Source organism: Burkholderia sp. BCC0097 (assembly GCF_902832985.1).
GTDB classification, from domain to species: domain Bacteria; phylum Pseudomonadota; class Gammaproteobacteria; order Burkholderiales; family Burkholderiaceae; genus Burkholderia; species Burkholderia orbicola.
This window is the reverse complement of record NZ_CADFDM010000005.1, coordinates 560,899-613,508: the sequence shown is the minus strand read 5'-3', so window position 1 is coordinate 613,508 and position 52,610 is coordinate 560,899. Positions and strand designations below refer to the sequence as shown.

At 66.5% G+C, this 52,610-nt stretch carries 46 protein-coding genes and 1 other RNA gene (1 of these 47 running past the window's edge); 12 read left to right on the top strand and 35 right to left on the bottom strand.

Annotated elements, in window-relative coordinates; all coding sequences use genetic code 11:
* From HWX07_RS20455 to HWX07_RS20440, 4 genes are all read right to left on the bottom strand, one after another.
* The coding region (locus tag HWX07_RS20455; protein WP_279612763.1) for a beta-ketoacyl synthase N-terminal-like domain-containing protein at positions 1–498 on the bottom strand (498 nt) is incomplete at its 3' end.
* 99 nt (positions 499–597) lie between these two features.
* Complete coding sequence (phaC, locus tag HWX07_RS20450; protein WP_175877457.1) at positions 598–2,463, bottom strand: class I poly(R)-hydroxyalkanoic acid synthase; 1,866 nt, start codon at positions 2,461–2,463, stop codon at positions 598–600.
* Positions 2,464–2,818: 355 nt separating this feature from the next.
* Positions 2,819–3,658, bottom strand: coding sequence for a peptidoglycan editing factor PgeF (pgeF, locus tag HWX07_RS20445; RefSeq protein ID WP_175808299.1), 840 nt, complete (start codon positions 3,656–3,658; stop codon positions 2,819–2,821).
* Between the two features lie 6 nt (positions 3,659–3,664).
* Complete coding sequence (locus tag HWX07_RS20440; RefSeq protein WP_175877456.1) at positions 3,665–4,873, bottom strand: RluA family pseudouridine synthase; 1,209 nt, start codon at positions 4,871–4,873, stop codon at positions 3,665–3,667.
* A 41-nt stretch (positions 4,874–4,914) separates the two neighbouring features.
* On the opposite strand from HWX07_RS20440, the gene HWX07_RS20435 reads away from it, so the two are divergent.
* On the top strand, positions 4,915–5,739 hold the full coding sequence (locus tag HWX07_RS20435) for an outer membrane protein assembly factor BamD (RefSeq protein WP_011549700.1): 825 nt from the start codon (positions 4,915–4,917) through the stop codon (positions 5,737–5,739).
* 121 nt (positions 5,740–5,860) lie between these two features.
* On the opposite strand, the gene HWX07_RS20430 is transcribed toward HWX07_RS20435, so the two are convergent.
* The 3 genes from HWX07_RS20430 to HWX07_RS20420 all read right to left on the bottom strand — a co-directional run bounded on the left by HWX07_RS20430 (position 5,861) and on the right by HWX07_RS20420 (position 9,210).
* Positions 5,861–8,110, bottom strand: coding sequence for an ATP-dependent DNA helicase (locus HWX07_RS20430; RefSeq protein WP_175877455.1), 2,250 nt, complete (start codon positions 8,108–8,110; stop codon positions 5,861–5,863).
* Between the two features lie 55 nt (positions 8,111–8,165).
* On the bottom strand, positions 8,166–8,381 hold the full coding sequence (locus HWX07_RS20425) for a YdcH family protein (protein WP_006478692.1): 216 nt from the start codon (positions 8,379–8,381) through the stop codon (positions 8,166–8,168).
* 76 nt (positions 8,382–8,457) lie between these two features.
* Complete coding sequence (locus HWX07_RS20420; RefSeq protein WP_175877454.1) at positions 8,458–9,210, bottom strand: hypothetical protein; 753 nt, start codon at positions 9,208–9,210, stop codon at positions 8,458–8,460.
* 164 nt (positions 9,211–9,374) lie between these two features.
* Here HWX07_RS20420 and HWX07_RS20415 point away from each other — a divergent pair, with 164 nt between their 5' ends.
* Positions 9,375–11,699 (top strand): Tex family protein, encoded by a 2,325-nt coding sequence (locus HWX07_RS20415; protein WP_041491989.1) that lies wholly within the window; start codon positions 9,375–9,377, stop codon positions 11,697–11,699.
* An 88-nt stretch (positions 11,700–11,787) separates the two neighbouring features.
* Here the strand turns inward: HWX07_RS20415 and HWX07_RS20410 are convergent, their stop codons facing one another.
* From HWX07_RS20410 to ndk, 17 genes are all read right to left on the bottom strand, one after another.
* Entirely contained in the window at positions 11,788–13,704 is a 1,917-nt protein-coding gene (locus tag HWX07_RS20410) for a potassium transporter Kup (RefSeq protein WP_006478689.1), read from the bottom strand.
* Between the two features lie 274 nt (positions 13,705–13,978).
* Positions 13,979–14,575, bottom strand: a complete 597-nt coding sequence (locus HWX07_RS20405; RefSeq protein ID WP_006478688.1) for a phosphoribosyltransferase — start codon at positions 14,573–14,575, stop codon at positions 13,979–13,981.
* A 7-nt stretch (positions 14,576–14,582) separates the two neighbouring features.
* Positions 14,583–15,929: an adenylosuccinate synthase gene (locus HWX07_RS20400; RefSeq protein ID WP_006478687.1), complete on the bottom strand. Its 1,347-nt coding sequence runs from the start codon at positions 15,927–15,929 to the stop codon at positions 14,583–14,585.
* 113 nt (positions 15,930–16,042) lie between these two features.
* Entirely contained in the window at positions 16,043–17,191 is a 1,149-nt protein-coding gene (locus HWX07_RS20395; RefSeq protein ID WP_175877453.1) for an ATP phosphoribosyltransferase regulatory subunit, read from the bottom strand.
* Positions 17,192–17,302: 111 nt separating this feature from the next.
* On the bottom strand, positions 17,303–17,494 hold the full coding sequence (locus HWX07_RS20390) for a DUF2065 domain-containing protein (protein ID WP_175877452.1): 192 nt from the start codon (positions 17,492–17,494) through the stop codon (positions 17,303–17,305).
* A gap of 36 nt (positions 17,495–17,530) precedes the next feature.
* The gene (gene hflC / locus HWX07_RS20385) at positions 17,531–18,433 is read right to left on the bottom strand and encodes a protease modulator HflC (RefSeq protein ID WP_012328624.1); all 903 of its coding nucleotides are present in this window, start codon (positions 18,431–18,433) and stop codon (positions 17,531–17,533) included.
* A gap of 15 nt (positions 18,434–18,448) precedes the next feature.
* Positions 18,449–19,795, bottom strand: coding sequence for an FtsH protease activity modulator HflK (gene hflK / locus HWX07_RS20380; RefSeq protein WP_175877451.1), 1,347 nt, complete (start codon positions 19,793–19,795; stop codon positions 18,449–18,451).
* A 47-nt stretch (positions 19,796–19,842) separates the two neighbouring features.
* The gene (hflX, locus tag HWX07_RS20375; protein WP_006483315.1) at positions 19,843–21,015 is read right to left on the bottom strand and encodes a GTPase HflX; all 1,173 of its coding nucleotides are present in this window, start codon (positions 21,013–21,015) and stop codon (positions 19,843–19,845) included.
* A gap of 72 nt (positions 21,016–21,087) precedes the next feature.
* The gene (hfq, locus tag HWX07_RS20370; RefSeq protein WP_006399927.1) at positions 21,088–21,327 is read right to left on the bottom strand and encodes an RNA chaperone Hfq; all 240 of its coding nucleotides are present in this window, start codon (positions 21,325–21,327) and stop codon (positions 21,088–21,090) included.
* Between the two features lie 141 nt (positions 21,328–21,468).
* On the bottom strand, positions 21,469–22,806 hold the full coding sequence (der, locus tag HWX07_RS20365; protein WP_011549692.1) for a ribosome biogenesis GTPase Der: 1,338 nt from the start codon (positions 22,804–22,806) through the stop codon (positions 21,469–21,471).
* A gap of 247 nt (positions 22,807–23,053) precedes the next feature.
* Positions 23,054–24,199, bottom strand: coding sequence for an outer membrane protein assembly factor BamB (gene bamB / locus HWX07_RS20360; RefSeq protein ID WP_006478679.1), 1,146 nt, complete (start codon positions 24,197–24,199; stop codon positions 23,054–23,056).
* Between the two features lie 41 nt (positions 24,200–24,240).
* Positions 24,241–24,870 (bottom strand): tetratricopeptide repeat protein, encoded by a 630-nt coding sequence (locus tag HWX07_RS20355; protein WP_175877450.1) that lies wholly within the window; start codon positions 24,868–24,870, stop codon positions 24,241–24,243.
* A gap of 58 nt (positions 24,871–24,928) precedes the next feature.
* Positions 24,929–26,269: a histidine--tRNA ligase gene (gene hisS / locus HWX07_RS20350; RefSeq protein WP_006483311.1), complete on the bottom strand. Its 1,341-nt coding sequence runs from the start codon at positions 26,267–26,269 to the stop codon at positions 24,929–24,931.
* A 20-nt stretch (positions 26,270–26,289) separates the two neighbouring features.
* Positions 26,290–27,594 carry a flavodoxin-dependent (E)-4-hydroxy-3-methylbut-2-enyl-diphosphate synthase gene (gene ispG, locus HWX07_RS20345; RefSeq protein ID WP_006483314.1) on the bottom strand — a complete coding sequence of 435 codons (1,305 nt, stop codon included), beginning with the start codon at positions 27,592–27,594 and terminating at the stop codon, positions 26,290–26,292.
* A gap of 112 nt (positions 27,595–27,706) precedes the next feature.
* Entirely contained in the window at positions 27,707–28,711 is a 1,005-nt protein-coding gene (locus tag HWX07_RS20340; protein ID WP_012328627.1) for a helix-turn-helix domain-containing protein, read from the bottom strand.
* A gap of 163 nt (positions 28,712–28,874) precedes the next feature.
* Positions 28,875–30,014, bottom strand: a complete 1,140-nt coding sequence (rlmN, locus tag HWX07_RS20335) for a 23S rRNA (adenine(2503)-C(2))-methyltransferase RlmN (protein ID WP_011549686.1) — start codon at positions 30,012–30,014, stop codon at positions 28,875–28,877.
* 55 nt (positions 30,015–30,069) lie between these two features.
* The gene (ndk, locus tag HWX07_RS20330; protein ID WP_006478674.1) at positions 30,070–30,495 is read right to left on the bottom strand and encodes a nucleoside-diphosphate kinase; all 426 of its coding nucleotides are present in this window, start codon (positions 30,493–30,495) and stop codon (positions 30,070–30,072) included.
* Positions 30,496–30,744: 249 nt separating this feature from the next.
* Between ndk and HWX07_RS20325 the strand changes: the two genes are divergently transcribed.
* A complete protein-coding gene (locus HWX07_RS20325; protein ID WP_006484459.1) occupies positions 30,745–31,443 on the top strand; it encodes a Bax inhibitor-1/YccA family protein in 699 nt (232 codons plus the stop codon).
* Between the two features lie 62 nt (positions 31,444–31,505).
* Here the strand turns inward: HWX07_RS20325 and rlmD are convergent, their stop codons facing one another.
* Positions 31,506–32,906, bottom strand: a complete 1,401-nt coding sequence (rlmD, locus tag HWX07_RS20320) for a 23S rRNA (uracil(1939)-C(5))-methyltransferase RlmD (protein ID WP_282959851.1) — start codon at positions 32,904–32,906, stop codon at positions 31,506–31,508.
* Between the two features lie 223 nt (positions 32,907–33,129).
* Here rlmD and HWX07_RS20315 point away from each other — a divergent pair, with 223 nt between their 5' ends.
* A complete protein-coding gene (locus HWX07_RS20315) occupies positions 33,130–33,984 on the top strand; it encodes an endonuclease/exonuclease/phosphatase family protein (protein ID WP_175877448.1) in 855 nt (284 codons plus the stop codon).
* A gap of 30 nt (positions 33,985–34,014) precedes the next feature.
* On the opposite strand, the gene HWX07_RS20310 is transcribed toward HWX07_RS20315, so the two are convergent.
* From HWX07_RS20310 to ffs, 10 genes are all read right to left on the bottom strand, one after another.
* Positions 34,015–34,791, bottom strand: a complete 777-nt coding sequence (locus HWX07_RS20310) for a 3'-5' exonuclease (RefSeq protein WP_012328630.1) — start codon at positions 34,789–34,791, stop codon at positions 34,015–34,017.
* Between the two features lie 3 nt (positions 34,792–34,794).
* Positions 34,795–35,883, bottom strand: a complete 1,089-nt coding sequence (rpoS, locus tag HWX07_RS20305) for an RNA polymerase sigma factor RpoS (protein WP_011694300.1) — start codon at positions 35,881–35,883, stop codon at positions 34,795–34,797.
* Between the two features lie 11 nt (positions 35,884–35,894).
* Positions 35,895–36,785: a peptidoglycan DD-metalloendopeptidase family protein gene (locus HWX07_RS20300; protein WP_012328631.1), complete on the bottom strand. Its 891-nt coding sequence runs from the start codon at positions 36,783–36,785 to the stop codon at positions 35,895–35,897.
* Between the two features lie 5 nt (positions 36,786–36,790).
* Positions 36,791–37,723 carry a protein-L-isoaspartate(D-aspartate) O-methyltransferase gene (locus HWX07_RS20295; protein WP_074802819.1) on the bottom strand — a complete coding sequence of 311 codons (933 nt, stop codon included), beginning with the start codon at positions 37,721–37,723 and terminating at the stop codon, positions 36,791–36,793.
* Positions 37,720–38,481, bottom strand: coding sequence for a 5'/3'-nucleotidase SurE (surE, locus tag HWX07_RS20290; protein ID WP_175877447.1), 762 nt, complete (start codon positions 38,479–38,481; stop codon positions 37,720–37,722). Before surE ends, HWX07_RS20295 begins: the two co-directional genes overlap by 4 nt.
* A 218-nt stretch (positions 38,482–38,699) precedes the next feature.
* Entirely contained in the window at positions 38,700–39,905 is a 1,206-nt protein-coding gene (locus HWX07_RS20285; RefSeq protein WP_175877446.1) for a CaiB/BaiF CoA-transferase family protein, read from the bottom strand.
* Between the two features lie 48 nt (positions 39,906–39,953).
* Positions 39,954–40,550, bottom strand: coding sequence for a recombination mediator RecR (recR, locus tag HWX07_RS20280; RefSeq protein WP_006478665.1), 597 nt, complete (start codon positions 40,548–40,550; stop codon positions 39,954–39,956).
* Positions 40,551–40,581: 31 nt separating this feature from the next.
* Positions 40,582–40,908, bottom strand: coding sequence for a YbaB/EbfC family nucleoid-associated protein (locus HWX07_RS20275; protein ID WP_006482124.1), 327 nt, complete (start codon positions 40,906–40,908; stop codon positions 40,582–40,584).
* 100 nt (positions 40,909–41,008) lie between these two features.
* A complete protein-coding gene (locus HWX07_RS20270) occupies positions 41,009–43,402 on the bottom strand; it encodes a DNA polymerase III subunit gamma/tau (RefSeq protein ID WP_175877445.1) in 2,394 nt (797 codons plus the stop codon).
* A 128-nt stretch (positions 43,403–43,530) separates the two neighbouring features.
* Positions 43,531–43,629: signal recognition particle sRNA small type (gene ffs / locus HWX07_RS20265), an RNA gene on the bottom strand.
* A gap of 390 nt (positions 43,630–44,019) precedes the next feature.
* Between ffs and trxA the strand changes: the two genes are divergently transcribed.
* The 8 genes from trxA to HWX07_RS20225 form a co-directional block, all read left to right on the top strand.
* Positions 44,020–44,346 carry a thioredoxin TrxA gene (trxA, locus tag HWX07_RS20260; RefSeq protein WP_006402348.1) on the top strand — a complete coding sequence of 109 codons (327 nt, stop codon included), beginning with the start codon at positions 44,020–44,022 and terminating at the stop codon, positions 44,344–44,346.
* A gap of 194 nt (positions 44,347–44,540) precedes the next feature.
* Positions 44,541–45,803, top strand: coding sequence for a transcription termination factor Rho (gene rho, locus HWX07_RS20255; RefSeq protein WP_006478662.1), 1,263 nt, complete (start codon positions 44,541–44,543; stop codon positions 45,801–45,803).
* A 127-nt stretch (positions 45,804–45,930) separates the two neighbouring features.
* The gene (locus HWX07_RS20250) at positions 45,931–46,431 is read left to right on the top strand and encodes a MerR family transcriptional regulator (RefSeq protein ID WP_175877444.1); all 501 of its coding nucleotides are present in this window, start codon (positions 45,931–45,933) and stop codon (positions 46,429–46,431) included.
* Complete coding sequence (locus HWX07_RS20245; protein ID WP_175877443.1) at positions 46,428–47,984, top strand: MFS transporter; 1,557 nt, start codon at positions 46,428–46,430, stop codon at positions 47,982–47,984. The genes HWX07_RS20250 and HWX07_RS20245 overlap by 4 nt, the downstream gene beginning before the upstream one ends.
* A gap of 38 nt (positions 47,985–48,022) precedes the next feature.
* A complete protein-coding gene (locus HWX07_RS20240) occupies positions 48,023–48,856 on the top strand; it encodes a M90 family metallopeptidase (RefSeq protein WP_175877442.1) in 834 nt (277 codons plus the stop codon).
* A 157-nt stretch (positions 48,857–49,013) separates the two neighbouring features.
* Positions 49,014–49,280, top strand: coding sequence for a type B 50S ribosomal protein L31 (locus HWX07_RS20235; protein ID WP_011549676.1), 267 nt, complete (start codon positions 49,014–49,016; stop codon positions 49,278–49,280).
* 144 nt (positions 49,281–49,424) lie between these two features.
* Positions 49,425–51,257: a UDP phosphate-alpha-4-amino-4-deoxy-L-arabinose arabinosyl transferase gene (locus tag HWX07_RS20230; protein ID WP_041491991.1), complete on the top strand. Its 1,833-nt coding sequence runs from the start codon at positions 49,425–49,427 to the stop codon at positions 51,255–51,257.
* A gap of 2 nt (positions 51,258–51,259) precedes the next feature.
* A protein-coding gene (locus HWX07_RS20225) for an MATE family efflux transporter (RefSeq protein WP_175877441.1) crosses the window boundary here: on the top strand, positions 51,260–52,610 show its 5' portion. It continues 2 nt past the right edge of the window; the window shows 1,351 of its 1,353 coding nt (coding positions 1–1,351); the start codon lies at positions 51,260–51,262; the stop codon is cut by the window's right edge — 1 of its three bases falls inside, at position 52,610.

The window sequence follows — 52,610 nt, the reverse complement described above, 5'->3', positions numbered from 1 at the left end:
CTTCGCGACGTTCTCCGCCGTGATGCCCATGTGGTACTGGTTGTACACGTCCCACAGGCCGTCGACGATCATCGTGTCGACCAGCTTCGCATCGCCCATCCGGAACCCGTCGCGCGAGCCCGGCAGCACGTGCGGCGCGGCGCTCATGTTCTCCTGGCCGCCCGCGACCACGATCTCCGCGTCGCCCGCGATGATCGCGTTCGCCGCCAGCATCACGGCCTTCAGGCCCGAGCCGCACACCTTGTTGATCGTCATGCCCGGCACGGCCGTGGGCAGCCCCGCCTTGATCAGCGACTGCCGCGCCGGGTTCTGCCCGGAGCCGGCCGTCAGCACCTGACCCATGATCACTTCGCTGACCTGATCGGGCTTCACGCCCGCACGCTCCAGCACCGCGCGAATCACCGTCGCGCCCAGTTCGGGCGCCGCAATCTTCGCGAGCGAGCCGCCGAATTTGCCGACCGCGGTCCGCGCGGCCGATACGATCACTACATCCGTCATTTCCCGTTCCTCCAGGCCCGCACGACACGGCGCATCGTTACCGGCCCTGTTAAAAAAACTGCGGTGCACCGGACAGCGTGCGCTGCTGTCCGGTTTTCGTCAATCGCGCTGCAACACGTAACGACCGGGCGCCGGCTCGATCACCGGAAATTGCGCGGACCCCGGCTGGGCCGGCGGCACGACCTTGCGGCCGCCGTACGCGTCGAGCCACTCGACCCACGTCGTCCACCAGCTTCCCGGCTGCTCGGTCGCCCCGGCAAACCAGTCGTCGGCGGATTCGGGCAGGTCGCCCTCGTTGACCCAGTAGCTGCGTTTCTTCTTCGCGGGCGGATTGATCACGCCCGCGATGTGCCCCGACGCGCCGAGCACGAACTTCAGCGGACCCGACAGGATCGACGTCGATGCGTAGGCGGTCTGCCACGGCACGATGTGATCCTCGCGCGAACCGTAGATGAAGGTCGGCACGTCGATCAGCGACAGGTCGACCGATTCGCCACACACGGTCAGCGCACCCGGTTCGCGCAGCTTGTTTTCGAGATAGGTATGGCGCAGGTACCACGCGTACATCGGGCCCGGCAGGCTCGTCGAATCGCTGTTCCAGTACAGCAGGTCGAACGGCGCGGGCGTGCGGCCCTTCAGGTAGTTGTCGACGACGTAGTTCCACACGAGATCGTTCGGACGCAGGAACGAGAACGTGTTCGCGAACTCCATGCCGCGCATCAGCCCGGGTTGCGTACCGTTCTTGCCGCCGATGGTCTGCTCGCGCATCTGCACGTGTGCCTCGTCGACGAACACGTCGAGGATGCCCGTGTCGGTGAAATCGAGCATCGCGGTGAGCAGCGTCATCGACGCGGCCGGATGTTCGCCGCGCGCGGCGAGCACCGCGAGCGCGGTCGCGAGCATCGTGCCACCGACGCAGAAGCCGAGCGTGTTGATCTGCTCACGGCCGCTGATCTGCTGCACCGCGTCGATCGCCGCGAGCAGCCCTTCATTCATGTAGTCGTCCCACGTCTTGTGCGCGACCGACGCATCCGCGTTGCGCCACGACACGAGGAACACCTGATGACCGTTCGACAGCGCGTGCGCGACGAGCGAATTCTCGGGTTGCAGGTCGAGGATGTAGAACTTGTTGATGCACGGCGGCACGATCAGCAGCGGCCGCTCGAACACTTTGTCCGTCTTCGGCGTGTACTGGATCAGCTGGATCAGGTCGTTCTCGTACACGACCGCGCCCGCGGTACACCCGAGGTTCTTGCCGACCACGAACTGCGATTCGTCGGTCTGCGAAATCTTGCCGCGCTGCAGGTCGCCGAGCAGGTTCATCATCCCCTGCCGCAGGCTTTCGCCCTGCGTTTCGAGGATCGATTTCTGTGCGTCGGGATTGAGTGCGAGGAAGTTGCTCGGTGCGGCCGCGGCCGTCCATTGCTGGACCGTGAAGCGGATGCGCTCGCGCGTCTTCGGGTCGGTCTGCAACGCGTCGGCCAGCTCCTGCAGATAACGCGCGTTGAGCAGATACCACGCAGCCGCGAACGCATGCGCGGGCGACGCCTTCCATGCATCGCCGCTGAAGCGGCGGTCTTTCAACTCCGGCGACTCGAGCTTCGCGGCGGCCGCCTGCTGCATCAGTGTCATGCAATCGCGCGCGTAGTCGGCCTGCAATGCCTGGAGCCGTTCGGGCGGAATCGCGGCGACCGGCAGCTTCAGCCCCGCGAACGGCGACGCCATCGCGCCGAGGTCGGGCATCGACGGCAGTTGAAACGGAAACGACGTCGGGAACTGGAATGTCGCGAACGGATTGAAGGTGGCCGAGGCCGTCGCGGCACGCGCCGGGTCGGCAAAACCGCGCCACGCGTTCAACCACGACTCGAACATCTGCTGCATCGGCTGGGCGGCCGGATCGAAACCGGTGCTGCCCGCGGAAGTGCCCGCATGCGCGGACGTCGACGAATTTTTCGATGCTGTCATTACCTGCCTTACCGGTGATTCGTGAGCGTCAATCGTGAAATCCTGCTCGCGCGCGGCGTGCCGGCTGCGAGCCGGGCCGTCATGCTCTGGAGAGGCGTCTCCAGATTCTGCCGCAGTGCGGTATTTTTATCATTATCGTTTTCCCCATGTGAAGCGCCCGATCAAACTACTGAACATTTCACGGAGATAATCCGCGCACGACAGACGGGACAAGGGTTCCGGCGAAACATAAAACATTTTGCTTGACTTGACTCCGGGATTTTTCATTCAGTTGCGCATGCAGTGCCGCATTGCCGCCTCAATATCGAGATAACCCGATTTCGCGACGCAACAAAACCCGCGCATGCGCATGCGATCAATCGGCCAGCCAGATTGCCGCGGCCATGCGGCCCGTCACACGGTCGCGCCGGTACGAATAGAAGCGCGCGGGTTCGGCGACCGTGCAAGCCGTCCCGCCGCTCACGTGCACCACGCCCGCACGCACGAGTCGCAGGCGCGCGAGCGCGTAGAGATCGGCAAGAAACTTGCCGGGCGCGCCGTCGATGGCAACGAACGCATGACGGGTTTCATCATGCTCCGACTGCGCAGCCGTGTCGAGAAACGCATCGCGCACGTCGGCGCCAACCTCGAACGCCCGCGGGCCGATCGCCGGCCCGAGATACGCATGCAGCGCGTCCGTCGTGTCGCCCGCGAGCGTGGCGACGCGTGCCGCCGTCTGCTCGACGATGCCGGCCGCGAGCCCGCGCCAGCCCGCATGCGCGGCGCCGACCGCGCGGCCCTGCGCGTCGCACAGCAGCACGGGCAGGCAATCGGCCACCATCACCACGCAGACGGCGCCCGCCTGGTTCGTGACGCTCGCGTCGGCCTGCACCGGCGCCGTGGCCGCAGGCGCCGCGGCGATCACCTCGTCCGCCTGCACGATCCGCGCACCGTGAACCTGCTCGAGCCATGCGGCGCTCGCCTGCCCGGCGAGCGCGAGCACACGCGCGCGATTGACCGCGACATGGTCGGGATCGTCACCGGTATGCAGGCCGAGATTCATCCCGCCCGGCAGCGCCACACCGTCCTGCCAGCGCCCGTACGGGCCCTCGCTCACCCCACCGTCGCGCGTCGTGATCAGCGCGCGCACGCGCGGCGACACCTGCCAGTCGGGCTGCACGCAGTCCTGCCATGTCAACGGCGCCAGGTTCGTCATCGGCACTCATTCCTCCTCATCGTCCAGGTACGGCTCGTCGTCGTGATACTCGCCGCCGAAGTCCTCATCGTCGTAGACACCGTCGTCGTCGTCGAATTCCTCGTCGCCCTGCCCGAAGCCCAGCGCGGCGACCAGCGTGTTCATGTCGTCCGGCAGCGGGCAGCGCCACTGCATCGCCTTGCCCGTGACCGGATGCACGAGGCCGAGCCGCCACGCATGCAGCGCCTGTCGTGCGAACCCGTCCGGCAGCGGCGTGACCGAGCGCTTGCCGCGCGCCCGCCCGTAGACCGGATCGCCGAGCAGTGGATGCCCGGCGTGCGCGCAGTGCACGCGGATCTGGTGCGTGCGGCCGGTTTCGAGATCGCACTGAATCGCCGAAACCGGCTGACGTTGCCACAGGCATGTGTCAACCGTGCGGAAATGCGTGCGCGCGGGCTTCCCCGACGCACCGGTGACGACAGCCATGCGCGTGCGCTCGCGCGGATCGCGGCCGATCGGCGCGTCGATCGTGCCCTCCTCGGGCATCGTGCCCCACACCAGCGCGAAATAGCGGCGCTTCACCGTGCGGGCCTGCAACTGGCGCACGAGGTCCGTCTGCGCGGCCAGCGTGCGGGCGACCACCATCAGGCCGGAGGTTTCCTTGTCGAGCCGGTGGACGATCCCCGCGCGCGGCAGGCCGGCCGCCGCGTCGCCGTAGCGATGCAGCAGACCGTTGAGGATCGTGCCGCTCCAGTTGCCGGCAGCCGGATGCACGACGAGGCCGGCCGGCTTGTTGATGACGACGAGCGCGTCGTCCTCGTAGATCACGTCGAGCGGTACGGGCTCCGGCGTGAACGCGAGCTGCTCGGGCAGCAGATCGGGCACGAGCGCGATCTTCGCGCCGAGCGGCACCGGCTGGCGGATCTTCGCCGGCGCGCCGTCGACGAGCACGCGCTGCGCCTCGATCCAGCTCTGCAGGCGGCTGCGCGAGAATTCGGGGAACAGTTGGGCAAGCGCCTTGTCGAGGCGTTCACCCGCGAGCGACAGCGGCACTTCGACGACGCGCGGCGCCTCGTCGAGCGCCGCGGACGGCACGACGGGCGGCTGCATCGCGTCGCCGGCCAGATCGTCATCGAGGGAATCCCCCGACGCAGCGTCGGCGGGCCGATCGCTTGGGCTATAATCTTCGCGATTTGGTGTGCCCGGCTGGGCATTCTGCGAACTTGAACGGGTCATTTAGACTGGGTCACCGAGACTTGAAGCTAGGACATGCGAGCATGATGAATTCGACCAAACGCACGGCCAGAACCGTCGCCGCCCGGGCTGCGGCGGTAGCGGCCGCGGCCCTCATCGCCGGCTGCCACGGCTTGCCGCAGAAGCAGGACGAGACGGCTACCTGGTCGAACAACAAATTATACTCAGAGGCCCAGGACGCACTGTCCGGCGGCGACTGGGGCAAGTGCGCGAAATATTTCGAATCGCTGCAAGGCCGCGATCCGTTCGGCCATTTCGCGCAGCAAGCGCAGATCAACGTCGCATACTGCAACTGGAAGGATAACGAAGCAGCAGCGGCCGACCAGGCCGTCGATCGCTTCATCCAGCTCCACCCCGATCACCCGGATATCCCGTACGCGTACTACCTGAAGGGGATGATCCACTTCAACGACGATCTCGGCCTGTTCGGGCGCTTCTCCGGCCAGGACATGAGCGAGCGCGATCCGCAGGCGCTGCGCGAATCGTACGATGCGTTCAAGGTCGTGGTCGATCGCTTCCCGAAGAGCAAGTACGCGCCCGATGCGGCCGCGCGGATGCGCTACATCGTCAACGCGCTCGCGTCGCACGAAGTACATGCGGCCGACTACTACTACCGTCGTGGCGCGTATGTCGCGGCCATCAACCGCGCACAGCTCGCGATCAAGGACTACAAGGGCGCGCCGGCGATCGAGGATGCGCTGCACATCATGATCCTGTCGTACGGCAAGCTGAACCAGCCGGAACTCGCCGAGGACACCAAACGCGTGCTCGCGGGCACGTTCCCCGACAGTCCATACGTGACGGGCCATTCGCGCCCCGGTGCGAAGAAGTCGTGGTGGCAGTTCTGAAGCACGGCGCGATGTAACAGCCGTTGCGCACACAAAAAAACCGGCCATCGAGCCGGTTTTTTTATTGGCGCCGCATTCGGGCGGCGCCGGGGCGATCAAGCGACAAGCCCCGCGCGTGCAATCAAGCGTGCTTGCCCGCGCGGTGCTCGTCGAAGAAATCCTGCACGACCGCGATCTCGCGCGTGCGCTTGAACGGCGGCAGGCTTTGCCAGATCCGGCGCCCGTAAGGCTTGTCGACGAGCCGCGTGTCGCAGATCATCAGCACGCCGCGATCCGTCTCCGCACGAATCAGCCGACCCGCGCCCTGCTTCAGCGTGATCACGGCCTGCGGCAGCTGGTGCACCGCGAACGGGCTCAGCCCCTTCTTCGTCAATGCATCGAGCCGCGCGGCCAGCACCGGGTCGTCCGGCGGCGCGAACGGCAGCTTGTCGATCACGACCAGCGACAACGCATCGCCGCGCACGTCCACGCCTTCCCAGAAGCTCTGGCTACCGACCAGGATCGCATTGCCGTACGCGCGGAAGCGGTCGAGCAGCTCGGTGCGGCTTGCGTCGCCCTGCACGAGCAACGGCGTATTCCAGCCGCGCGATTCGATTACGTCGCGCAGCTTCGACGCGATCCGGTCGACCGCCCGCAACGTCGTGCACAGCATGAACACGCCGCCGCCGGACGCCTCGATCGCCGGCAGCGCGGCGTCGAACACGGCATCGGTAAACGCCGGCGAAGACGGCTGCGGCAGGTTGCGCGGCACGTACAACAGCCCTTGGGACTGGTAATCGAACGGGCTGGCGAGCGTCATCGAACGACGCGAGCTGAGGCCCATCTGCGCCGCGTAGTGCGTGAAATCGCCGCGCACCGACAACGTGGCCGATGTGAACACCCATGCACGCGGCACGCCCGCACGCTGCTTCGCGAAGATCGGCGCGACCGACAGCGGCGTTTCGTGCAGTTGCACGGTATGCGCGAACACCTCGACCCAGCGCACCTTCTCGTTCGGATCGCTGTCGGATGCCGCGTTGTCGCCGGCCGCTGCCGCGTCGGCTTGCGCGGCCGCTTCCGCCGCGCCGGGCGCGACCCAGCCGGCCAGCAGGTCCTGCAGCTCGCGCGCGCGCCGCAGGCACGCGCCGAGCGATTCCGCGCGCTCGGCCTGGCTCGCGAGCGCCGAGGCGAGCGCATCGAGCGCCACGTCGAGCGCGTCGAGCGCACCGAACATCGGGTGATCGTCGCCAAGCTGCGCAAGCGACATGCGCACGATCTGGCCGTCCGCGAACGCGAGGCGCAGGTCGCGCGCCGCGCGCTCGAGATCGCCGCCGAGCTTCACCCATTCGACCGCATCGCGCGCATGGCTCAGGCCTTCGGCGACCGTGTCGCGCGCGAGCTCGAGGATCTGCGTCGTCGACAACGTCTCGCCGAAGAACAGCGTCGCCGTCTCCGGCAGCTGATGCGCTTCGTCGAAGATGATCGTGTTCGCGTTCGGCAGCAGCTCGGCCATCCCCGTGTCGCGCAGCATGATGTCCGCGAAGAACAGGTGATGGTTGACGACGACGATGTCCGCCTGCTGCGCCTCGCGCCGCGCCTGCATCACGAAGCATTCCTTGTAGTGCGGGCATTCCTGGCCGAGGCAGTTGTCGCGCGTCGACGTGACCATCGACCACACGGGCGCGTTTTCCGGCACGCTCGCGAGTTCGGCCTTGTCGCCGCTCTTCGTGATTTTTGCGAAGCGGACGATTTCCTGCAGATAGGCCGTATCCTGCCGCGACGGCAGCCGGCCGTTGTCGGCCGTGCGCTGCAGGTAGTAGTGGCACAGGTAGTTGGCGCGGCCCTTGAGCATCGCGACCGACACCGGCACCGCGAGCGCGTTGCGCACGGTCGGAATGTCGCGCTGGAACAGTTGGTCCTGCAGGTGCTTCGTGCCGGTCGACACGATCACCTTGCCGCCCCACAGCATGGCGGGTACGAGATACGCGTAGGTCTTGCCGGTACCCGTGCCGGCCTCGACGATCAGCGTGTTGTCGCCTGCGTCGCTGTCGGATTCGGCTGCCGCGGCATCGTCCGCGGCTGGCCCGGCCGTCTTGTCGGGGTCGCCCAAGCGGCGTGCCGGCCGCTTGCGGGTTTCGAAGATCTCGGGCTCGGGCATCCGGCGCGCGGATGCCTCCATCGCGGACGCGACCGCGCGCGCCATCTCGATCTGCGACGTACGCGGCCGATACCCATCGAGCGCGCGCGCCAGCAACCCGCCTTCGCCAAAGATCGTGTCGAGTTCGTCGACGCGCTTGCGGCTCAGCTCGAAGGTGCCTTCGGGCGCACGAACGCGCCCGGCGGACGTCGTGTCACGCCGGGCATCGGGGGTGGCTTCAAGCGGTGAATTCAAGGCAAGCGTTCCTGTGTCCAGCGCCCGGGCGGCGCCGGCGCTTGCCAGGCCGCGCTCAGGCGCGCTTATCCGGTTCGAGCTGCGATTGCAGCAAAATGATTTTGTCCTTGGCCGCCAGCTTTTCCTTCTTCAGCCGGTGCAGCGTGATGTCGTCGATGTCGGAGTGTCCTTCCTTCAGCTCGATCTCCCGAGCGAGCTGCTGGTGCTGCTCCTGCAATGCAGCCAAACGGTTGTGCAATTCCTGCTGCTGTTCCGTGTGACGGTTTTGCATAGTTGCCTCCTCATCGAAGCAGCGCGACGGCTGGCGTGCCGACGCGCCCGAGACTGATCCCGATCAATTCAACACGTTACTGCCCCTGCTGTTGCTGCTGTTTGGCCTTCTCGGCCGCTTCCTGCTGACGCCGCTCGACATCGGCCTTGTGCTGCGCGGCTTCCTTCTGCTTCTGCTCGTAGCGCGTGGCGTTGTCCGCCCGCTCCTGCGCCTTCTGCGCCGCCTGCTGGTGCGCCTGGTCGAGCTTGCGCTGGAAATCCGCCTGCTTCTGGTCGTATGCCTGCTTGCTCGCCGCGCGTTGCGGCCCTTCCGCGCCACGCTGCGCCTGCTTCAATGCATTCTGCTCCTGCTTGTCGCGGAATGCAGCCGCGTTCGCCGCGTCGTTCGCCGCCCGCTGCGGCGCTTCCGCCTCGTTCCGGGCCTGCTTCAACGCTTGCTGCTGGTCGCGCTGCTGCGCCCGCACCGCGCGCTGCTCGTCGTTCAGCGCGAGCTGCTCCTGGCGAATGCTCGCCCGCTCCTCGCGCATCTGGTCGCGCGCCTTGCCGAGACAGTGGTTGACGAAGAACTTGCTGTAACAGTCGTGCTCCGCCACCGCATAACGATAATCGTTTTCCGCGGAGCGTTGATTGAGCACTTTTTGACGGGCGTCGAAATCCGGGGCGGCGGAGGCTGCAACGGGTGCGGACGCGACGGTGTCCGGCGCGCTGGCGCCAGTGGCCTGCGCAAATGCACCGGAAGCCCCGGTGGACAAAGCCGCGGCGAGCGCTGCGCCGAGCGCGACGAGAGAAATGCGGGAAGTTGGCAACGTCGTAGGAAAGCTGCGGGACATGTGTCAAATTCTATCACCCCCGGCTGGACGCTCCGCCATTTATGGCAAAATGCCCCGCTTCATTCACCCGCGGCCTCTGGCCCGTCGGGCCCGCCGGGCAGCCCGCCGCTCAGGGCCTGCCGGCCCGCGCCGCGATTTCAGCAGGCAGACAGACCATCCACGACATGACGGAAACCGTAGCACTCAAGATCGTACAGCGCATCGCCACCGAACTGTCCGTCCAGCCGCGCCAGGTCGCGGCGGCCGTGCAACTCCTCGACGAAGGCTCGACCGTTCCGTTCATTGCCCGGTACCGCAAGGAAGTGACCGGCAACCTGGACGACACGCAGCTGCGCAACCTCGAGGAACGCCTCCTGTATCTGCGCGAACTCGAGGATCGCCGCGCCGCGATCCTGTCGAGCATCGACGAACAGGGCAAGCTGACCGACGAACTGCGTGCCGCGATCGACGCGGCCGACAGCAAACAGGTGCTCGAAGACCTTTATCTGCCGTACAAGCCGAAGCGCCGCACGCGTGCACAGATCGCCCGCGAAGCCGGCCTCGAGCCGCTCGCGCAGGCGCTGCTCGCCAACCCGCTGCTCGACCCGCAAGCCGAGGCGGCCGCGTATGTCGACGCCGACAAGGGCGTCGCCGACGTGAAAGCCGCGCTCGACGGCGCGCGCGACATCCTGTCCGAACAGTTCGGCGAGACGGCGGAACTGCTCGGCAAGCTGCGCGACTACCTGCACAACCAGGGCGTCGTGTCGTCGGCCGTCGTCGAGGGCAAGGAAAACGAGGAAGGCGAGAAATTCCGCGACTATTACGACTACGCGGAAACGATCAAGACCGTGCCGTCGCACCGTGCGCTCGCGCTGTTCCGCGGCCGCAACGCCGGCGTGCTGACGATCAAGCTCGGCCTCGGCGAAGAGCTCGACGCGCAGGTGCCGCATCCCGGCGAGGCGATGATCGCGCGCCATTTCGGCATCGCGAACCAAAATCGCCCGGCCGACAAATGGCTGTCCGACGTCTGCCGCTGGTGCTGGCGCGTGAAGGTGCAGCCGCATATCGAGAATGAACTGCTCACGCAACTGCGCGAAACGGCCGAAACCGAAGCGATCCGCGTGTTCGCGCGCAACCTGAACGACCTGCTGCTGGCCGCGCCGGCCGGCCCGAAGGCCGTGATCGGCCTCGACCCCGGCCTGCGCACGGGCGTGAAGGTCGCGGTCGTCGACCGCACCGGCAAGGTGCTCGCGACCGACACGATCTACCCGCACGAGCCGCGCCGCGACTGGGACGGCTCGATCGCGAAACTCGCGCGCATCGCCGCGCAGACGCAGGCCGAGCTGATCAGCATCGGCAACGGCACCGCGTCGCGCGAAACCGACAAGCTCGCGAGCGAATTGATCGCGAAACACCCGGAGCTGCGGCTCCAGAAGATCGTCGTGTCGGAAGCCGGCGCGTCGGTCTACTCGGCGTCCGAGCTCGCCGCGAAGGAATTCCCGGAGCTCGACGTATCGCTGCGCGGCGCCGTGTCGATCGCCCGCCGCCTGCAGGACCCGCTCGCCGAGCTCGTGAAGATCGAGCCGAAGGCGATCGGCGTCGGCCAGTACCAGCACGACGTGAACCAGCGCGAACTCGCCCGCTCGCTCGACGCGGTCGTCGAGGATTGCGTGAACGCGGTCGGCGTCGACGCGAACACCGCGTCGGCCCCGCTGCTCGCCCGCGTGTCGGGACTGAACGCGACGCTCGCGCGCAACATCGTCGACTATCGCGATGCAAACGGCCCGTTCCCGTCGCGCGAGCACCTGCGCAAGGTGCCGCGCCTCGGCGACAAGACTTTCGAACAGGCCGCCGGCTTCCTGCGCATCAACGGCGGCGAGAACCCGCTCGACCGCTCGTCGGTTCACCCGGAAGCGTATCCGGTCGTCGAGCGGATGCTCGCGAAGATCAACAAGCGCATCGACGACGTGCTCGGCAACCGCGAAGCGCTGTCGGGTCTGTCGCCGACGGAATTTGTTGACGAACGTTTCGGCCTGCCGACCGTGCGCGACATCCTGGCCGAACTGGAGAAACCGGGGCGCGATCCGCGTCCGGAATTCAAGACGGCCACGTTCCGCGAAGGCGTCGAGAAGGTCTCGGATCTCGTGCCGGGCATGACGCTCGAAGGCGTCGTGACGAACGTCGCGGCGTTCGGCGCGTTCGTGGATATCGGCGTGCACCAGGACGGCCTCGTCCACGTGTCGGCAATGTCGACGAAGTTCATCAAGGACCCGCACGAAGTCGTGAAGGCCGGCCAGGTCGTCAAGGTGAAGGTGATCGACGTCGACGTGAAGCGCCAGCGCATCGCGCTGACGATGCGCCTCGACGACGACGCGGCAGCGCCCGGCATGACGTCGCGCGGCGGCCCGGATCGCGGCAATGCGGGGCGCGGCGCCGCCCGCCCGCAGCGTTCGCGCGAACCGGAGCCGGCCGGCGCGATGGCCGCGGCATTCGCGAAGCTGAAGCGCTGAGCACGCGAACAGCCGTCGACGTACGAAAAAGCCCGCCGAAAGGCGGGCTTTTTCATTATCTGGACAAACGCGGCGCGCGCCGCGCTCGTCAGATCTCGATCTTCGTTCCGAGCTCGACGACGCGGTTCGCCGGAATCGCGAAGAAATCGGTCGGCTTCGCGGCGTTCTGGTGCATCCATGCGAATACGCGCTCACGCCAGATCGACATCCCGGGCAGATGCGTCGGCACGACCGTTTCGCGCGCGAGGAAGAACGACGTGTCCATCAGCTCGAACGTCATGTCGTGCGTCCGGCCGAATTCCTCGAGCACGGCCTTCACGTCCGGCGTCTCGTTGAAGCCGTACTCGGCCTTGACGATGTACAGCCCGCCGCCCGCATCGCGCGCGCTCTGGCGCTTGTCGTCGCGCACGTACGGAATGTCGCGGGTGACGAACGTCAGGAAAATGGTCCGCTCGTGCAGGACCTTGTTGTGCTTCAGGTTGTGCAGCAGGCTGACGGGGACGAGCTTGTCGTTGCCGGTCAGGTAGATCGCGGTGCCGGACACCCGGTGCGGCGGATGCGCGAGCAGCCCCTGCAGGAACGGCTCCAGCGGAATACCGTCGGCCGCCGTGCGTTCCTTGACGATGTGACGCCCCTTGTACCAGGTCATCAGCAGGAAGAACAGCAACGCGCCGATGCCGAGCGGCAGCCAGCCGCCCTGCGCGACCTTCAGCAGGTTTGCGCCGAAAAAGCCGAGGTCGATCGCAAGAAACACCGCGATGATCGCGCCGACCAGCAGCCGGTTCCAGTTCCACACCTTCACCATCACGACGCACGCGAGCACGGTCGTGATCACCATCGTCGCCGTCACCGCGATGCCGTACGCAGCCGCGAGGTTGTCCGAGCTCTTGAAACCGACGACGATGCAGAGGATCACCGCCAGCAGCAGCCAGTTCACGACCGGCACGTAGATCTGGCCGATCGCGAGCTCGGACGTATGCAGCACCTTCATGCGCGGCACGTAGCCGAGCTGGATCGCCTGCGACGTCAGCGAGTACGCGCCGGAGATCACCGCTTGCGACGCGATCACGGTCGCGACCGTCGACAGCACCACGAGCGGCAGCAGCCCCCATTCGGGCGCCAGCAGGAAGAACGGGTTTTCGATCGCTTTCGGATTCTGGATCAGCAGCGCGCCCTGACCGAAGTAGTTCAGCACGAGCGACGGCATCACGAGCCCGTACGCGGCGTACCGGATCGGCTTGGCACCGAAGTGGCCCATGTCCGCATAGAGCGCTTCCGCGCCGGTCAGCACCAGCACGACCGAGCCGAGCACGACGTAGGCCTGCAGCAGGTGGTCGGCCATGAACGACGCTGCGTAATACGGGTTGATTGCTGCGATGATGCCCGGCACGCGAACGATGTGGTACACGCCCAGCGCCGCGATCACGACGAACCACAGCACCATGATCGGGCCGAACAGCTTGCCGACCAGCGCGGTACCGTGCCGCTGGATCCAGAACAGCGCGATCAGGATCACGATCGTGATCGGCAGCACAAGATGGGACAGGTGCGGCGTCGCGATCTCGAGACCTTCGACGGCCGACATCACGGAAATCGCCGGCGTGATCACCGCATCCCCGTAGAACATGCACGCGCCGAATATCCCGAGCGCCATCAGCGCGCCCGCGACACGGGTTTTGGAATCGAGCGGCCGCAGCGACAGCGCCATCAGCGCGAGCACGCCGCCTTCGCCGTTGTTGTCCGCCCGCATCACGAACAGCAGGTACTTGACGCCGACCACCAGCAAGATGGCCCAGAACAGCAGCGAGATCACGCCGAGAATCGACCCTTCGGTCAGCGGAATGCCGTGCGCGGGGCTGAACGCTTCCTTGAGCGAATACAGCGGGCTGGTGCCGATGTCGCCGAACACGACGCCGATGGCTGCTATCGCTAGCGCCCGCATCGAGTGTTGTTGCGTCGAATGCGGCGAGTGTGCGGCGTCGGTCGCGTGAGTCGTGTCGTTCATATGAAGCGTAATAATCGGGTCCGGGTCGGACAAAACGAGCGCTATTCTACTCGCGCCCCCGTGAAACACCGCCCTGCCGTGTTGCCGTGGAACCACGTGATCCACGCTGCGCATGCAATCCGGCGCGACCTGTGGCAGGGCTGCCATCATAGCCGGGGCCGCGCCGCCTGCCTATCGGGTCCGCAAGGCGCCCCGCGGGGCGCCACGCGCGCACCAATGAAAAACGGCGCCGCAAGCGGCGCCGTACAAGGCTTTCGTTCGATCGGCCGGCCGCTTACGCGCCCGAACCGTCGCGCTGCGCGCGACCACGCTTGATCCACGCCTCGAGGTTGTGCGGACGAACCGTGTCCCACTCCTCGAACGGCTGATGAATCCACGGATTCGTCGGCAGGAACTGCGTGTGGTAGTCGGGCTTGACCTTCGAGCAACCCTTGTACCAGAGCACGGCCGAACGCACGGCCGTGACCGCCGGATAGCGCTCCTTCAGGTGCTCCTGCACGCGTGCGAGCGTGACGCCGGAATCGACGAGGTCGTCGACCAGCAGCACGTTGCCCGCGAGATGGCCCCGCGTCATCGTGATGTACTGCGCGATGTCGAGCTCGCCCTGCTCGGTGCCGGCCGCTTCCCGGTACGAACTCGTCGCGAGGATCGCGAGCGGCACGTCATAGATGCGCGACAGCTGGTCGCCGACGCGCAGGCCGCCGCGCGCGAGGCACAGGATCTGGTCGAACTTCCAGCCCGAGGCGTGCACCTGGAGCGCGAGCAGCTCGATCAGCCGGTGATACTCGTCCCAGCCTACCCACAGGTTCTTGTCGTCGTTGCGCGGATCGGTCATCAAGTCTGCCGCCGTCATCGTGATTTGCTGCGTCATCTCGGAATTACACCTTGAACGGATGGCGGAGCAGGATCGTTTCGTCGCGGTCCGGGCCCGTCGACACCATGTCGACCGGCACGCCAGCCACTTCCTGGACGCGTGCGAGGTAGGCCTGCGCGTTCGCCGGCAGCGCGTCCCACGTGTTGATCCCGACCGTGCTTTCCTTCCAGCCGGCGAACGTCTCGTACACCGGTTCGCAACGCGCGACATCGACCGCGCCACGCGGCAGGATGTCCACGTCCTTGCCGTCGACCTTGTAGCCGACGCACAGCTTGACTTCGTCGAGGCCGTCGAGCACGTCGAGCTTCGTCATGCACAGGCCCGACACGCCGTTGATCTGGATCGAGCGGCGCAGCGCAGCCGCATCGAGCCAGCCGGTGCGGCGCGGACGGCCGGTAACCGAGCCGAATTCCTTGCCGACGTTCGCGAGCGTGACGCCGATCTGGTCCTGGCGCTGCGGGTTGTCCGCATCGTACAACTCGCTCGGGAACGGGCCCGAGCCGACGCGCGTGCAATACGCCTTCGTGATGCCGAGGATGTAGTTGAGCTTCTGCGGGCCGACGCCCGCGCCGGCCGACGCCGCACCGGCGACGCAGTTGCTCGACGTGACGAACGGATAGGTGCCGTGGTCAATGTCGAGCAGCGTGCCCTGCGCGCCTTCGAACAGCAGGTTCTGGCCCGCGTTGTTCGCGTCGTACAGGCGGCGCGATACGTCGGCCACCATCGGCTTCAGGCGGTCGGCATAGCCGAGCATCGTGTCGAGCGTGGCCTGGAAGTCGACGGCCGCGCCGCCTAGATACTGGGTCAGCACGAAGTTGTGGTAATCGAGATTTTCGCGCAGGCGATCGGCAAAGGTCTTCGCGTCGAACAGGTCCTGCACGCGCAGCGCGCGGCGGCCGACCTTGTCTTCGTACGCAGGGCCGATGCCGCGGCCCGTCGTGCCGATCTTGCCCGCGCCCTTGCGCGCTTCGCGCGCCTGGTCGATCGCGATGTGGTACGGCAGGATCAGCGTCGTGGCTTCGGAGATGAACAGACGGTCGCGTACGTTCACGCCGGCTTCTTCGAGCTCGCCGATTTCCTTGAACAGTGCTTCGGGGGACAGAACGACGCCGTTGCCGATGTAGCAGGCGACGCCTTCACGCATGATGCCCGACGGAATGAGGCGCAAGATCGTTTTCTTGCCGCCGATGATGAGGGTGTGGCCGGCGTTGTGACCGCCCTGGAAACGCACGACGCCCTGAGCGTGGTCCGTCAGCCAGTCGACGATCTTGCCCTTGCCTTCATCACCCCATTGCGTTCCCACGACGACGACATTGCGCCCGGGAGTCACGTTCACTGCGCTGGCAGACATGTTGATTCGTTAGCTGGTTAAAAACGTATTCTACCTATGTTCGCGGGCGATTCCGAATTTTTCCGTTTCGCTTCAACGATATGCACGCCGAAGCACGGCCCGCGAACGTCTCTTTATCGGGGTTCGACCACCCATGCCCCGTTGCGATCGACGAGCGAACGATCGCATGCGAATTCGTCGAGCACGTGGTCGTGGCCCGGCAGCGCCTGGATCACCACCTCGCCCGCATCGCGCAGCGCCGCGACCGCCGCGCCCAGCGCGTCGTCCTGCGCCCACGGCGCGAGGATCGCGGTGCCGCGTGCCTCGACCGGCGAAATCCGTGCGAGCTCGCGCAGATCGAGCGAGAAGCCCGTTGCCGGACGGGAGCGGCCATAGGCCTGCCCCACGTGGTCGTAACGACCGCCGCGCGCGATCGCGTTCGGCACGCCGTCGATGTAGGCGCTGAACATCGCGCCGCTGTGATACGCGTAGCCGCGCAGGTCGGCGAGATCGATCGCGACTTCGACGCCCTTCGCCTGCGACGCAAGCTGCGCGAGATCGTCGAGCGCCCGCGTGATTTCCGGCAGCACCGGCAGGCGCGTGCGCGCCTCGGCGAGCACGCTCGCGTCGCCGTACAGGTTCGGCAGCGCGCGCAGCGCGGCACGCGTATCGGCGCCGAGATCGTCGGTGAGTTCGTTCAGCAGCGGCACGTCCTTGCCCGACAGCGCGTCGTACAGCGACTCGCCGCGCTCGGCGGCCTGCGCGTCGCGCGCGAGCAGCGCCGCGAGCACGCCCGCGTGACCGAGATCGAGACGGATGCGCGACAGGCCCGCCAGATGCAGCGCGTCGAGCATCAGTTGCTGGATCTCCAGATCGGCTTCGAGCCCGGCGTGGCCATAGATTTCGGCGCCGATCTGGATCTGCTCGCGCGTCGCGTGCAGGCCGCGCGGACGCGTATGCATCACATGGCCCGCGTAGCAGAGGCGCGTCACGCCCTGACGGTTCAACAGGTGCGCGTCGATCCGCGCGACCTGCGGCGTGATGTCCGCGCGCAGGCCGAGCGTGCGCCCCGACAACTGGTCGACCAGCTTGAAGGTGCGCAGGCGCAGATCGGCGCCGCCGCTCGTCAGCAGCGATTCGAGATACTCGAGCAGCGGCGGCATCACCATTTCGTAGCCGTACGAACGGAAGCGGTCGAGCAGCCTGCGGCGCAGCTCCTCGATCTTGCGCGCTTCCGACGGCAGCACGTCGGCGATATTCTCGGGAAGTAACCAGGTCGACATCGGTACGGTCCTACGACGGGAAACGGCGCGCGTCACGCGCCGCGAGTTGAATCGGAACTTCGAAATCGGGCGGAGCGAACGGCAGATGCGCCGTTCGGATCGGGGCGCCGCTCAGGTCGCGAGCAACAGCAGCGCGAGCCCGAGCACCATCACGATCAACCCGCCGATCCGGATATGATGCGGCGGCCGCTCCGCTATTCTACGAAACGTGTCGCGCCATGCGGACGGAAACACGAACGGAAATGCGCCCTCGATAATCAGCATCAGCGCTACTGCGAGCAACAACGAGCCAGCCAGGTCCATGCGAGCGACGGCGCCGCATGACGCGGCGCCCCAAGGTCAGTGTTTGCGGGGAGCAGCGGGCGCCGCCGGTGCGGCACCGCCCGTCGGGCTGCGCATGAAGCGGAAGAACTCGCTGTCGGGATCGACGACGATGATGTCGTTGCGCTTGAACGTATTCCGGTAGGCCTGCAGGCTCGCGTAGAACTGATAGAACTGCGGATCGCGGCCGAACGCATCGGCGGCGATCGTCGCGGCCTTCGCGTCGCCCTCGCCCTTGATCGTCTGCGCGGACTTGTATGCGTTCGCGAGCACGGCCTGCTGCTCGCGTTCGGCGTCGGCCTTGATCTGCTCGACGTCGGCCGCGCCTTGCGCGCGCACCTGGGCCGCCTGGTCGCGCAACGCGCCGATCATCCGTTGATAGACGGCGTCCGTCTGCGCGGCCGGCAGGTCGACTCGCGTCAGCTGGACGTCGACCACGTCGACGCCGAAACCGGACGCTTGCGCCTTCGCCGCATCGCGCACCGCATCGGCGATCGCGCGCTGACCGCCGAGGGCATCGTCGAGCGCGCGCTTGCCGAATGCGTCGCCGAGCGCGCTCTTCAGCGCGCCCGACAGCCGTTCGACCGCCGCGGCCGGATCGCCGCCCGTCGCCGTGAAATATTTCATCGGATCGCTGATCCGGTACTTCACCGCATACGCGACGAGCAGGTCATGCTTGTCTTCGGTTGCCAGTTGCAGCGGATCGGCCGACTCGAGCGACTGCAGGCGCGTGTCGATCAACGTGGCCGTCTGCAGCGGCGGCGGCAGCTTGAAGTGGACGCCGGGACCCGCGAGCTCCGGCTGCGTACCGTCGCGGCCCGACAGCACGGCCGCATGGCGCGGATCGACGGTCAGGACCGTCGACGATGCCGCGAAGGCAACGATCACGATTGCGACGACGAGCGCAATGATTCGGTTCATGTTCTGCGCTCCCCGTTACTTCGTATCGTCTTCACGCGACCGGCTGCGAAACGCGTCGCGCGATCGCAGCACGTCGACACCCGACGCGGTGGCGGCCGGTGCGGCGCTTGCCGGCGCGGCAGCGGCTGCCGACGGCGCCGTTGCGGCCGGTGCCGACACCGCATCGGGTGCGGACGCGCCGGTCGATGCCGCGGCGTTTTGCCGCCCCTGCTCGACGAGCTTGTCGAGCGGCAGATACACGACGCTGTTGCCGCCCTTGTTGCCGACAAACACCTTCGTCGCGTTCGAATAGATTTCCTGCATCGTCTCGAGGTACATCCGCTCGCGGATGACCGCCGGCGCCTTCGAGTACTGCGCGTAGACCTGCTTGAAGCGGTCCGCGTCGCCTTCGGCTTCGGTGACCACGCGATCGGCATACGCCTTCGCTTCGTCGATGAGCTTCGCCGCATCGCCCTGCGCCTTCGGCAGCAGGTCGCTCGCATACGCCTGCGCGGCGCGCTTCGCGGCCTCGCGCTCGTCCCGCGCCTTCGCGACTTCGGCGTACGCGGCCTGGGTCTGCTCGGGCGCCGCGACGCTCTGCATCGTGACGGCCGTCACCTCGAGCCCCGACTGGTAGCGGTCGAGGTCGCGCTGGATCGCGGTGGAAAGCTGCTCGCGCAGCGCATCGCGATCCTGGTTCAGCATGTCGGCCGCGCTACGCGTGCCGACGATCGCGCGCACCGCGGCCTGCGCGGCCTGCGACACGCTGCGTTCGGGATCGACGCTGCGGAACAGGTAATCGGTGGCGGAACGAATCCGGTACTGGACGATGAAGCGCACGTCGACGATGTCGGCATCGCGCGTCAGCATCGCGGCTTCCTTCACGTTTGCAAGGCGCACGACGTTATTGCGGCCGATCTCGATCGAGCGCACCTGCGACGTATCGACGATCTCGTGCGACGCGAACGGATACGGCGGGCGCCAATGCACGCCCTGGCCGACCGTGCCGGACAGCTTGCCGAGCTGCAGCACGACGCCCGTCTGGCCTTCCTGCACGACGAACAGGCCGCTGCCCGCATACACCGCGACCAGCACGCCGATCACGATGCCGACGCCGACCCGTGCGGCCCGGCCGTTGTCGGGACGGAAGCCGTTGCCGCCCTTGCCGCCGAACAGGCCGCTCAGGCGCCGGTTGAAGTTGCGCCACATCTCGTCGAGATCGGGCGGACCGTCGCCGTCTCCGCCTGGCGGACGCTTCGATTCGTTCGCGCGCGGACGGGATCCGTCCTTGCCATTGCCTTCGCCGCGTCCCCAGCGGGGATCGTTGATCGACAGCAAGGCGCGCATCCGCCGCCAGGTACTCCGCTCGTTGTATTCGTTCACCAGAGTTTGTTCACCAGATTGGACGCCGGCGAACCGGCCGGGACCGGTTAGCGCCCGTGTTCGGAAATCGTGTGGTCTTCGTGTGGTTCAGCGGACGTGCCATCGAGCGCGTCGGGTAACGTCGCGCTGGAAAGGTGTTCCGCAGAGGCGATTTCGGCGATGGCGGCACGCAACGTATCGAGACCCTGACCGGTGCGCGCGCTCAAAAAGACGCGCGAAATATTACCATACTCGTCCCGCTCGACCGCGTCGCCGCGGGCGGCCAGCTCGGGCACGGCGTCGATCTTGTTGAACACCAGCACCTGCCGGATCGTGTCCGCGCCAATCTCGTGCAGCACGCCGTTGACCTGCTCGATCTGTTCGAGCCTGACCGCGCTCGACGCATCGACCACGTGCAGCAGCAGATCCGCGTGGATCGTTTCCTCGAGGGTCGCGCGGAACGCCGCGACGAGCTGGTGAGGCAGCTCGCGGATGAACCCGACCGTATCGGACACGACGATCTGACCGACCTCGTCGCCGAGATACACGCGCCGCGACGTCGTATCGAGCGTCGCGAACAACTGGTCGGCCGCGTACGCCTGCGCTTTCGTCAGCGCATTGAACAGCGTCGACTTGCCCGCGTTCGTATAGCCGACGAGCGACACCGACATCGTGCCGCTGCGCGCGCGCTGCCGGCGCTGCGTGCTGTGCTGCCGGCGCAGCCGGTCGAGCCGCGACTTCAGCATCTTGATGCGTTCGCCGATCAGCCGGCGGTCGGTTTCGAGCTGGGTTTCGCCGGGACCGCGCAGGCCGATACCGCCCTTTTGCCGCTCGAGGTGGGTCCACGCGCGAATGAGCCGGGTCGACAGGTATTGAAGCTGCGCGAGCTCCACCTGCAGCTTGCCTTCGTGGCTACGGGCACGCTGCGCGAAAATGTCGAGGATGAGGCTCGTGCGATCGACCACGCGCCTGTTAAGTGCCTGCTCCAGATTGCGTTGCTGGGCGGGCGCCAACGCGTGGTTGAAGATGACGATTTCGACGTTGTGCGCGTCGCAGGCAAGCCGCAATTCTTCGGCTTTGCCGCTGCCGATGAACATCTTGGCATCGGGACTGGCGCGACGACCGGTGAGGGTGACGGCGGGACGGGCCCCCGCACTGGAGGCGAGAAGACTGAGTTCTTCGAGACTGGCTTCGAAATCGGTCTTGCCGAAATCGATGCCGACGAGCGCTGCGTTGATCAAATTATCGGGTGTCAAGATAAGGCGGCTGGCATCGGTCGCTCGCGGCGACCGGATGCCGGCCGCTGCGATAAGTTAGGACGAGGCTTCCGCGTCCGGGTGGAAATTCACCGGGCGCGCCGGCACGACCGTCGAGATGGCGTGCTTGTAAACCATCTGGGTCACCGTATTACGGAGCAACACGACGTACTGGTCGAACGATTCAATGTTCCCTTGAAGCTTGATGCCGTTGACGAGGTAGATCGAAACGGGAACGTGCTCTTTGCGCAGTGCGTTCAAAAACGGGTCTTGTAACAATTGCCCTTTGTTGCTCATGGCGTACTCCATCTTTTTTTGCAGGTTGATCTGGATTGGCGACGAAGAAAAAGAGATCCGGCGCCAATCGCTACACTATAGCTGATTTTGCCTGCCCCGCCCGGCCACTGGCCATGGGGCCGATGCCTTGCGGGGCGTGCTTCAGCCCTTGTCCGCGTACGGGTTGTTCGACGAACGGAACTCTATGCGCAATGGAGTCCCGGTCAGCGAGAAAGTTTCGCGGAATCGGTTTTCGAGGTAACGCTTGTACGTTTCCGTCACTGCGTCGAGCGCGTTGCCGTGGATCACGATGATCGGCGGATTCTGGCCGCCCTGATGGGCGTAGCGCAGCTTCGGACGCACCGGGCCGCGACGGCGCGGCTGCTGGAACTCGACCGCCTCGATCAGCGCGCGGGTGAGCTTCGGCGTCGGCAGCTTTGCCATCGCCGCCGCGTACGCGTCGTCGACCGAGCGCATCAGCGCGCCGATGCCCGTCTTCTTCGCGGCCGAAATGAAGTGCGATTTCGCGAAGTCGAGGAATTTCAGCTTGCGGGTCAAATCCGCTTTCGCGCGGTCGCGCGCGTGGTCGTCCAGGCCGTCCCATTTGTTGACGCCGATCACGAGCGCGCGGCCCTGCTCGACGACGAAGCCGGCAATGTGCGCGTCCTGGTCGGAAATGTCCTGCTGCGCATCCAGCAGAAGAATGACGACGTTCGCGTCGGAGATCGACTGCAGCGTCTTCACGACCGAGAACTTCTCGATCGCCTCGAACACCTTGCCGCGGCGGCGCAGGCCGGCCGTGTCGATCAGCGTGTATTTCTTGCCGTTACGTTCGAAGTCGACGTAGATCGAATCACGCGTCGTACCCGGCATGTCGAACGCGATCACGCGGTCCTCGCCGATCAGCGCGTTGACGAGCGTCGACTTGCCGACGTTCGGCCGGCCGACGATCGCGATCTTGATGCCGCGCGACGGATCGTCCTCGTCCGCTTCCTCGGGCTGGCCCGCATACGCGACTTCCAGGGCCTCGTTGATCATGTCGGTCACGCCGTCGCCGTGCGCGGCCGAGATCGCGCGCGGATCCCCGAGCCCGAGCTCGTAGAAGTCCGTCGCGACCGCCGTGTACTTCATCCCCTCGGCCTTGTTGACCACCAGGAAGATCGGCCGGCCGGTCTTGCGCAGGTAGTCGGCGATCGACTTGTCCTGCGGCGCGAGCCCGTTACGGCCGTCGACGATGAACACGACGACGTCGGCTTCCTCGACGGCCTGCCGCGTCTGGCGCGCCATTTCGTGCAGGATGCCGTCCTTCGCGACGGGTTCGAAGCCGCCCGTATCGACGACCAGGTAAGGCCGTTCGCCGACGCGCCCTTCGCCGTAATGGCGATCGCGCGTCAGGCCGGGCAAGTCGGCGACCAGCGCATCGCGCGAGCGCGTGAGCCGGTTGAACAGCGTGGATTTCCCCACATTGGGGCGCCCAACGAGGGCAATGACCGGTTTCATCTGTGTTTTCTACGGTGAAGCGCAGCAGCGGGAGGCCCGCTGCTGCGGGCGGCTGCGCTGAATGAAAATATCACGAATTCGCGCCGCGCCGGATGCGCGCGCCCGGCACGCGTTGCGCGCCGTCGTCTTTCGTCTCGAACTGCCTTTCAAATACCGAGCGGCCGGGAACGCCGGCCGCCTTCAAGTGGCGCGGCCGCGGCGCCCGGGACCTGCCCGCCGCGCCACGGCCGCACCTGTTTGCTGCGCGTCAGCGCGGACGGAACCCGTACAGGCCACCGTCCTTCGTCTGCACGACGAGCGTATTGCCCGCGAGGACCGGCGCCGCCGTGATCGCGCTGCCGTCGGTCTTCATCCGCGCGATGAAGCTGCCGTCCTCGCGCGACAGGAAATGCACAAAGCCCTTGTAATCGCCCATCACGACCGCATGCCCGAGCAGGTACGGCACGCCGACGTCACGGCTCTTCAGCTTGTCGTTGCGCCAGAGCTGGTTGCCCGTGGCCGCATCGTACGCGGTGACGACCGACCAGTCGTCGCCGCCGGCGACCACCGAATCGTCCTGCGCAAGGCCGCTGCGGCTCGAGAACGGCTTTTCCCACAGCGGCCGGCCCGAGTTTGCATCGAAGCAGCCGAGCTGCCCCTGGAACGTCACCGCGCAGGCTTCCGCGCCCACGAGGGTCGGCGGGCCGCTGACGTCGTTGATGCGCTCGACCTCGGTCACGCCCTTCGGAAACGACACCGGGGTTTGCCAGAACGGCTCGCCCGTCTGCAAGTTGATCGCGACCAGACCGCCGCCCGGGAAACCCGCGAGCACGGCCGCGTCGCCCGCGAACGTCATGCCCGCCGACACGCGCAGGTTCAGCGGCACCGCACGGTTGCGGTAGTTCCACTTCTGCTCGCCCGTCTGCGCGTTGAACGCGATCACCTGGCCGTCGATCGTACGGACGATCACGAGACCGTTGCCGACGAGCGGCGGCGAGAAGATCTCGCCCTGCACGCTGGTCTTCCAGAGTTGCTTGCCGTCCGGGCCCAGCACGAACACGCCGCCCTTCAACGCACCGACCGCGGTCAGGTTGCCGTCGCTGCCGACACCGGCCGACAGATCCGAACCGACCTTCGAGCGCCACAGCGTCTGGCCCGTCTTCGCGTCAATCTTCTCGACCGCACCGTTTTCGCCCGCCGCATACACCGCGTCGCCCACGGCCACCGGCGAGAACAGGTAGCGTCCGCCCTTGCCGACGCTCGCCTTCCAGACCTGTTGCACGTCCATGACGGGCTTGAACTCGGTGAGCGGCGTCGGCACGCGGCGCGCGTCCTTCGACGACGAGCAAGCCGTCAAAGCGAGGACAGCCGCCGCGCAGGCAACGGGCACAGCGTAACGTTTCAGCAAATTCATCGGTTAGCGAAGCAGAGTTAAGAGGTTGAGGGGACCGGAATTCAGCCGCCGAGCGCGTCCAGCTTGAACTGCACGAGCTGGCGCGCGGACTGGTCGTCCTTCGACAGGCCGTCGAGCGCGAGCTTGTAAGCCGTGCGCGCGTCGTCGGTCTTGCCTTGCGCGGCAAGCAGATCGCCGCGACGATCGGCCACGAGGCCCTTGAATGCATCGACCGGCGTACCCGACAGCAGCGCGAGGCCCGCATCGTACGCCTTCTCGTCGAGCAGCAGCGACGCGAGACGCAGCTTCGCGATCTGCTTGTACTCGTCGTCCTTGGCGTGATCGACGGCCCATTGCAGCTGCGCCTTCGCGCCTGCCGCGTCGCCGGCCGCATACAGCGTCTTCGCGGCCGCGAGCGCCGTCATCTGCGCATACGGCGTGCTGCCGAACTTGTCTTCCATGTCGGCAGCCGCGCGGGCCATCGTCGCCTTGTCGTTCGCGGCGGCAGCCTTCTGGACCTGCTCGTACAGCCCGGACGCCTCGGCGGCCTGACGGCGCTGCCAGTAGTTCCAGCCGTTGAAACCGGCCGCGACGACGAGCGCCGCGAGCACGATCCACGTGGTGAGGTTGCCCCAGCGGGCCCACCACGCCTTGAGACTTTCAATCGATTCTTGTTCGTCGTGATAACTCATCGGCGAGCGATTCCTTCTTCCTGTTCAGGCTTTTCTTGTCGAGCGGATGCCAGCGCGATCAGTCGTCGCCGTCTTCGGCGGATGCAACCATCGCATTGATTAGGAATTCGGTCAAGCTTTCGACCGGTACGGTCTGCTGAACGTTCTTTTCCCCTTCCGCACCCGCGCCGCGCAACGCTTTCACGCCCACCGTGCCGTTCGCGACCTCTTCTTCGCCGAAGATCACCGCGAACGCGGCGCCGCTTGCATCGGCCCGCTTCATCTGCGACTTGAAGCTCGCCGGCGCGCCGTCGGCGCTGCAGTGGAAGATCACGTCGAGGCCCGTGTCGCGCAGGCGCTCGGCCGCGATGAACGCCTGTTCGCGCGCGGTCTCGCCCTGGTGCACGACGTACACGTCGACACCTTCCTGCTCGGGCGCGAGATCCTCCTCCTTCAGCAGCTCGAGGATGCGCTCGATGCCCATCGCCCAGCCGCACGCGGCGGTCGGCTTGCCGCCGAGCTGCTCGATCAGCGGATCGTAGCGGCCGCCGGCCGCGACCGTGCCCTGCGCGCCGAGCTTGTCGGTCACCCACTCGAACACGGTCAGGTTGTAGTAATCGAGACCACGCACGAGACGCGGGTTGATCTTGAACGGAATGTTGTTCGCGAGCAGCAGGCGCTGCAGCCCTTCGAAATGCGCGCGCGATTCGTCGCCGAGGAAGTCGATCAGCTTCGGCGCGTTCTGCGCGATGTCCTGCAGCGCCGGGTTCTTCGTGTCGAGCACGCGCAGCGGGTTCGTATACAGGCGACGCTTCGCGTCCTCATCGAGCACGTCGGCGAACTGCTCGAGGTACTTGATCAGTTCGACGCGGTGCGCGGCGCGCTCTTCGGCGAGGCCGAGCGAGTTGATCTCGAGCTTGATGCCGGTCAGGCCGAGGTCGTCCCACAGGCGCTGGCACATCATGATGATCTCGGCATCCGCATCGGGACCCGCGAAACCGAGCGCCTCGACGCCGACCTGGTGGAACTGGCGATAGCGGCCGCGCTGCGGACGCTCGTGACGGAACATCGGGCCGATGTACCACAGACGCTTCGGGCCGTCGTACAGCATGTTGTGCTCGATCGACGCACGCACGACGGCCGCGGTGTTTTCCGGGCGCATCGTCAGGTTCTCGCCGTTCAGCGCATCGGTGAAGCTGTACATCTCCTTCTCGACGATGTCCGTGACTTCGCCGATGCCGCGCGTGAAAAGCTGCGTATGTTCGACGATCGGCGTGCGGATGTTCTGGTAGCCGTACGCGCGCAGCAGCGATTTCACGGTAGCTTCGAAGAATTCCCACAGGCCGGCATCCTGCGGAAGGATGTCGTTCATGCCTTTGACGCCGGTGAGCTTCTCGATCTTGCGTTTCTGTTCAGTCATCGTTCGTGTGTGTGGACGAATTAGTTCAGGGCCTCGGTGCGGCCGTAATTGCGTGCGACGTAGTCGCTGACGATCTGCTGGAATTCCTCGGCGATCCGCTCGCCGCGCAGCGTCTTGACCTTCTCGCCGTCGATGAAGACAGGTGCTGCCGGGTTCTCGCCCGAACCCGGCAGGCTGATGCCGATGTTCGCGTGCTTCGATTCGCCCGGGCCATTGACGATGCAGCCCATCACCGCGACGTTCATCTTCTCGACGCCCGGATATTCCTTGCGCCAGACCGGCATCTGCTCGCGCAGGTAGGTCTGGATCTGCATCGCGAGTTCCTGGAACAGCGTGCTCGTCGTACGGCCGCAGCCCGGGCACGCGATCACCATCGGCGCGAACGAGCGCAGGCCCATCGTCTGCAGGATTTCCTGGCCGACGATCACCTCGCCGGTGCGCGACGCGCCCGGCTCCGGCGTCAGCGAGATGCGGATCGTGTCGCCGATCCCTTCCTGCAGCAACACGCCGAGCGCGGCCGTCGACGCGACGATGCCCTTCGAACCCATGCCGGCCTCGGTCAGCCCGAGGTGCAGCGCGAAGCCGCAGCGGCGGCCGAGTTCGCGGTACACGGCGATCAGGTCCTGCACGCCGCTGACCTTGCACGACAACACGATGCGGTCACGGCCAAGGCCGAGCTCGACCGCGCGTTCGGCCGAGCCGATCGCCGACTGAATCAGCGCCTCGTACATCACGCTCTGCGCGTCCCACGGCTGCGCGCGCGCGCCATTCTCGTCCATCATGCGTGCGAGCAGGTCCTGGTCGAGGCTGCCCCAGTTCACGCCGATCCGTACCGGCTTGTCGTACTTCGCCGCAGCCTCGATCATCTGCGCGAACTGCGTGTCGCGCTTCGCACCCTGACCGACGTTACCGGGGTTGATCCGGTACTTCGACAGCGACTCGGCGCAGCCCGGATAGTCGCGCAGCAGCAGGTGGCCGTTGTAGTGGAAATCGCCGACGAGCGGCACGGTCACGCCCATCCGGTCGAGCTGCTCGCGAATCGCCGGCACGGCGGCCGCGGCTTCGGGCGTGTTGACCGTGATACGCACCAGCTCGGAGCCCGCATTCGCGAGTTCCTTGATCTGGATCGCCGTGCCGATCGCATCGGCGGTGTCGGTATTCGTCATCGACTGCACGCGCACCGGCGCGTCGCCGCCGATCGTCACGAGTTGCCCGCCCCAGCGGACATCCACCGCATGCGATACGCGGCGCGGCTGATGCCCGCCGAACACCGGCTCGGTTGAACAAATCTGACTGCTGCGTGGGGATTGAGCTTCGGATTGCATCGATAGATCCATTTACGCGGAATGCGCCGCGACGCGGCGCATGAATTGAAAAAGCGCCGTACCCTCACGGCCTGCCGAGATCGACGACAGGCCTTCGCCACGGCGCTTGACGTCAGGGCAACGTGAACCGCGCCACGTTACCCCGCGCTGCCGAATATTTTGCCGGATCGACCGGTTTTCCGTCGAACGCAACCGCGTCGAGACCGGCCTTGTTGCCGATCGTGACCTTGAACGGCCCGTCACCGGCAACCTGCTTCGTTTCGCCGGCACGCACCAGCGCCGAGAACAGCTCCTTGCCGTTCTTGTCGCGCACGCTGAACCAGCAATCCTGCTTGACCTTCAGTTCGACCATCGACTGGCCTGCCGCCACCACGACGCTCGCCGGCTGGGCCGGCGCGGCCGCGCTGGCCGCCGCCGTTGCCGCCACGGGCTGCGACGCAGCCGCCGTCGCGACCGGGGCCGCAGACGCCGGAACAGCCGACGCGATCGCCTGCGCCGGGACAGCCGGGGCCGGAACCTCATTCATAACCGCTCCCGACGCGGCGTTCGTGGCCGCTTCTTCAGCAGACGACGATGCCGCCGGCGCACTCGCAGCCGACGCATGCTCGGCATCGCCGCCCTTGAAGCGTGCGAGCAGGCTCGACGAATCGCCGCCAGTGTGCCACATCAGTACAGCGACCACCGCAACGATGACGATCCCCGTTCCCCACAGCCAAGGATGGTGGCGCGACGAGCCGCCCAGCGGAATCGACACGCGACCGCGCGGCAGATCCGTCCCCGACGACGCAGGCATCGACAGATCGACTTCCGGCACCCCGCGCTCGCGGCGCAGCGCCTGCGCGAACGGCTCCGGATCGACGCCGAGCATCTTCGCGTAGCTACGCACCACACCAAGCGCGAACGTCACGCCGGGCAAATGACTGATGTCGCCAGACTCGAGCGCCCGGAGCTTTTGCGGTGCGACCTTGAGTCGCGCCGATACGTCGTCGACCGACCAGCCCTTCGTCTCCCGAAGCTGCGCCAGCCGGCTACCGACCGCCGCCAGCGATTCCAGTCCGGCCGGTGCCGGCTTCGCGGCATTCGTCTCTGCGCCGTTAGACGGCTGCGGCTCACTCATCCTTGTCCTCGCGTCGATTCTTCTTCACTGGCGGCTGCCGCCGACTCCTGCCGGCCGGCACCCGCAACGGTTCATACCATGCGCGGCGCCGAGGCGCCGCGACCGATCGCTATTCGCGTGTTGCACCGCCAAAGGGTTCGGGCACCCCGGCCAGGTGCCCCCGTCAAACTGCCCGAACTTCGATGATTTTTCCTGCTGCGCCCGTTCGTTCCGCGAGGCGCGTGCGATCCTTCACCGCGCCGGCCAACTGCCCGCACGCGGCGTCGATGTCGTCGCCGCGCGTCTTGCGCACGGTCGTGACGACACCCGCGTCGATGAGGACTTGCGCGAAGCGCTTGATCTGCTCCGGCTTCGAGCGGATGAGGCCCGATTCTGGAAACGGATTGAACGGGATCAGGTTGAACTTGCACGGCACGTCACGCGTGACGGCCAGCAGTTCGCGCGCATGCGCTTCGGTGTCGTTGACGCCGTCAAGCATGCAGTATTCAAAAGTGATGAAGTCGCGCGGCGCGACCTTCAGATAACGCTGGCACGCAGCCATCAGCTCGCGAAGCGGATACTTCTTGTTGAGCGGCACCAGCTCGTCGCGCAGCGCATCGTTCGGCGCATGCAGCGAAACGGCCAGCGCGACCGGCAGCTCGGCGCCGAGGCGGTCCATCATCGGCACCACGCCGGACGTCGACAGCGTGACGCGACGGCGCGACAGGCCGTACGCGTTGTCATCGAGCATCAGCCGCATCGCGGGGACGACCGCGCTGTAATTCAGGAGCGGCTCGCCCATGCCCATCATCACCACGTTGGTGACGACCCGTTCGGCCTTGCCGTTCGGGCCGGGCGCGCGGCCCAGCGACGCTCGCAGTGCAAATTCGGCCATCCGGAGCTGGCCGATGATTTCGGCTGTCGACAGGTTGCGGGAGAAGCCCTGCTTGCCCGTCGAACAGAAGCGGCAGTTCACCGCGCACCCGGCCTGCGACGACACGCACAGCGTGCCGCGCGTCTCTTCCGGGATGAACACGGTTTCGACCGCATTGCCGTTTCCGACGTCGATCAGCCACTTGCGTGTGCCGTCGGTGGAAACGTGATCGCTGGCGATGTCCGGCATCACGATCGACGCGCGGCCCTTGAGCTTTTCTCTCAGGGACTTCGCGAGATCGGTCATGCCGTCGAAATCGCCGGCGTTGTACTGGTGGATCCAGCGCTGCAACTGCTTGGCGCGGAACGGCTTCTCGCCCAGGCTGCCGCAGTACGCGACAAGACCCTCGGCGTCGAAGTCGAGAAGATTGACGGAAGTTTCGCTCGTCATGATGTGCTGCCTTGCCGCGTGCGCTGAATCCTGCCTACTTGCTGTCAGCCAGGGCTTAACGCGAGTAAACGTTCATTTCCGGGAAGAAGAACGCGATTTCGACCGCTGCCGTTTCCGCAGCGTCCGAGCCGTGCACGGCGTTCGCGTCGATGCTGTCGGCGAAGTCGGCGCGGATCGTGCCCTTTTCCGCCTTCTTCGGATCCGTCGCGCCCATCAGGTCGCGGTTCTTCAGGATCGCGCCTTCACCTTCCAGAACCTGGATCATCACCGGGCCCGAGATCATGAAATCGACGAGATCCTTGAAGAACGGACGCGCTGCGTGAACTGCATAGAACTTCTCTGCGTCAGCACGCGACAGATGTGCCATGCGCGATGCGACGATCTTCAGGCCGGCGCCTTCGAAACGGCTGTAGATCTGGCCGATCACGTTCTTTGCCACCGCATCCGGCTTGATGATCGACAGGGTGCGCTCGATTGCCATAAAAACTCCAAAAAATTAAGAAGTTACAGGTTCAAATGAATCCGCTATTGTAGCACGATCCCGTGTATCATTGCGATTGAACCCTTACACGAATGAAAGGTTCAGAATCCATATGTTTTGTGCCGCCGGGCCATTGAAACCTCTCGGCACGGAACGTATCTTAGCCATAGCTGCCCCGGTTTGCTGCGCCGCACATCGCGCGCGCCGAACCGGTCCCGGACGCCCACGCGTTCAATGTTAGGAGAAACCATGAACGACTATCCGTACAATTTCGGCCGCGGCGGTTCCGTCAGCACCGCCGAGGTTCGCAACCGCGTGCTGCGGAACACGTACTGGCTGCTCGCGCTGTCGATGGTGCCGACCGTGCTGGGCGCCTGGGTCGGCGTCGCGACGGGCTTCTCGCTGTTCGCGGCCACGAGCCCGATGATGAGCCTGCTCGCGTTCTTCGCGATCGCGTTCGGCTTCATGTTCGCGATCGAGCGGACGAAAAACAGCGCGGCCGGCGTGTTCGTGCTGCTCGGCTTTACGTTCTTCATGGGCCTGATGCTGTCACGGCTGCTGAGCTTCATCCTCGGCTTCTCGAACGGCCCGTCGCTGATCATGCTCGCGTTCGGCGGCACCGGCATCATCTTCGCCACGATGGCGACGATCGCCACCGTCAGCAAGCGCGACTTCTCGGGGCTCGGCAAGTGGCTGTTCATGGGCGTGATCGTGATCCTGCTCGCGTCGGTCGCGAACATCTTCCTGCAACTGCCGGCGCTGATGCTCACCGTGTCGGTGCTCGCGATCGCGATCTTCTCGGCCTACATGCTGTTCGACGTCCAGCGCGTCGTGAATGGCGGCGAGACGAACTACATCTCGGCCACGCTCGCGATCTACCTCGACCTGTACAACGTGTTCACGAACCTGCTCGCGCTGCTCGGCATCTTCGGCGGCAACCGCAACTGACGTTCGGCACGCACCATGAAAAACCGGCCCGCGGGCCGGTTTTTTTACGTCTGCCGCCCGGCTCAGTCGCGCTCGAACAGCGCGATCGATTCGACGTGCGACGTATTCGGGAACATGTTCACGACCCCGGCGCCCTTCAGCCGGTAGCCGGCCTCGTGCACGAGCAGGCCCGCATCGCGCGCGAGCGTCGACGGGTTGCACGACACGTAGACGATGCGCTTCGGCAACGGGCCTTCGCCGCTCTGCGCGATCTCGGCCAACGCCTTCGACACCGCGAGCGCGCCTTCGCGCGGCGGGTCGATCAGGAACTTGTCGAATGCGCCGAGCGCGCGCAGATCGTCGCCCGTCACTTCGAACAGGTTCCGGCACGCGAACGTCGTGTGGCCGTCGACACCGTTTTCGCGGGCGTTCGCCAGCGCACGCGTGGTCAGCGTGTCGCTGCCCTCGATGCCCATCACTTCGCGCGACAGCCGCGCGAGCGGCAGCGTGAAGTTGCCGATCCCGCAGAACAGGTCGAGCACGCGATCGTCGCGCGACGGCGCGAGCAGACGCAGCGCACGCCCCACCAGCACGCGGTTGATCTGGTGATTGACCTGCGTGAAATCGGTCGGCTTGAACGGCATGCGGATACCGAATTCCGGCAGCGTGTAGTCGAGCGACACGTCGAGCGGATAGAACGGCGTCACCGTGTCCGGCCCCTTCGGCTGCAGCCAGAACTGCACCTTGTGCTCGTCGGCGAACGCGCGCAGCAGCACTTCGTCGTCCGCGTTGATCGGCTCCAGCACGCGCAGCACGAGCGCCGTGACGGTCGAGCCGACCGCGAGTTCGATCTGCGGCATCCGGTCGCGAATCGACAGCCCCTCGACGAGCCGGCGCAGCGGCACGAGCATCGCCGACACGTGCGGCGGCAGCACTTCGCAGCTCGTCATGTCGGCCACATAGCTGCTCTTCTTCTCGTGGAATCCGACCAGCACGCCGCCCTTCTTCGCGACGTTGCGCACGGTCAGGCGCGCCCGGTAGCGATAGCCCCACGACGGGCCGTGGATCGGCGCGAACATCGTTTCCGCGCGCAGCTTCGCCAGGTGCCACAGGTTGTCTTCGAGCACGCGTTGCTTGACCGCCACCTGTGCACGCATGTCGAGATGCTGCATCGAGCAGCCGCCACAGGTGCCGAAGAATGTGCACTTCGGCTGGGTGCGCATCACGCTCGGGCGCAGAATGTCGACAACCGTCGCCTGCTCGTAGCTCGGCTTGCGGCGATAGCTCGAATAGGTCACGCGTTCGCCCGGCAGCGCGCCTTCGACGAAGATCACCTTGCCCGACTCGCCGTCCTCGGTCATCGTGCGGCCGACACCGCGCGCTTCCATGTCGAGCGATTCGATCTCGAGAACCGGGGCAGGCCCGGGCGCGACGGGCGCGTTTTTCGATTTTCGCGCAGAAGTGGGGACGGCTTCGGACACCAGCTTTTCCTGACAAACGTTGAAGAAGGCGAGATTGTAGACGACGAAGGCCTCCGTCGCGCGCTTTCGTCGCGCAAGCGCCGATGCCGATGCGCAGGTCGCGCTGCGTCGCACGTGGGCGAGTGACGACCCCGCCCCCTATTGCCCGCAGGGAGACCGCGTGCGATACGCAGGCCCCACCGCGGCACGGGTTCTGCTCGCAGCACCAGACCACGGAGACTCGACCATGCGATTGATCGACTGGAACATCCAATGGGGTCGGGACGCGGACGGCGGCGTCGATCTTCCTCGCACCGTGGCGGCCATCCGCCGGCTCGGCGATTTCGACGTGCTCTGCCTGCAGGAGCTCACACGCGGCTTCGATGCACTGCCCGGCCGGCCCGGCCCCGACCAGTTCGCCGAACTCGCGGCGCTGCTGCCCGGCTATACGATCGTCGACGCCATCGGCGCCGACCTGCCGCCCATCCGGCCGGACGCACCGCGCCGCCAGTTCGGCAACGCGATCGCGACGCGGCTGCCGGTCGGCCGTGTGCTGCGCCAATTACTGCCGTGGCCGGCCGACGCTGGCACGCCGTCGATGCCGCGCGTCGCGCTCGATATCGAATTGCAGGCGCCCTTCGGGCCGTTGCGCGTGATCACCACGCATCTGGAGTATTACTCGGCGCGCCAGCGGCTTGCGCAGGTCGACGCGCTACGCGACCGGCATCGCGAGGCCTGCGCGCACGCGGATCAACCCGCTCCCGCCGAAACGCCCGAGGGGCCGTTCAGCGCGACCGGACAGCCGCGCGATGCGATCGTCTGCGGCGATTTCAACAGCGCATTCGACAGCGACGCGTACCGGCGCTTCGTGGAGCCGATTGCCGACGCACCCAGTTTCGTCGATGCGTGGATCGCGCGGCACCCCGGCCATACACCGCCGCCGACGGCCGGCATCTACGATACGGTGCAATGGTCGGACGGGCCACTCGCGTGCGATTTCGTGTTCGTGACCGACACACTGTTGCCGCGCGTCATCGGCTGCGAGATCGACGGCGACGTACGCGCGTCCGATCACCAGCCGGTGCTGCTCGAACTCGGCTGATCGCACCGGCGACGGTGCGGCCCGCCCGTGCTACGCGTCGAAGCCGGCGAGGTATTCGACCCAGTGCGGGGCCGGTTCCAGCGCAAGCGCGTTCTTCACGAGCAGGATCTCATCCGCATATTCGCTCGGCGTCAGGCCGCCGCGCATCAACTGGAACCGGCAATACAGCAGGTAGGTGTTGACGACGTCGGTTTCGCAATAGTTGCGGATTTCCTCGATCCGCCCGTCCCGAAATGCCGGCCACACCTGACTGCCGTCCATTCCGAGCTTGCCCGGGAAGCCGCACAGCTTCGCGAGCGCATCGAGCGGCGCGTTTGCCCGCGCCTGATACATCGCAAGCACATCCATCAGATCGGTATGCCGCGAGTGATAGCGCGAGATGTAGTTGTTCCACTTGAATTCACGGTCGTCCTCGCCGAGATCCCAATAGCGGGTGGCGGGAATGCCGTGCACGAGCGCGCGATAATGGAGCACCGGCAGATCGAAACCGCCACCGTTCCACGACACGAGTTGCGGTGTGTATTTCTCGATCACGCGGTAGAACGACTGGATCAGCGTCGCTTCATTGTCCTGCGGCGTGCCGAGCGAGCGCACGCGAAAACCGTTGTTGTCGCGAAACACGCACGAAATCGCCGCGATCCGCTGCAGATGGTGCGGCAGGAAATCGCTGCCGGTCTTCTCGCGACGTGCGGCGAACGCGTGTTCGGCCACCGCGGCATCGTCGAGCGTCGCGGGCAGGTCTTCCAGACGGCGAATGCCGTCGACATCGGGAATCGTCTCGATGTCAAAAACAAGAATCGGGGTCATCGGTTACAGAACGGCGTCCTTGCGCACGCCGTTGGAGGCGAAGAACCGCTTGAGGCGCACCAGCGCTTCCTGCTGGATCTGCCGCACGCGCTCGCGCGTGAGCCCCATCTCGTCGGCGAGCTCCTCGAGCGTCGCCGGTTCGATGTGGTTCAGGCCGAAGCGGCGCTCGATCACGTGCCGGTGCTTGTCGGACAGCCGCGACAGCCACGCGCGCGTCAGCGTTTCGAGCTCGCGGTGCTGCACCTCGGCGTCGGGCGACTGGCTCTGGTCGTCGGGCAGCAAGTCGAGCAGGCTGCTCGCGGGATCGAGGTCGAGCGGCGCATCGAGTGACGCCGTGTGCTCGTTGAGCGCGAGGATATCGGTGACTTCCTCGGCGGTCTTGCCGGTGAGATAGGCGATGTCGTCGATGCTGGCTTCGCGGCGTTCGGCCGCCTCGCCCGTCGACATCGAATTCTTTTCGAGGTGGCGCTTCGCGCGCAGCACCTGGTTCAGTTCGCGGATCACGTGCACCGGCAGGCGCACCGTGCGGGCCTGGTTCATGATTGCCCGCTCGATGCTCTGGCGGATCCACCACGTCGCGTAGGTCGAGAAACGGAAACCGCGCGTCGGGTCGAATTTCTCGATCGCATGCATCAGGCCGAGGTTGCCTTCCTCGATCAGGTCGAGCAGCGGCACGCCGCGGTTCAGATAGCCCTTCGCGATACTGACGACGAGCCGCAGATTGCGCTCGATCATCACCTGCCGCGCCTCGAATTCGCCGGCCTTCGCGAGACGCGAATAGCGCTGCTCTTCCTCGACGGTCAGCAGCGGCTTCACGCTGATGCGGTTCAGGTAGTGCTGGATCGTGTCGGCCGTGAGCTCGGCCTGCAGCAGCGTGCGGAAATCGTCGACGTCGGGCGCGGCTTCCTGGCGGCCTTCGCGCTCGTCGTCGCCACCGTCCGCGTCGGCGTCGCGTGCCTCGAGATCACGTTCGTTTTCCGCGACATCCTCTTCGTCGTCCGTCGAAGCGCCCACTCGCCCCACCGATGCTTGCGTGGCACGACTGATCTTCTCAGACTCGGCTTGCGGCTCGTGGCGCTTCGATTTCGGCATGGTCGTCTCGGTTATTGAGGCGGCAAATACTTCAGCGGATCGACAGGCTTACCCTGCCGGCGAACCTCGAAATGCAGCATCACGCGGTCGGCATCGCTGTTACCCATCTCGGCGATCTTCTGCCCCTTCGTTACCGCGTCCCCCTCTTTTACCATCAAAGCGCGATTGTGTGCATACGCCGTGAGGTAAGTTGCATCGTGTTTGATGATAATGAGGTTGCCGTAACCACGCAGACCATTGCCGGAGTACACGACGCGGCCGTCCGCCGCCGCCTTCACGGCCTCGCCGGCCGTCCCGCCGATATTGACACCCTTGTTTTTCGCATCGTCGAACCCGTTCAGCACGGGGCCGCGCGCGGGCCACGCGAACGTCACGGGGCCGCTCGGCGCCGCCGCCGTATCGCTCGATCCGGTTGCCGCGGCCGGCGGCGTCGCGGCGAGCGCGGACGACGTGCCGGCAGCCGGCGTTGCGGGACCGCTGCTCAGCGGCGCCGTCGCGACCGCACCACCGACGATCGGCGCGGCGGCCGGCGTGCCCGCGACCGCGGTGCCGGCCTGCGGCGACACGCGCAGCAGCTGGTCGACTTCGATCTGGTTCGGGTTCGCCAGATTGTTCCACGCCGCGATGTCGCGATAGTTCTGTCCGTTCTCGAGTGCGATCCGGTATAGCGTGTCGCCCGGCTTCACCCGGTAGTAACCCGGCGGTGCTGGCGGAAGCGGCGCCGCGGGCTGCGCGGCGGCGGTCGTGCCGAGCGACCCGGAGCGGTCGACGACGGGCGCGTTGTCGAGCCGCGTCGCACAGGCGGCCAGTAGCGTGGAGAACGCAGCCACACAGATCGCGCGCTGGGCGAACGTGAGCGGTTCCCTGGATCGGTTGTTTTGCATCGCGCGCAACATACTCATCGGTTTCAAATCACTCCGGATTTTAAAGGGACAAAGAAAACGCGATCAAGCCGGGACTCTCGCCATTGCGCGTGCGCGACGCGCTCGACGAGCGTGAGCACCTGGTGCTGCCCGCTCTGCGCGCCGACCGGCGCGACGAGCCGCCCGCCGATCGCGAGCTGCTCGAGCAGCGCCTGCGGCACGTCGAGCCCCGCCGCCGCGATCACGATCGCGTCGAACGGGGCCGCGGACGGGAGGCCGACACGCCCGTCGCCGTAGTGCAGACGGATGTTCGGCACGCGCAGCGGCCGCAGGTTCAGCTTGGCGCGCTCGTAAAGCGGCTTGATGCGTTCAATCGAATACACGTCGCGTGCCACGTGGCTCAGCACGGCGGCCTGATAGCCGCAACCCGTGCCGATCTCGAGCACGCGCTCGAGGGTGCGGCCGGCCATCGCGAGCTCGATCATGCGCGCGACGACCGACGGCTTTGAAATGGTCTGCTGGTGGCCGATCGGCAATGCCGAATCCTCGTAGGCCTGCGTCGCGAGCCCCGGATCCACGAACAGGTGGCGCGGCACCGCGGCCATCGCGTCCAGCACGCGTGCATCGGTCACACCGTTCGCGCGCAGGCGTTCGACCATCCGCTCGCGCACACGTTCCGACGTGAGGGCGAACGCGCCGGCCGGCGCGATGCTCGGCGCAGCCGGCTTCGGCAGCGCGGGTTTCAGCGCGGTCGGCTTCGGCGCGGTCGCCGGCTTCGCGGCGGCGATACCCGGCAGCGGCGCCCGCACGGCGGCCGGCTTCACCGCAACCGGTTTCAGCACGGCTGCGGGTTTGTCGGCGGCCTTCGGCACCGCACCCGCCGCCTGACGTTCGCCGGGCCGACCTTCGGACTTGCGTGGCGCTCGCTTGAGATCTTCGAGCGCGAGCGGGAACCGCTTCGCGCGCTCGCCGCTCATGAAGCCCGCCCTCCGGCGCGCGCCCATTCGCGCGTCGCGGGGAGCATCTGCGTATGCGTAAGATCGAGCTGCAGCGGCGTGATCGACACGAAACCGTTTGCAACGGCGTGGAAATCGGTGCCATCGCTGGCGTCCAGCGCGGCGCCCGCGGCGCCGATCCAGTAGATCGGCTCGCCGCGCGGGTCGGTCTGTCGAATCACCGGCTGCGACGGATGACGCTTGCCGAGGCGTGTGACCTGCCAGCCCTTCAGCTGGTCGTACGGCAGGTTCGGAATATTGACGTTCAGCAGCGGGTTGCCCGGCAGCGGATGCGCGAGGTAGTGCGCGACGATTTCCGCGGCGACGCGCGCGGCGTCGGCCAGATGGGCCCAGCCCTTGTCCACCAGCGAGAACGCGATGGCCGGCACACCGAACATGATGCCTTCGGTGGCGGCTGCAACTGTCCCCGAATAGAGCGTGTCTTCGCCCATGTTCTGGCCGTTGTTGATGCCGGACACGACGATGTCCGGCCTCGCGTCGGCCATTCCTGTCAGCGCGACGTGCACCGAATCGGTCGGCGTGCCGTTCACGTAGAAGAAACCCGTACCCGCTGCGCGCTGCACCGACAGCGGCCGCGACAACGTGAGGGAATTCGACGCGCCGCTGCAGTTCTGCTCGGGCGCGATCACCGTAAGCTCGGCCAGCGGCTGCAGCGCTTCGCTGAGCGCGGCGAGACCGGGGGCGAGATAGCCGTCGTCGTTGCTGAGTAGGATTCGCATCCGGCGATTGTAACCGAGGAAAGATGGCGCGAGAGCGACAGTCCGGCGGCTGCGGACGGGCGGGTATACGCATGGGCACACGATGCGCCGCCGCAGTGCGCGACGGCGTGCCGCACGCCGGGGAAAACACCGTGCCGTCGGCGTTTTCCGCGTGGAGAAAATCGCCTCGGGGCTACCGTCGTCGGCAGGCCCGGCGCGAAGCGTCGCGCCGGCTGCGCTCAGATCGCGCCCGCCTCGCGCAGCGCGGCAATCGCGTGCGCGTCGTAGCCGAGGCCGCGCAGCACCTCGTCGGTATGCTCGCCGAGTTCCGGCCCGAGCCAGCGCGTTTCGCCCGGCGTGTCGGACAGCTTCGGCGTGATGTTCGGCAGTGGAATGTCGGTGCCGTCGGCCAGCTTGAAACGCTGGATCATCTGGCGCGCGACGAACTGCGGATCGGTGAACATGTCCGCCGCGCTGTAGATGCGCCCGGCCGGCACGTCAGCCGCATTGAGCACGACGAGCGCCTCGTCGATCGTGCGCGGCGCGAGCCACGCGGCGATCGCGTCGTCGATTTCCTGCGTGCGCGGCACCCGCCCGTCGTTTTGCGCGAGCGCGGGATCGTCGGCGAGGTCGTCGCGCTCGATCGCCTTCATCAGCCGCTTGAAGATCGGATCGCTGTTGCCGCCGATCACGATGCTGCCGTCGCGGCACGCGTACGTATTCGACGGCACGATGCCCGGCAGCGACGCGCCGGTGCGCTCGCGCACCATCCCGTACACGCCGTACTCGGGCACCACGCTTTCCATCATGTTGAAGACGGCTTCATAGAGTGCAACGTCGACCACCTGCCCCGCGCCGCCGTTGACCTTGCGGTGATGAAGCGCCATCAGCGCGCCGATCACGCCGTGCAGCGCGGCGATCGAATCGCCGATCGAGATCCCGATGCGCGGCGGCGGCAGATCCGGATAGCCGGTGATGTGGCGCAGCCCGCCCATCGATTCGGCGATCGCGCCGAAGCCGGGCCGGTCGCGGTACGGGCCCGTCTGCCCGTAGCCGGACAGGCGGACCATCACGAGGCCCGGATTGTCGGCCGACAGCACGTCGTAGCCGAGCCCGAGCTTTTCGAGCAGGCCCGGACGGAAATTCTCGATCACGATGTCGGCCTCGCTCGCGAGCTGCCGCGCGATCGTCTTGCCGGCGTCGGCTTTCAGGTTCAGCGTGACCGATTTCTTGTTGCGCGCCTGCACGGACCACCACAGCGACGTGCCGCCCTGCTCCGGGTAGAGCTTGCGCCACTTGCGCAGCGGGTCGCCGCCGTTCGGATCCTCGATCTTGATCACTTCCGCGCCGAATTCGGCGAACAGCCGCGACGCGAACGGCCCCGCGATCAGCGTTCCGAATTCGAGCACTTTGACGCCCGCGAGCGGGCCCTGGCTGGTGCTCATGTGTCTCCCTGGCATGAGGAACGGCGCCGCCGGCCGGCGGCGCCCGGCTTACATCGTGCGGCGGTCGAGCATCGCGCGGGCGATGGTGCCCGCGTCGACGTACTCGAGCTCGCCGCCCACCGGCACGCCGCGCGCGAGGCGCGTGACCGCCAGCCCGCGCGCCTTGAGCGTCTGGCCGAGGTAGTGGGCGGTGGCTTCGCCTTCGTTCGTGAAGTTGGTCGCGAGCACGACCTCCTTGACGACGCCGTCGGACGCGCGCCGCACGAGGCGGTCGAAATGGATTTCCTTCGGACCGATTCCGTCGAGCGGGCTCAGTCGGCCCATCAGCACGAAATACAGCCCGCGGTAGGTCATCGTCTGCTCGAGCATGATCTGGTCGGCAGGCGTCTCGACGACGCACAGCAACGTCGGATCACGCTCCTCGTCGCTGCAGACCTCGCAGATCTGCGCCTCGGTGAACGTGTTGCACTTCTCGCAGTGCTGCAGGTGCTCGGTCGCGAACAGCAGCGACCGGCCGAGCCGCTCCGCGCCCTCGCGGTCGTGCTGCATCAGGTGAACCGCCATGCGCTGCGCGGATTTCGGCCCGACACCGGGCAGCACGCGCAACGCTTCGACGAGAGCGGACAAGGCGGACGGCTGTTTCATACGGCGGCAAAGAGTGGCAAGAACGCCGCGCTCAGAACGGCAGCTTGAAACCCGGGGGCAGCGGCAGGCCCGACGTCATGCCGCTCATCTTTTCCTGCGACGTGGCTTCGGCCTTGCGCACCGCGTCGTTGAACGCAGCGGCGACGAGATCCTCGAGCATGTCCTTGTCGTCCGCGAGCAGGCTCGGGTCGATCGACACGCGGCGCACTTCGTTGCGGCACGTCATCGTCACCTTCACGAGGCCGGCGCCCGACTGCCCTTCGACTTCGATGAGCGCAAGCTGCTCCTGCATCTTCTTCATGTTTTCCTGCATTTGCTGCGCTTGCTTCATCAGTCCGGCGAGGTTGCCTTTCAACATGGGAATACTCCTTCTTGATCGTGTGAAAACCGGCACGCGGCGCGTGCCGGCCAATGTGTGGTGTGCGGGGCGTGATTGTGCCTGTCGCGGGGCGGTCAGTTCAATGGAGTGTGGGCGGCACACCGTCCGGCGCCGAATCGGCGAGCGGGCGCACCGACCCCTCCACGATGCGCGCACCGAAGTCGCGCACGAGCTGCTGGACGAACGGATCGCCGTGAATCTCCTGCTCGGCTTCGCGCTGGCGCGCCGCGCGCGCGGCCGCATCGAGCGCCGCCGCGGTGCGCCGTGCGGGCCCGACCTCGACGCTCACCTCGACCGGCTTGCCGAGCGCATCGGCCAGTGCGGCCTTCAGCTTCGTCACCTGCGCGGCGTCCGCATACTGCGGCACCGGCACGGACAATTTCAATGTGCTCGCATCGACGGCCGTCAGCTCGCTGTTGAACGCGAGCTGGTATGCGACACCCTTCAGCGGCAGCCGTGCGGCGAGCGCCGGCCATTCGCCGTCGAAGCCGACCGGATCAAGCGCGATCGCCGGCGGTAACGGCCGCGTGTCGATCGGCGCGGCCGGACGCGCGTCCGCCGGCTTCGGCGTCACGCGCACATCGTCGGGACCGCTGTCGAACACCGGCACGAAGCCGTCGTCGGAACCGCCGAACATTTCGTCGGCGCTGAGCGGCACGTAGTCGTCGGGCGGGATGTCTTCCCACGGCGGCGACGGCTGGCGCGAATCCGCTGCTTGCGGCGCGCGGGCAGCGGCACGCGGCGTCGGCACCTGGACGGCCGGACGCGGCGCGGCCGGCTTCTCGGCGGCCGGCTGCGCGGTCGCCGGCTTGGCTGCCGCGCCTGCGCGACCGCGGTCCGACGACACGCGCATCCCTGCATTGCGCAGCACGTCGAGCGCGGCGGCGGCACCGCCTGCGCGCGCCGCCGACCGTGCGGCGGCCGGCTCGGGCGATGCGGCGCGCGGTGCCGGTTCGGCCTGCGGAGCCGGTTCGTCGTTTCGCTGCACGGCGGCAACGGCAGGCGGCTCAGGTTCGTTGCGGGCGGGCGGTGACATGTCGCCAGCGGGCGCTGCCTTCGTTTCCGGCTGCGACGGCTCGATCGCTTGTGCGTCGGCCGCTGCCGGTACCGGGGCTGCTGTCTCCTCGGGTGCCGAAACGGCTGCTTGTGCCGGTGCCGGAACGGCCGCCGACTTGGCGGCCGACCGGTCGGTTTCGTCACCGGACTGCGCGGGCGCCGAACGGGCGACCGGCGCAGCTGGCGCCGCAGCTTGCGGACGCGCCGCGACTGCGGGCGCGGCCGACACCGGCTTCGCCGCTGCAGCGGCCGGTGCCGCGGCAGCGCGCGGGGCCGGCACCGCTCGCGGCGGCGGCACGGACGGCTGACCGCCCGGCGCACTGCCGGCGCCCACGGCCGGCTCGAATGCGAGCATCCGCAGCAGCGTCATCGTGAAACCGGCGTATTCGTCCGGCGCCAGGCCGAGCTCGGCGCGCCCGACCGTCGCGATCTGATAGAACAGTTGCACCTGCTCGGGGCTCAGCGTCTCCGCAAAACGGCGCAGGTCGGCCGCTTCCGGCCATTCGTCGAGCACCGAGCCCGGCGCGAACTGCGCCCAGGCGATCCGGTGCAGCAGGCTCGCGAGATCCTGCAGCGCAGTCGAGAACGACAGGCTGCGCAGCGACATCTCGTCGGCGATCGCGAGGATTTCCGGGCCGTTGCCGGCCGCCAGCGCGTCGAGCAGGCGCACCATGTATGTCTGGTCGAGCGCGCCGAGCATGCCCGACACCGCCGACTCGGTCACCTCGTTCGCCGAATAGGCGATCGCCTGGTCGGTCAGGGACAGCGCGTCGCGCATGCTGCCCTGCGCGGCGCGCGCGAGCAGGCGCAGCGCCTGCGGCTCGAACGTGATCTGCTCTTCGCCGAGGATCCGCTCGAGATGCGACACGATGTGCCCGGCCGGCATCTGCTTCAGGTTGAACTGCAGGCAGCGCGACAGCACGGTCACGGGGATTTTCTGCGGATCGGTCGTCGCGAGAATGAACTTGACGTGCGGCGGCGGCTCTTCGAGCGTCTTCAGCATCGCGTTGAACGCGTGGTTCGTCAGCATGTGCACTTCGTCGATCATGTAGACCTTGAAGCGCGCATCGACGGGCGCGTACACCGCGCGCTCGAGCAGCGCGGCCATTTCATCGACGCCGCGGTTGCTTGCCGCGTCCATCTCGACGTAATCGACGAAACGGCCCTCGTCGATCTCGCGACAGGCGCGACACACGCCGCACGGCTGCGACGTGACGCCGGTTTCACAGTTGAGCGCCTTCGCGAAGATCCGCGACAGCGTCGTCTTGCCGACACCGCGGGTTCCGGTAAACAGATAGGCGTGATGGAGACGCCCGCCATCGAGCGCGTGCGTGAGCGCCCTGACGACGTGCTCCTGGCCGACGAGCGAAGCGAAATCCTTCGGACGCCACTTGCGTGCGAGAACTTGATAGGTCATCGGGAAATTGTATCAGTAACGCTGCGTCGCGCCGACACGCGAAACGGTGCGGAAGACGGGCAAGAGGCAGGTCGAACGGAGTGTGACGCAGAAATAAAAAAACGCCCTGCGAACGGGGCGAGAAGGAAGGTGACGAGCCCAACCCTCGGCACTGGCGGAAAACGATTGTGGCTGCTTCGTTCCCGACCTGACCAGGTTCACCGCCCCACCATGCGAGGAGGCCCGTCACGGCATATTCTATCACCGCTTCCGGACGAATGCGACCGTTTGTTCGCATCAATGCGAATATCGCCGGGCAAACCGGCGCGTCGCCCACTCATACGGGCTGGATGCGGCCCGCCCCTTGCAATTGGCGGACCGGCCTCCATCTGAGTGGCACGACGGTCGAACGTCGCGTCGTACCCCTACTCGCGTAGCGGCTACTATCGCCGCCCGCAGCAGATAGCAATTTAGGCTAATATGACGCCCGAACGACCCGCGAGCCGCGGCATGCAGCGCTTACGCCCCTCCTTTCCGGAAAGGCGGAGTGACCTGCCGCAGCGGCCGGCAGCCTACGGCGGCCGGTACGCCGCAACGCGCAAGCAGGCAGTCCCCGAACCGTAAGAGGTATTGACCCAATGAGCGAACAGATCAAACACATCAGCGACGCATCGTTCGAACAGGACGTCGTCAAGTCCGACAAGCCCGTACTCGTCGATTTCTGGGCCGAATGGTGCGGCCCGTGCAAGATGATCGCCCCGATCCTCGACGAAGTCGCGAAGGACTACGGCGACAAGCTGCAGATCGCGAAGATCAACGTCGACGACAATCAGGCCACGCCCGCGAAATTCGGCGTGCGCGGCATCCCGACGCTGATCCTGTTCAAGAACGGCGCGGCCGCCGCGCAGAAGGTCGGCGCGCTGTCGAAGTCGCAGCTCACCGCATTCCTGGACAGCCACCTGTAATACCGGCAGTTCCGCGGACGTGTTGTCAGTCGGCAACACGTCCGCCGTCACGCCGCCGATCGCTCACTCAAGCGTGAATCGGCCTATGCTAGAATTAAAAAACGTCGACAAGACGCATTTAAGTCTCTGAGCGCTTCCGCTCGCCCTCCTCCCTTATTTCTTTCGTCGCATCTCCTCCCTGGCGGGTTCTCCGTATGCATTTATCCGAGCTCAAGTCTCTGCACGTCTCCGAACTGATCGAAATGGCCAATGGCCTGGAGATCGAAAACGCGAACCGCCTGCGCAAGCAGGAGTTGATGTTTGCCATTCTCAAAAAGCGCGCCAAGACGGGAGAGACGATCTTCGGCGACGGTACGCTCGAAGTGCTGCCGGACGGCTTCGGCTTCCTGCGCTCGCCGGAAATGTCGTACCTCGCGAGCACCGACGACATCTATATCAGCCCGTCGCAGATCCGTCGCTTCAACCTGCACACCGGCGACACCATCGAAGGTGAAGTCCGCACGCCGAAGGACGGCGAGCGCTACTTCGCGCTGGTGAAGGTCGACAAAGTCAACGGGCAGCCGCCCGAGGCCTCGAAACACAAGATCATGTTCGAGAACCTCACGCCGCTGCACCCGAACAAGCCGCTGTCGCTCGAACGCGAAATGCGCGGCGAGGAAAACGTCACGGGCCGCATCATCGACATGATCGCGCCGATCGGCAAGGGCCAGCGCGGCCTGCTCGTCGCGTCGCCGAAGTCGGGCAAGACCGTGATGCTCCAGCACATCGCGCACGCGATCAAGCAGAACCACCCGGACGTGATCCTGTTCGTGCTGCTGATCGACGAGCGCCCGGAAGAAGTGACCGAAATGCAGCGCTCGGTCGCCGGCGAAGTGATCGCGTCGACGTTCGACGAACCGGCCACGCGCCACGTCCAGGTCGCCGAAATGGTGATCGAGAAGGCCAAGCGCCTCGTCGAAATGAAGCACGACGTCGTGATCCTGCTCGACTCGATCACGCGTCTCGCGCGTGCGTACAACACCGTGATCCCGGCATCGGGCAAGGTGCTGACGGGTGGTGTCGATGCGAACGCGCTGCAGCGCCCGAAGCGCTTCTTCGGCGCGGCGCGCAACATCGAGGAAGGCGGCTCGCTGACGATCATCGGCACCGCACTGATCGAAACCGGCAGCCGCATGGACGACGTGATCTACGAAGAGTTCAAGGGCACCGGCAACATGGAAGTGCACCTCGAGCGCCGTCTCGCGGAAAAGCGCGTGTACCCGTCGATCAACCTGAACAAGTCGGGTACGCGTCGCGAGGAAATGCTGATCAAGCCCGAGATCCTTCAGAAGATCTGGGTGCTGCGCAAGTTCATCCACGACATGGACGAGGTCGAGGCGATGGAATTCCTGCTCGACAAGATCCGCCAGACGAAGAGCAACTCCGAGTTCTTCGACCTGATGCGCCGCGGCGGCTGATCGCCCCGCGCCGCAACACGGCCGCCCGCGCACCCTGCCCGGCGGCCGTTTTTCGATCCCAACCTGAACGTGAACGTACAGGTTGATCTATAATCGCGTCACCACCCCTTCGAATTCCCCGCACCCGATGCCGAACGATGCCGCCACCCCGCTCCTGACCGTCAGCGACGCCGCGTCGCGACTCGGCGTCACGCCGCGCACGCTCAAATATTACGAAGAGCGCGGGCTCGTCACGCCATCGCGCAGCGAAGGCCGCTACCGCCTCTACGACGAAGCCGACCTCGAACGCTTCGCGCGCATCCTGCGGCTGCGCGCGCTCGGCTTCTCGCTGCACGGCATCACCGAAATGCTGAAGCGTCCGCTGGAAGAAACGGGCGACGGCCGGCGCCGCTATTCGGATGCCTCGCTGCGCGACATCCGCGCCGGCCTCGCCGAGCAGATCGATACGCTCGACCGGCGAATCGAGGCCGTCCAGCGCGAACTGAAGGAAGCCGTCGCGCTACGCAAGGAGTTGCAGCACGACATCGACTACGTCGAGCGGCGCCTCGCCGGCGAAAACGCCGATGAACTGATCGCGCAGCGGCGGGCCGAAGCCGGCGCGCGGCGCGCCCGCAAGGACTGCGAATGAACGCGGTGCCGGGCCGGCCGCCGCTATGGAGCCGCGCGAACCTGCGCGGGGACCTGTTCCCGTGGGCACTCGCGCTCGTCACCGGCATCGACTACTTCGACAATGCCGTCTTCTCGTTCTTTGCGAGCTATATCGCGGGCGGCATCAACGCGTCGCCCGACGAACTGGTGTGGTCGTCGAGCGCCTACGCGGTCACGGCCGTGCTCGGCATCCTGCAGCAGCAATGGTGGGTCGACCGGCTCGGCCATCGCCGCTACGTCGCGGGCTGCATGCTGATGTTCTCGTTCGGCGCGATCGCGGCGGCGCTGGCCGACACGTCGCTGGAGCTCGCGTTCGCGCGCGGCTTCCAGGGCTATTTCATCGGCCCGATGATGGGCGCGTGCCGGATCCTGATCCAGATCAGCTTCAAGCCGCAGGAGCGGCCGCCCGCGACGCGCGCGTTCCTGATCATGATCCTGCTCGGCAGCGCGCTCGCGCCGATCGTCGGCGGGCTGCTGGTCGCGCATTCGACGTGGCGCGCACTGTTCGCGTGCACGGCGCCGGCCGGCATCGCGTTCGCGGTCCTCGCGTTGCTCACGCTGCCCGATTCCGGCCGCACGCCGGACGACGAACGCGGTTCCGGACATTTCTGGCCGTACGTCGTGTTCGCGCTCGCACAAGGGGCGCTGCAGATCGTGCTGCAACAGGTGCATTACCAGCTCTACAGCGGCTCGCCGATGCTGATCATGCTGACGTTTGCCGGGCTCGGCGCGCTCGCATGGTTCGCGTATCACCAGTGGCACCACCCGACGCCGCTCGTGCGGCTGCATGCGTTCCGCGAGCGGACGTTCCAGGTCGGGCTGCTGCTCTACATGTTCTATTACTACGAGACGACGGGCTTCAGTTACCTGACGGCGCGGCTTCTCGAGGGCGGGCTCGGCTATCCGGTCGAGAATGCCGGGCGCCTGGTCGGCACGATGTCGCTGATCTCGGCCACCGCGCTGTTCGCCTACCTGCGCTACGCGAAATTCGTCGCGCACAAGAAGTGGTTCGTCGTGCCGGGGTTCGCGATCGCCGTCACGGCCGCGCTGTGGATGACGCGGATGACGCCGCAGGTCGGCGAAGCCGCGCTGATCGTCCCGTTGCTGCTGCGCGGGCTGCTGCTGCTCTTCATCGTGCTGCCGGTCGCGAACCTCACGTTCCGGATCTTCGCGATCGACGAATACACGCACGGCTACCGGCTGAAGAACATCGTGCGGCAACTGACGATCTCGTTCGCGACGTCGTCGGTGATCATCGTCGAACAGCACCGCGTGGCCGTCCATCAGACGCGACTCGTCGAGCGCGCGAACGTGTTCGACCCGCTGTTCCAGCAGACCGTCGGTGCACTGACGCGCAGCTATGCGGCAGCCGGCCATGCGCTGAACGACGCGCACGGCCTCGCGATCGCGTCGATCGCGCGGATGGTCGCGCAACAGGCGTCGTTCCTTGCGTCGCTCGACGGTTTTTACTTCCTCGCGGGTGTGGCGCTCGTCGGCGGTCTCTTCGCGGCATGGCAAAAACAGATCGATTGAGTTAAAAGACAGGCTTTGGATTTTCGTCCGCAGCCTCCATGCTTTCGAAACTGACCCGCTGGTTCGACGACCGCCGCCGCGACCGCGCGCTGCGCAGCCATCCGATTCCGGACGCGCTGTGGCAGGAAACCGTCGAGCGCCTGCCGTTCCTCGCCACCCTGCCGCCCGACGCGCTCGGCCGGCTGCGCGAATTGACGAGCCTGTTCGTCGCGAAAAAATCGTTTTCGACCGCGCACGGGCTCGAACTGACCGACGCGATGATCGTCGCGATCGCCGCGCAGGCCTGCCTGCCCGTGCTGAATCTCGATTTGTCGCTGTACGACGGCTGGGTGGGCGTCGTCGTGTATCCGGGCGAATTCGTGATCCGCAAGACGGTGCAGGACGAGGATGGCGTCGTCCACGAAGTCGAGCAGGATGCGAGCGGCGAGGCATGGGAAGGCGGCCCCGTGATCCTGTCGTGGGAAGACGCACAGATGACGGACGGCCGGGACGCGTACAACGTCGTGATCCACGAGTTCGCGCACAAGATCGACATGGTCAACGGCGCAGCCGACGGCTATCCGCCCCTGTTTCGCCGCTGGCATGCGCCGCACCTCGACGCGCAGGCGTGGGCCGACGTGTTCGAACATGCGTACGACCAGTTCTGCGCGCGCGTCGACGCGGTGCCGGATCGCGCATGGGCGCGCTTCGAGCGGGACTCGCTGATCGATCCCTATGCGGCCGATCACCCGTCGGAATTCTTCGCGGTGTGCAGCGAGGCGCTGTTTGTCCGGCCGAAAGCGTTCGAGTCCGAATTTCCGGAACTGTACCGGCTGCTGGCGCGCTACTACCGGCAAGATCCGGCCGGCACCGGGGCCCTCGACACACCGTGAAAATTATTCGTCAACCGTCTGATTTTCTGGCATAATCGCCGTTTTTCGACCTTAGGCAAGTGGCTCGCGCCGGGCTTGGCGTCGGCCGAATCGCTCCCATCGGGGCGGCTCGACACGGCAAGCGGCGGGTTGGCTACCGCTATCACCAAGGAAAATCATGAAACCTGGCATTCACCCGGACTACCGCGAAGTCGTCTTCCAAGACATGTCGAACGGCTTCAAGTTCATCACGCGCTCGACGATCCAGACGCGTGAAACCATCGAACACGAAGGCAAGACCTACCCGCTCGCCAAGATCGAAGTGTCGTCGGAATCGCACTCGTTCTACACGGGTCAGCAAAAGATCATGGACACGGCAGGCCGTGTCGAGAAGTTCAAGAACAAGTTCGGCGCACGCGCCAACGGCAAGGCTGCAGCAAAGTAAGCTTTGCACCGTTCCGGTGGTTGCTACGCACCGGTACCGCACGAAAGGGCAGCCCAGGCTGCCCTTTTTTGTCTCTGCTCGCCCGGAAAGACGCCGCCCGGCGCCCGGGAAACGACCTGACGCACAACAGCGGGCGCGACTACAATGCCGGATGCTCGAAACCGGCTCGACCGCGCGCCACCGCGCCGGCCGCCCGCCCATAACAAATCGCTCATCTGCATGAAGCCTGTCGTCCGTCTCACCGCCTCCGCCACGCGTGCGCTGCCGCGCTGGCTGCTGCTCACGCTCTGCTTCGTCTACGCGGCGTTCGGCCTGTTCGGCCGCGACCCGTGGAAAAACGAGGACGCGGCGGGCTTCGGCGTGATGTGGACGATGGCCAAGGGCGGCTGGCACGACTGGCTGCTGCCGAACCTGGTCGGCAAGTTCATCACGACCGACGGGCCGCTCGGCTACTGGCTCGGTGCGCTGTCGATCCGCGGCCTCGGCCCGTGGGTCGACGCGAGCAACGCGTCGCGCGTCGATACCGGCGTGCTGTTCTGCGTCGCATGCGCATTCGTCTGGTACGCGGCCTACCTGCTCGGCCGGCGCGCCGAGGTTCAACCGTTCAAGTACGCGTTCGGCGGCGAGCCCGAGCCCCGCGACTACGGCCGCACGCTCGCGGACGGCGCGCTGCTGGTGCTCGTCGCCTGCTTCGGCCTCGCGGAACGCGGGCACGAAACGACGCCGCAGCTCGCGCAGTTCGCATGGATCGCGATGCTCGTGTACGGGATCGTGCGCGGCATCGACAAGCCGCTGCAAGGCGCACTGTGGTGGGGCCTCGCGATCGGCCTCGTCGCGCTGTCCGGCAACCCGGTGCTGGTCGTCGCGCTGCTCGCGGGCACGGCCGCGCTGTGGCTCGTCACGCCCGAAATGCGCAACCTGCGCCTGCCGCTGGTCGGCGTGCCGCTCGCGGCCGCGATCTTCGCGCTGTGGCCGCTCGCCGCCTTCGTCGCGGCGCCCGACGACGCCGCCTGGTTCTTCAACCAGTGGATCCACGGCAGCCTGATGCGCTTTTCGGGCCCGCCGACGGCCGTGCTCGGTTATGCGGCGAAGAACCTGCCGCTGTTCACGTGGCCTGCGTGGCCGCTCGCGATCTGGGCATGGTGGAGCTGGGCCGGCATGCGCCGCCGCGCGCACATCGCGATTCCGCTATCGGTCGCCGTGCCGCTCGTCGCACTCGTGATCCTGCAAAGCCAGCAGTCGAACCGCATGTACATGCTGCTGCTGCCGCCGCTCGCGGTGCTCGCGACGTTCGCGCTGCCAACCCTCAAGCGCGGCGCGATCAACGCGATCGACTGGTTCGCGGTGCTGAGCTTCACGATCCTCGGCACGTTCGTGTGGCTCGTCTGGCTCGCGTCGCTCACCGGCTTCCCGCATCCGCTCGCGCGCAACCTCGCGCGCCTCGTGCCCGGCTACGAGCCGCATTTCAAGATCCTGTCGTTCATCTGCGCGGTTATCGTCACCGTGTGCTGGTGCTTCCTCGCGCGCTGGCGCGTGTCGCGACAGCCGAAGGTGCTGTGGCGCAGCGTCGTGCTGTCGAGCGCGGGCACCACGCTGATGTGGGTGCTGCTGATGACGCTGTGGCTGCCGATCGTCAACTACGGCCGGACCTATCGCGACGTCGCGCAACAGATCGCCGTGCACCTGCCGGCCGACTACGAGTGCATTTCGCCGGTGCGGCTCGGAGACGCTCAGATCGCGACCTTCGCGTATTTCGGCAACATGCGCTTCGATTTCTCCGGCGACTGCGACGTGATCCTGCGTCAGGACCGCGCCGACTTCGGCGAGCCGAGCGCGATGTCGCAATACGTGTGGCGGCTCGTCTGGGAAGGCCGCCGCGTCGCCGACCGCGACGAGCGCTTCCGCCTGTACGAGCGCATCGAACGGCCGAAGACGCCCGTCAAGCGGCGTCCGCCGCGCCGCCAGGCGGCCGATTGACGATGTTCGGCGACATCCGCCGGATCGTCGGTCTCGCGTGGCCGGTGCTGGTCGGCCAGCTCGCGATCATCGCGTTCGGCGTGATCGACACCGCGATGGTCGGCCGCTACTCGGCCGTCGATCTCGCCGCGCTCGGGCTCGGCTCGTCGATCTACGTATCGATCTACATCGGCCTGACGGGTATCCTGTCCGCGCTGCAGCCGATCACCGGGCAACTGTACGGCGCGCGGCGCTATGCCGAGATCGGCGAGGAAGTGCGGCAGGCGCTGTGGCTTGCGCTGCTGCTCGCGATTCCCGGCTTCCTGCTGCTGCATTTTCCCGAGCCGCTGCTGCGCGTCGCGCATGCGCCCGCCGCGCTGCACGATCGCACCGTCGACTACCTGCGCATCCTGTCGTACGGGCTGCCCGCCAGCCTCGTATTCCGGATCTACAACGCGCTGACCAACGCGGCCGGCAAGCCGCGGCTCGCGATGATCCTCCAGATCGGCGCGCTGCTGCTCAAGTTTCCGCTGAACGTGTGGTTCATCTTCGGCGGCTTCGGCGTACCGGCGCTCGGCGGCCCCGGCTGCGGGCTGGCCAGCACGCTGATCAACTGGGCGCTCGCGCTGATCGGCTACACGCTGCTCGCAAAGCTCGACGTGTTCGCGCCGCTCGCGATCTTCTCGCGCTTCTGCTGGCCCGTCTGGGCGCGCCAGAAGGCGATCCTGAAGCTCGGCGTGCCGATGGGCCTGTCGTACCTGATCGAGGTCACGTCGTACACGTGCATGGCGCTGTTCATCGCGCAGTTCGGCACGACGACGCTCGCCGGCCACCAGATCGCCGGCAACATCGGCGCGGTGCTGTACATGACGCCGCTGTCGATCGGCGTGGCGGCGTCGACGCTGGTCGCGCGCGCGCTCGGCGCGGGACGCGCCGAGGAAGCCCGGCTGCTCGGCCGGCACAGCGTGATCTTCGCGTGCGGCGTGGCGGCCGCCTATGGCGTGCTCGTGTTCGCGCTGCGCCCGCTGATCATCGGCGGCTATACGCCGAACCCGGCCGTCGCCGCGGCCGCGATGCCGCTCGTCGCGATCGTCGCGTGCTACCACGTGTTCGATGCGCTGCAGGTCACGTCGGCGTTCGTGCTGCGCGCGTACAAGGTGGCGGTCGTGCCGACCGTGATCTATGCGGTCGCGCTGTGGGGTGTTGGACTCAGCGGCGGCTACGTGCTCGGCTTCGACGTGGGCGGGATCGCGCCCGCGTGGCTGACCGGCGCACGCGGCTTCTGGTTCGCGAACACGGTCAGCCTGATGCTCGCGGGCGCGGGGCTCGTGCTGTACCTGCGCCGCATCAGTCGCGCGCACGCCGCCTTGGCCT

Excerpts from the sequence above, each read along its gene's own strand:
- phaC (WP_175877457.1), bottom strand. The coding sequence starts at position 2,463 with ATGACAGCATCGAAAAATTCGTCGACGTCCGCGCATGCGGGCACTTCC.
- pgeF (WP_175808299.1), bottom strand. The coding sequence starts at position 3,658 with ATGACGAACCTGGCGCCGTTGACATGGCAGGACTGCGTGCAGCCCGAC.
- HWX07_RS20440 (WP_175877456.1), bottom strand. The coding sequence starts at position 4,873 with ATGACCCGTTCAAGTTCGCAGAATGCCCAGCCGGGCACACCAAATCGC.
- HWX07_RS20435 (WP_011549700.1), top strand. The coding sequence starts at position 4,915 with ATGATGAATTCGACCAAACGCACGGCCAGAACCGTCGCCGCCCGGGCT.
- HWX07_RS20425 (WP_006478692.1), bottom strand. The coding sequence starts at position 8,381 with ATGCAAAACCGTCACACGGAACAGCAGCAGGAATTGCACAACCGTTTG.
- HWX07_RS20420 (WP_175877454.1), bottom strand. The coding sequence starts at position 9,210 with ATGTCCCGCAGCTTTCCTACGACGTTGCCAACTTCCCGCATTTCTCTC.
- HWX07_RS20415 (WP_041491989.1), top strand. The coding sequence starts at position 9,375 with ATGACGGAAACCGTAGCACTCAAGATCGTACAGCGCATCGCCACCGAA.
- HWX07_RS20410 (WP_006478689.1), bottom strand. The coding sequence starts at position 13,704 with ATGAACGACACGACTCACGCGACCGACGCCGCACACTCGCCGCATTCG.
- HWX07_RS20405 (WP_006478688.1), bottom strand. The coding sequence starts at position 14,575 with ATGACGCAGCAAATCACGATGACGGCGGCAGACTTGATGACCGATCCG.
- HWX07_RS20400 (WP_006478687.1), bottom strand. The coding sequence starts at position 15,929 with ATGTCTGCCAGCGCAGTGAACGTGACTCCCGGGCGCAATGTCGTCGTC.
- HWX07_RS20395 (WP_175877453.1), bottom strand. The coding sequence starts at position 17,191 with ATGTCGACCTGGTTACTTCCCGAGAATATCGCCGACGTGCTGCCGTCG.
- HWX07_RS20390 (WP_175877452.1), bottom strand. The coding sequence starts at position 17,494 with ATGGACCTGGCTGGCTCGTTGTTGCTCGCAGTAGCGCTGATGCTGATT.
- hflC (WP_012328624.1), bottom strand. The coding sequence starts at position 18,433 with ATGAACCGAATCATTGCGCTCGTCGTCGCAATCGTGATCGTTGCCTTC.
- hfq (WP_006399927.1), bottom strand. The coding sequence starts at position 21,327 with ATGAGCAACAAAGGGCAATTGTTACAAGACCCGTTTTTGAACGCACTG.
- der (WP_011549692.1), bottom strand. The coding sequence starts at position 22,806 with ATGAAACCGGTCATTGCCCTCGTTGGGCGCCCCAATGTGGGGAAATCC.
- bamB (WP_006478679.1), bottom strand. The coding sequence starts at position 24,199 with ATGAATTTGCTGAAACGTTACGCTGTGCCCGTTGCCTGCGCGGCGGCT.
- HWX07_RS20355 (WP_175877450.1), bottom strand. The coding sequence starts at position 24,870 with ATGAGTTATCACGACGAACAAGAATCGATTGAAAGTCTCAAGGCGTGG.
- hisS (WP_006483311.1), bottom strand. The coding sequence starts at position 26,269 with ATGACTGAACAGAAACGCAAGATCGAGAAGCTCACCGGCGTCAAAGGC.
- ispG (WP_006483314.1), bottom strand. The coding sequence starts at position 27,594 with ATGCAATCCGAAGCTCAATCCCCACGCAGCAGTCAGATTTGTTCAACC.
- HWX07_RS20340 (WP_012328627.1), bottom strand. The coding sequence starts at position 28,711 with ATGAGTGAGCCGCAGCCGTCTAACGGCGCAGAGACGAATGCCGCGAAG.
- rlmN (WP_011549686.1), bottom strand. The coding sequence starts at position 30,014 with ATGACGAGCGAAACTTCCGTCAATCTTCTCGACTTCGACGCCGAGGGT.
- ndk (WP_006478674.1), bottom strand. The coding sequence starts at position 30,495 with ATGGCAATCGAGCGCACCCTGTCGATCATCAAGCCGGATGCGGTGGCA.
- HWX07_RS20325 (WP_006484459.1), top strand. The coding sequence starts at position 30,745 with ATGAACGACTATCCGTACAATTTCGGCCGCGGCGGTTCCGTCAGCACC.
- HWX07_RS20315 (WP_175877448.1), top strand. The coding sequence starts at position 33,130 with ATGCGATTGATCGACTGGAACATCCAATGGGGTCGGGACGCGGACGGC.
- HWX07_RS20310 (WP_012328630.1), bottom strand. The coding sequence starts at position 34,791 with ATGACCCCGATTCTTGTTTTTGACATCGAGACGATTCCCGATGTCGAC.
- rpoS (WP_011694300.1), bottom strand. The coding sequence starts at position 35,883 with ATGCCGAAATCGAAGCGCCACGAGCCGCAAGCCGAGTCTGAGAAGATC.
- HWX07_RS20300 (WP_012328631.1), bottom strand. The coding sequence starts at position 36,785 with ATGAGTATGTTGCGCGCGATGCAAAACAACCGATCCAGGGAACCGCTC.
- HWX07_RS20295 (WP_074802819.1), bottom strand. The coding sequence starts at position 37,723 with ATGAGCGGCGAGCGCGCGAAGCGGTTCCCGCTCGCGCTCGAAGATCTC.
- surE (WP_175877447.1), bottom strand. The coding sequence starts at position 38,481 with ATGCGAATCCTACTCAGCAACGACGACGGCTATCTCGCCCCCGGTCTC.
- HWX07_RS20285 (WP_175877446.1), bottom strand. The coding sequence starts at position 39,905 with ATGAGCACCAGCCAGGGCCCGCTCGCGGGCGTCAAAGTGCTCGAATTC.
- recR (WP_006478665.1), bottom strand. The coding sequence starts at position 40,550 with ATGAAACAGCCGTCCGCCTTGTCCGCTCTCGTCGAAGCGTTGCGCGTG.
- HWX07_RS20275 (WP_006482124.1), bottom strand. The coding sequence starts at position 40,908 with ATGTTGAAAGGCAACCTCGCCGGACTGATGAAGCAAGCGCAGCAAATG.
- HWX07_RS20270 (WP_175877445.1), bottom strand. The coding sequence starts at position 43,402 with ATGACCTATCAAGTTCTCGCACGCAAGTGGCGTCCGAAGGATTTCGCT.
- trxA (WP_006402348.1), top strand. The coding sequence starts at position 44,020 with ATGAGCGAACAGATCAAACACATCAGCGACGCATCGTTCGAACAGGAC.
- rho (WP_006478662.1), top strand. The coding sequence starts at position 44,541 with ATGCATTTATCCGAGCTCAAGTCTCTGCACGTCTCCGAACTGATCGAA.
- HWX07_RS20250 (WP_175877444.1), top strand. The coding sequence starts at position 45,931 with ATGCCGAACGATGCCGCCACCCCGCTCCTGACCGTCAGCGACGCCGCG.
- HWX07_RS20245 (WP_175877443.1), top strand. The coding sequence starts at position 46,428 with ATGAACGCGGTGCCGGGCCGGCCGCCGCTATGGAGCCGCGCGAACCTG.
- HWX07_RS20240 (WP_175877442.1), top strand. The coding sequence starts at position 48,023 with ATGCTTTCGAAACTGACCCGCTGGTTCGACGACCGCCGCCGCGACCGC.
- HWX07_RS20235 (WP_011549676.1), top strand. The coding sequence starts at position 49,014 with ATGAAACCTGGCATTCACCCGGACTACCGCGAAGTCGTCTTCCAAGAC.
- HWX07_RS20230 (WP_041491991.1), top strand. The coding sequence starts at position 49,425 with ATGCCGGATGCTCGAAACCGGCTCGACCGCGCGCCACCGCGCCGGCCG.